A 55,814-nucleotide genomic window follows, 5' to 3' on the forward strand; every position below is an offset into this window, starting at 1 on the left:
TCGGGTCCCAGGATCCTTATCTGGTCGGGCAAGAGTTCGGCGTATTCCATCGCTGCGCCCGCCGCATCCCCCGACTCCCCCCGCCATGATGCGAGATGGTTCCGGGTCTGGAGGGTCTCGGGGTGTACTGCGCCCAACACCCGCACCATGTGCTCCAGCAGTTCGGTGAGCGCCTGCGCGGCCCCGGCCGCGTCCCCCGCCTGCCCCCGCCATGAGGCGATGTGTCTTCGGGTGATGAGGGTTTCGGGGTGGTCTTCGCCCAGGATCCGGATTCGATCGGCCAGGAGGTCGGCGGACGCCTGCGCGGCCCCGGCCGCGTCTCCCGCTTCCCCCCGGCAGGCTGCGAGGTTGGCTCGGGTGGTGAGGGTTTCGGGGTGGTCTTCGCCCCGTACCCGGATCATGGGCTCAAGAAGATCGGCGAATGCCTGCGCGGCCCCGGCCATGTCCCCCGCCTCCCCCCGCCAGGTCGCGAGGTTGATCCGGGTGGTGAGGGTGTCGGGGTGGTCTTCGCCCACGAGCCGGATTTGGTCTGCCAGGAGGTCGGCGTATGCCTGCGCGGCCCCGACCGCGTCTCCCGCATTCCCCTGGCAGGCTGCGAGGTTGGCTCGGGTGATGAGGGTTTCGGGGTGGTCTTCGCCCAGCACCCGGGCCATGGGCTCAAGAAGATCGGCGAATGCCTGCGCGGCCCCGGCCATGTCCCCCGCCTCCCCCCGCCATTGGGCGAGGTTGCTCCGGGCGCCGAATGCGTAGACGTGGTCTTCGCCCAAGCGGTTGCGAGTGGTGTCCGCGAGGCGTTGGAAGTGGTCGACAGCGGCGGTGACCTGACCGGATTCGCCGAGGCTGAGGCCGAGGCGGAACAGCACCGTAGGCGCGTCCCCGTGGTACAGGGCGTCTTCGGCATGGAGGGTGAGGGCCTCGACGTTGGTGCGCAGGGTCTGGGCGAGTTCGGTGTCGCGTTCGATCTCGGGCCAGGCGGCGATCAGGGCGTCGGCGGCGGTGCGGGCGGTCCGGTCGTGTTGGTGGGGCGTGAGGGCGTCGCGAGTGGCGCGCTGAACGAGCTGGTGAACACGGACGGCCTGGTGGGGTCTGTCTGGTTGGTGGTCGATGAGGCTGAGCCGGTCCATGGCACGCAGAGCACCCAAGGCCTCCTCGGGGGTGACCGGTGTGTTCTGGCGCTGCCATCTGCCCGGCCACCACTTCGGTCGCCGCGTTCGTACGGGGCTGATTGTGGTGCGGTGCATGGCGAGGTGGCTGCGGGCTGCCTGTCCGGTCAGCACGTCTTGGGGGATGCCATTGGCATCGAGAAGCGCGGCGAGTTGGAGCATGGGGCGGGCCAGGCCCGCCGGGCGCAGGGTGTCTGCGCGGTCAAGGGACAGGGACCATGCGGCGGCCAGTGCGGTGGCCTGTTCATCGGGCAATACGTCGGGGGCAAGGTCGGCGAGTGCGGTGGCCCGGTCGGCCAAGAGCCCACGGTATGAGGCCGTGCTCTCGCCGGAGTCGACGATGTAGGCAGCGGCCTGTGCCAGTGCCAGGGGCAGGTGCCCGAGGTCCGTGGCGAGGGTCGTGAGCTGGTCGGCTGGCTCTGTACGACCCTGGGCGTTCAGGGATGAGGTGAGGTAGGCGAGGGATTCGTCGGGGGTGAACAGGCCGACTTCGATCCGGCGGCGGCCTTCACCGAAGAGGGCGGCGTCGCGGCGGCGCGTGGTGAGCAGGGTGCGCCCGTGCGGGCTGGCGGGTGGCCACAGGCTGTACCGGGTACCCGGGTTCTCGGGGTGCACGACCAGATCACTCGGGTCGGCTACGTCGTCGAGGACGATCAGCCACCGACACGGGTCCTGCCCTGGCTTGGGGGCCAGCCAGGCCAAGAACTGCTTCGCGGCCTGTTCGGGGTCCTCGGGGTCGGCCCGGCACAATTCGACACCAGCCTGTGCGAATCCGCTCACCACAGCCGACTGCGCGCTGGCGGTAACCCAGATCAGGACGTCCAAGCCGCCGTCGTCCCAGGCTGCGCGCGCGTAATCGGCGGCGATTTGAGTCTTGCCGACCCCGCCCATCCCGGTCAGCACCTGCGAGAGGACGGCGGTGCCCCCGCCCTCGACCGCTGCCCGCAGCCGGTCCGCCTCGACGCGGTGCTGGAACGACCTCGCTTCGGAGGGGACGACACCGACCTGGTGCGGCCAGGACGCCGGCTCCCGCGGCGTGCCGTGCTGCACGGTAAGCGTGTGAACGTAGCCGCTGATCGCGGTTCCGCCGTTGGTGGCGGTCGCATTCCCGGTGCGGGAGAGGTGTACCGAGACGGGAGATTCACGACTGCTTCCCGGAGCCGGGCCGAGATAGCCCGTCACGGCCGTCTCATCGCCTGTGACCTCGGCGGTGCCGGTGTCAGCCACGGCCACTGATGGCTTGCGCTTCTCGACCCGCGACTTGCGTGATGATTCCTTCGTCATGGATGCGGGCCTACTCCGGATTCGAGTAGTTGATACCGGAATTGGAGTTCTTGCCGCGGGCCTCCCCCGTCCGGTCGGCCGTTGCAGAACCACGTCCCCGGCCGCCGGGCCGCCGGATACCGGTATTGCCGCCACGCTCGGCCTTCCCAGTACGGGCGGCCCTGTCTGTCGGCCGGGTAGAGGACGGGCGCTGGAACAGCGCCCAGAGCAGGGCGGCGATGCCGACAGCGGCTTGGACAGTGGCCCCGACCAACTGTCCCGCCCCGGGGCCGTCCAGAAGCCAGACGACCGGTGTCGACAGGATGCCGACCGCCGCCAGCACTATGACCGTGATCTTCCAAACCTGCGACACAGCAGCTTCCCCTCGCCCTGAATCACCCGTCACCACACAGCTGACGGTCCGCCCTCTCGCATTGTCCCGTGCAGTTCTCGCCCGTTCCAGGAAACGCGCATTTTCGGCATCTCGGTTCCCTGACTGGGGATCGCCAATGCCTGGAGGCCCGCCTCTACGAACGACGGCCGATGAGGGCACCGGTCAGTGGCCTTTCGACCCTTAGGTCCCGAATCAAGCCGTGCGTAGGTGTCCCCACACCGCAGGTGGGCCAAGATGATCAGGGCCTGACGGCCGATAGGCAGCCGTCGTCACCCCGGGGCCGCCTTCCTGAGATGCGCGGCCAGCCGGTGCCTGTCGCGGGCCTGGGCGCGGCAGGCGAAATCATCGCCCGGTTTCGGATCAGGCGCGGTCGGGCCGTTCCGGCTGGCAGTTGCCGCAGAGTTTGAAGCGCTCGCCGCCCTCACCGCCCAGGAGGAAACCCAGTCGGCACTCGCCTCCCTGCAGCGGGAAATCGCTGACCTGCGCACCACCATGGAGAAACTGCGGCCCCAGCCGACGCCACCGCTGAAGCCGCGGCCGCAGAGGTGAGCAAGGAGCACAGTGCGCTGCTCAAGATGGCGGCCCGCGTTTCCTCCGCCGGTCTGCTGTGTCACCGCGACATCTGGGAGTTCATCACCGCTCATGCCGGACGCGACATCCGCACTTCCGCGTTCCGCCGCAGGTAGCCGGAGAGGGAGACGAGCGGATTCGCGCCGCCCTGTCCGGCCGTTCGCTGATCGCTCTACTGATCAGCCTGCACTCCATCAAGCGCACCGCCAACGACGGGGACGGCGACCAGGAACTCGCCGCCACCCTGTACGAGCGGATCGCAACAAGCCTGACCAGCCTCACCCCCAGCGGCCAATCGGTCACCATCACCCTCGGCGGCCAGTCGTACCGACTCGAAGTTCTCCCCGCCGCCAACCCTGCCCTCGAACACCACGACGAGCCGAAGAACACCGACACCCCATCCGAATCGCCGGACAAGAACCCCGACGAAAAGGCCGGCCCCGCCGCCGCGTGAGAACCCGGTGCGGCACCCGGCACCACAGTCCGGATGCCGCACCGCGCACCATCCCCTCACCGAAGCCGGCGGCCAGGCCCTTCCGGCTCCGGCGCATCCGGGCCGCGCAGCGGGCGCAGGGCGCAAGGCCGCGGTTAAGTGCCTGGTGGCAGATTCCTGCCCTCGCCGTCTCCTTCGCCGAACCGGTACGGAGCCGATGACGAGCTCGCTCTGGTTCATCAGCTCCTGACCGACAGGTGGCTCGCCGAGATCGAGTCCGTGCCGTGGACGCGGCGGCCGGGGGACACCGCCGCGGCCCCGCAGGATCCTCCTGCAGCCCCGCACCGTAGATCACGCTGAAGGTCATGCTGGAGCACTGCGGGCGCAGCACCGGCCGGTGGGAGGCGCTCGCCTCCCGCCCCGACACTGGGGCAACGTCTACCCAGCCTCGATCCTGCGCCGGGCAGGTTGCGAAGGGTGCTCCCCGCCGACGCGGGGGTGGTCCGTGGTCCGCTGTCGATCACGACGGCCTGGTGGTGGTTGGGGTGCCGTTAACGAGCGGCGAGTCAGGTGACAAGTAACCCGAAAGTAGCTTTCGGATCGAAGGTCGGGCAGTGGGCGGCGGGAAACCCCGTTCCTGGAAGGGTTGGTGATCGGCGTCGATAGCCTGCGGGGATGAGGGAGCAGATGGGGGGCGAGCGTCCGGCCAAGGTCGAGCAGGTCGCCGCAGCACTGGCCGCGTTGGGGATGTACGACGGGGAGAACACCCCGAAGGAGCACTCCGAGGAGGCCGCCCGGCTCGGCGGTCCGGACTCCCTGAGCAGTGATGGAGCCCCCGTGTCTCTCATCACCGAGTACAGCACCACCGCCCGGCCGGACCGCAGGATCGTGGAGGTCTACGACTCCGACGCCTACCTCGGCGACGACGAGGCGTTGCAGCGGTCAAGGACCCGGGTGGTCGCCGGAAACGGCTATCACCTCTACCTCCACAGCCTTCAACCCGACATCGAAGTACAGGTCACCATCAGGGTCTGGGACACCCCCCGGAAGCCCCCGGAAGACACCGAGGGCACGGTCCCGGTCTCCCTGGAATCAGAGACGGGCCAACTCGTCGTCAACCAGGTCACCTTCGGGCCGGCGGGCATGATGGACCTGCCCCGACCCGGCGTCTACGACGGGCACGCGGCATGGAGCGGACGAGATGCCACGGCCGCCTACTACGACACATGCCTCCAGCGCGCTGTTGATGAGCGATGGGGCCCGGAACAAATCGGAGCAGCGTGGAAACAGTGCTCCACGGCTGAGCAGTACACCCTCGACCTCTGGTTCGTAAGGGAATCCGAACCCGAGGACAAGGACGAGGACGAGGACGACGAATAGCGTTGGGGACTGCTCCCCAAACATCGGATGGGGCCCGTGACTTCCGTCCAACCGCGCGGGAACACGGGCCATTCCATCCCGCCTGAACACGGCCCGTCCTGAAGCCTCTGCCAGGGCCGCCCGCCCTGCCGGGCTGCTTCGCGGATATCCCTGTCCGCTGCACGCCGGCGCCTCAACCGTCCAGCCCGGATGCTGATCACGGGGGCCGGTGGAAGGGGCTGCGCAGTGGGGTGGGATCTGGGTCTGGACGGGGTAGTGGACCACTTCACCCTGTCCGGCGACGAGGCGGGCCCCGACCAGCCGGGACCGAGCGCCGGCCGCGGATCCACTCGTCGTTGCCAGTCGCAGACCACCGACCGCGTTGCTACTGCAGCCAGCCAGCAGCAGCTGGCGCCGTTCGTCCGTACGGGCTTCCCTCCTCTACTTTGTGCCCGCTGCACGGGCACTTGGCAATGGTCGACCGAACACCCAGTCCCACGCCAACCAGGCACGTAGACTCCGGCCATGGCCAAAGCTCTGACTGCCCAAACAGTGGTAAACAAACTGCAAAGCCCCTGAGAAAGGGCTGGTCGCGAAGGGTGCTCCCCGCCGATGCGGGGTGGTCCGGCCCAGCTTGCGGTCGACACCGGCCACGCCTCGTTCTCCCCGCCGACGCGGGGGTGGTCCGCGGCTCGCCGCGACAGCCGAACGCGAGCAGATGTCCTACCTCGGCTTCCTCGCTGAACTCCTCCTCGCCGAGTGCGACGACCGGGCCCGCCGCCGCTCCGAACGCCGCAGCAACGCCGACGGTTTCCCCCGCGACAAGTCCCTCCGAAAGTTCGACTTCGACGCCAGCCCGAACCTCGACGCTGCCATGATCCACACCCTCGCCAAGTGCGAATGGATCAAGAAGAGCCTGCCGCTCTGCCTCATCGGCGACTCCGGCACAGGCAAGTCCCACCTACTGATCGCCCTCGGCACCGAAGCCGCGATGGCCGGCTACCGGGTCAAGTACGTGCCGGTGACGAAACTGGTCAACGAGCTCGTCGAGGCCGCCGACGAGAAGCAGCTGACCAAGACCATCGCCCGCTACGGCCGCGTCGATCTTTTGTGCATCGACGAGCTCGGGTACATGGAACTCGACCGCCGTGGCGCCGAACTCCTCTTCCAGGTTCTGACCGAGCGGGAGGAAAAGAACAGCGTGGCCATCGCCTCGAACGAGTCCTTCTCCGGCTGGACCAAGACGTTCACCGACTCCAGGCTCTGCGCGGCCATCGTCGACCGCCTTATCTTCGGCGGCAACATCATCGAGACCGGCACCGACTCCTACCGCCTCGCCACCACGCGCGCCCGCGCCGAACAACAGCCGGCCACGAGCTGATCAGGACGCAAGGGGCTCCGTGACAAGCATCAGTGCTCGCGGATCCTCGACCACCACCAGCCGCCGACCATCCGTGCGCTCACGGGTCCAGGGTCCGGCAGAGTGCGACGCTCGAACTCGTCGTCGACGCGAGCAATCAGCCGGCCGAGATCCCGCCGGGCACCGCGAGGGAGGTGAAGCATGGCTTCCTCCAGATCGTCGCGGGCATACTCCACCTCCAGCCCGGGCTGCCAGACCGGGGACGCGTTCAGATAACGGCCGGGTTGTTTGAACGCCCACTCGAAACGGGCGAGTGCGTCAGCAACTGCTTCAGGCCACATCCGCTCATGCTCGACACGGCGGACAGCTGCACGCGTCTTCGCGGAAACGCCGCGGATCTGCCGAACTGCAACATGTCTGCGAGGCCTCCAGCGCTCAGCGCGGACGGACTTCGGGCGCCTACGCGGCATCGCCCTTTCTGATCAACATGGCGCCATGCTGCCACGAGTGGGGCTGGCTCCGCACGCACGATCGAACCCGCCGCCACCTCGCGTGCTCCTACTTCTCACCAACATTCACGCGCTCTCCTGGCGACGCGTGATGGCGAAACCCACCAACAAGTGCTCTCGCTTGAGACCTACGTAGCCAGTGATTTCGACTGCTCGGGTGAGGACATCGAGCGGGACTGGGTGGAGCGGACGGGCGGCACGGGTGGTCGGAGGGGTGTTCGCGGCGTCGGTCATGAGGCGGTGGGCTCCTTCTCGTACGGCGGGCAGGGCAGTCGACCCCGCTTCGGTATAGCCGACGGGGACCACAGGGGTGCGTGCTTCCCGGCAAGGCTCCCCGGGGCCTGCGATGAACAAGCCAATCGAAGCGGTGACGCGACACCGGCAACCGGCGACCGCAACGCACCCGCTCGGCTGCCGCGGCACCCGGGCAGCCGGCCCCGACGGAAGCCGCGATCCCCGCCCACCGGCAACAGGCCGCACCGGCCAGGGGCGCGGGGCGTACATGGTGATGGCGCTGCCCTCCACGCCCGGACGCGCGGGCGCGGTGTCCGGGCGTGGACGGACCGCGTACGGACGCGGACGGGCAGGTAGCGGATCGCGTGGAGGGTGCTCGCTGGTCCGGGCTGTGTCGGGGTGGGTGACCGTGATGCCCGGGTGTCGTTGACGGGTCATGATCACCGGCAAGTTCCGTCACGCGACCGTAGCCATCGTGGCCCTGCTCTGCTGCGCCGCCGCGAGCCCCCATGCGTCCCATGCGAGTTCTCACGCCGAAGGGGTTCCGGACCTTCGTGTCACGGTGGTGGGAGCCCGCAACCTCAAGCACGAGGACGGGCTTCTCGGGAAGAACGATCCGTACGCGGTCGTCTCGGTGGGAGCCCAGAGTCACCGGACGAAAACGGTGAGGGCCGCTGGCAGCACTGTCACCTGGAACGAGACCTTCACGTTCACCGCCCCGAGCGCTGAAGACGATCTGGAGCTGCAGCTGATGGACGACGACCTTCTCAAGGCCGACCCCATCGGCCATGCACGTATTCCTGTGCAGGACATCGCCATTGGAGAGACGAGGGAGTCCTGGCACCAGGTCGGAGAAGGTTCGAAGGCCAGGGGTGAGGTGCACTTGCAGATCACCGGTGAGCCGTAGCCCTTGTCGTTCTTGACTTGAGGGCGCCGGCCCGGCGGAGGCATGCTCGCGGCCGACGCCCGCACCTACCGCACCTGACGCCGGTTACCGCGCCCGCGGCCAGTCGCGGGGCGAAGAGGCCGAGCAAGGCGCAGCAGGCGTTCCAGCGGGGCCTGGAGGCCCTTGCGCAGTGGGTGGAGCGGGAAGGCGCGGACCGGCCGGTCCCCCGCGCGCACGGAGAGGAGGTCGCGGTCGAGGGCGAGGCGGAGCCGGTGGTGGTGAAGCTGGGCGTGTGGGTCTCCAACACCAAGAGCCGGCCGGCGGGTGGCGCACGCGGGTCGGGGGCCTCCCGCACCGGCGCGGCAACGGCGGCCGGGGCGGGAGCGGACGCGGTGCCCGGAACCGAAACGTGCCGGGCCGGCTTGCCCCCCCCGTCCCGGGGATCACCGTCGCGCGCACCCCCGGAGGTCCGGATGGGGGAAGTGCCTATTGGGTGGCGCCTTCCTGTGTGCTGCAGTAGCGGTTGAATCCTGCTTCCTGTCCGGCGAGATAACCCTTTTCGTAGTTGGGGTCGATTGCGGCTGCTCCTTGCTTGGGAGATGTCTTCTTGCAGTCATCGCGTGCGTCGACTATTCCCGCGGCGAAGCCTTTTCGGAACTGAGATTGGGCATCTTCCTGTTCTGTCTTGGGGTCTTTTTGAGGATCGTTCGGGAGCTCGTTCGGCGTGGTCGCGGCCAGGACGCAAGTGGCGCTCCCATTCGTTCCAGTAGCAGTGAGCTGTGCCGTCTTGACATCCTCGGCGGTGCCCGGGAGCACGTACCTGAAGGTTCCATCGGCTTTGGTCGTAGTGGGACTTCCGCTGTTCGCGGCTGCGCCGATCGCTACTTTGCTGTTTGGCGGGAAGCCCGTGCCGGTGAATTCTATGACGGGGGTGCCGGGGCCGGCGTGTGCTTTCATCGTGCACGTGGCTGCGGGTAGCGCGTTCGCGGTCTGGGCGGAAAACAGGACCGCAGGTCCTGCTACGAGCGATGCCAGGACCAGTGCTGCGAGGGCTTTATGGTCTCGGTTCATGAGCGTTCCTTTGCGGACTTACCGACCGACAGTGTTGGTGATGTCCGGGAGGACCTGTCGATGAGAGAGTCGAACCCTCCAGTCTCATCGTCTCTCGCCCTCGTTCAAGCCACGACCGGACAGCAGCCGCCGTGCCTCGCGGCGTCTCCACGGCCTGCACCGGAGCCGCTCTGACGGTGACAACCCGAGCCTCCGCCCCGGTGCGGCGCCTGACCGACTGCCGTCGGGACGCCGGGCTGGTGCTGCCGACCACGCTCAGTGGACGGCAGGCCGGCGTAAACCGTCACGCAGCGCTGCCCGGGGCGCGCACACGCCTGTTGGTCAGCTTGGTCAGCGCGCACGTACGCCGCGACCTGGTCGGCACCAGGCTGTCCTGGGACCTGGCCGTCGGCGAGAACGAGCGCCAAGTCTTGCTTGGCACTCCAGCCGTAGATCGTGAATTTCATGCCCGAGTGGCTTGTCGACGGTATTGGCCGGCCCGGGATCGTGCCTGGTGGCGGCGCCGCCAGTCGGACCAACCGATCCAGTGGGCGGCATCGTGGTCGGGTCGGACAACGAGTGTCATGAACCGGCGCTGGATCTCGTTGCAGGTGAGCGGAATGAGGGCATCGGGTGCGGGGCGGGTGCGCTCGTCTGCGCCTACGACTCAGGGTGTCCGCCCGGAACCTCCCCACCCCGGTGGTGACTTCGTGCCTGCAGGCCACCGCGAGGAGGTGTCCGGTGCCGCGTTCCTCCAGTGCGGTTCGCAGCTTGAGGTTGCCGCCGTAGACCTCGTCGCCGGCAACCCATGCGGCCTGGTGGCCGGCGTCCAGGAACCGGGCACCCATACGAGTGGCCAGTTCCGGCTTGGTGGCGAAAACGGTGTCCTGGTCGAGTCCGGCATCCCGGCAGCGGTCAGGGTCGGAGGTCCATGAACGCGGGTGAGGCTGATCCCGGGGAGTGGACCCCGGGTTTCATACGACGAGTGACGGCGTACGTGTCGTGATCAGCTGTTGTTCGAACTCGGCTGGTGTGAGGTAGCCGAGCGCGGAGTGGCGACGGCGTCGGTTGTGGTACGACGGCCGGCGGAACAGTTCGAGCCTGGTCTGTGCCTTCGGGTTCCAGCGGCGTCCGTCGAGCAGTTCGCGCTTGAGGCCCTGGAAGAACAACTCGGCGAGGGCGTTGTCGTGGCTGGGCCGACCCGGCCCATGCTGCGGCGGATACCTGCCGCGGGCAGAGGTCGGCGAGGGCGGCCGCGCTGTGTTGGGCACCTTGGTCGGAGTGAAGGACCACGCCTTGGACCCGGCCATCGCGGGCGGCCACGGCCCTCTCGATCGCGCCGGTGACCAGGGAGGTGCGCATGTGGTCCGCGATCGACCAGCCCACGACCTTCCTCGAGCGGATGTCGATGACCGTGGCGAGGTGGAGCCACGTCGAGCCGACAGCCATGTGAGTGGTGTCGCCGCACCACCTGGTGTTCAACGTGTCCGCGGTGAAGTCGCGCATCATCAGGTCCGGCACGGGCGCCGCGGCCCTGTCCGCGATCGTGGTCCACTTCTTCCGACGCGGGTGGCGGCCGACGGTGTGGTTGTTCCGCATCAGCCGGGTGACGCGCTTGCGGTTGGTCCCGTGCCCTCTCGCCCGAAGCTCGGCATGGGCGCGCGGAGCGCCGTGGGCACCGCGATGCTCGGTGTGGATGGCGCGGATCTCGTTCACGGTCCGCTTCTCCCGAAAGAGCGCGACTGCGTCCTTCCTGAACCCCTCCGAATACGCAGACCCGCGTCCCACCCGGACATCCCTCCCTGGACCATGAAGATCCACGTTCGGGGTGCCCACTCCAAAGGATCAGCCTCACTCGCGTTGTTACCCCGTCTGGGCCCAGAGACGCCGGTGCTGTGGGACCGGGGCTTCGACGGCAACGCCCCTTCCTCGCCGCGATGCACGCCACCGGTACACATGTCCTCGGCCGTATCAATCTCGGTCTTTGACGACGTCAGGGACGCGTCATCGAAGCCTGGGTGCGTCAACTGCACGGACGGCAGCTGACTCGGGCCCCGAGGTGGTGGCCACGTGTGTCAGGCGGGGCCTGGGTTCCGCCACGTCCCGGCGGAACGCCCATTTCATCTCGGGCTCGGTGACGCACTTCATCACCCGGCGCACCGGCGGTGTGCACAGCAGTGTCATGATCACGAGCATGGCCGCGGTCACGGCGACCCTGCCGGTGGGGGTGCTCAGCGACGGGTAGCGGTCGAAGAGTCCGGCGTACTGGGCTCCGCGGATCAGGAAGCCGTGCAACACGTACCCGCAGATGGTCCCGGCGCCGAGCACCGTGAACCAGTACCGGCGGCCGGGTACCAGCGCGAGGAACGCGGCGACCAGCACCAGCGTGCAGCAGAACAGGGCACCCGCGCGGATCAACCCCGGCCACCACGCCAGCCCGATCTCCTGCACGCTCCGCGACCGGTAGAGCCAGTTCAGCGGGATGTTGGGCGTCACCCAGTAGGTGAAGGGCAGCGCGCCGGCGAACACGAGCACGGCGAGTGCTCTCGGTCCGCGCCGCCGCAGGAACAGGAAGTGCCCGGGTTTCATGCACAGGCCCAGCACGAAGAACGGCAGGAACTGCAGGACCCGTGCGAATTCGAGCGTCGGGCCGATGCCCGGAGTGAGCGTCGCCAGGGCCCCTACGACCAGGGAGACCGCCAGCGGCCACCGCAGGGTGCGCCACAGCGGAGTGGTCAGCCGCCAGATGAAGAGCGCGAGCAGGAACCACATCAGGTAGAAGGGCTGGAGAAGACTGATCGGCTTCTCCGGGTCGTTGGTCCCGTACCTCGCGAACAGCGTGTAGGCGACCTCGAAGACGACATACGGCAGTGCTACTCCGGTCAGGAGCTTGCGCATCTGGTCGGGGCGCCCGGTGTAACTGCGCGAGAGGTAGCCGGATATCAGGATGAACACCGGCATGTGGAAGGTGTACACGAACATGTAGAGGGCCCGGGTGGCCCGGCTGCCCTCGATCACCAGCGGCCACAGGTGCCCCATGGCCACCAGCAGGATGGCCAGATACTTGACGTTGTCGAAGTACGGGTCTCGACGGGTGGGCCGGGAGGCCGGCTCCGTGGGGGGATTCAGACCCGTTGTCTTGGTGGCCGAAGCGGTGCCGACCTGTCTCGGGTTTAGGGCCTCCGCCTCCTCCGCTACGGGCAGAGGAGTCCTTACGTATTCAAGTGCAGCGGAAACCATTCGAGGAAGCATTCGAGGACCATAGCTCGGCAATTCCCTCTTGGGAAAAGGTTGCGCATTCGAAAGTAACGATTCCGTATACCCGGGAACCCAGATGGGCATTTTTGGCATTGATCAGGGCATAAAGGACGTAAAGGCGCTTGCGGGGCATCCTCGCTTTGAGGCACAGCCTCCAGATGCCCATTCGTGACCAAGGTGTCCCAGCCCTGAGCCGACGCCGCAGGCGGCGGTGGCGGGTGTGAGGACGAGGATGCCTTCGGATGCCGGGGCCCGCTGACCGAAAACCGCATCATGCCCGCAGCCCTCGAACTCGGCGAGAGGAACGAGGCCGGCGCGGCTGGCCGCCGAACACAAATTTCGATGCCGTCGGTGATGCCGTCTGACCGCCGGCGATGAGATGGTCGACGACCTCGGCCAGAGTCTTCAGCCCTGCTCAGGGGTTGATCGCGCAGCCCGCCCGGCCGGCAGGGGCCCGGATCTTGCCGAAGGCTCGGGTGTTCGTGGAGCGGTCCACGCAGACCAGCAGGCCGGCAGGCCGGCAGACGCGTCTGGCTCCGTGGCGGAGGTGTGCGACGTGACCAGGAGCCGGTCGACGAAGACCAGTGACCTGGTCATGAGGTCTGGGGACTCGACAGAAGCTGGAGAAACGAATGATCGTCAACGGAATGAAGGCGCGTTTCCGTCTCGTTATGGATTCGGAGGGCGGGAGCAGAATCACCCGCCTTCTTTCCCGTAGGGAATACCTATATCCCTTGATCGCAGAATTCACTGTCCGGCCGAATCAAGGGGATCCAAGCGGATTCGACATGGGAGACATGCGCTGGTCAGGAGATTTGGGGGAAGCCGTCTCCACCGGTAAGAACCCCGACCAGGGAATGATGATCCACCTGTCCATCGCGCACGTTCTCGACTGCCTCCGCCCGGTATTGGAAGGTCGCACAAAGAATGCTTCCTTCGCCGGAGTGGACACATCGTTTCGTCTTGTCTTCCACAGCGGAAAGAAGGGAATCATGATCTCCTCCCCCTCTGGACCTGTAGGGAGATTCGATCCCTCCGAGCTGGCAGGGGCCCTCCTGCTGGCTGCGGAAGACTTTTTGACCGAAAATGTCAGCGCACTACCGCCCTCCGACGCCGGGATGCAGGATTACCTTCTCTCGTTGAACAAGTTCCGGAAGATCGCCCTATCCCTGTGACATGAGGCGGCGCAGGAACGGCAGGACGTTTGCCCCTCGAGCCGGCCGCCGCGAGGGGCAGTCGTTCACCTTGATCGGGGGTGTGACCGTGATACGCGCCAAAGGGGCGGTTTCGCTGGAGCCGCGGCGGAAGGTGGCCTTCTACCGGCCCACAGCCCCTGAACGAGGTCAGCCTCCAAGTCCATCTGCGTGAGATCGGCGTCCCCCCGCAGCGCGGCAGGGCCTCCGCGATCCGTCAGCTCGTCCTCCAAGCCCCGGCCCCCGTCACGCGAAAGCACTCGGCCACCACGACAAGACCGCCACCCGCCTGGTCACCGAAGCCGGCGGAACCTGGAGCCGATACGTCCCAGGCGACCACCAGAGGTGAAGCGGGGCTACTTACGCTGGGCCGCTGAACCCCGTTTGTCCTCAACGTGGACGATGTGAAGCTCGGTGCCGTCCCGGTGGCGCTTGGAACGTCCGAACAGCCCGACAGTGACCTGCGACTGATCCTGAGGCTCATCAAGGCCGACATACGTCAGGACGTCGTTGTGATGCCCCGTGACGACCCGTCCCTCGACGTCCTTGAGGTCGATCACCCCGAAGTCTCCTGCCGAAGATCCGGCATGCGCCGGGCCGAATTTCTTCAGGAGGTCGGTTGCCTGTTCAGCAAGCTCCCCGTCCGGAGCGGTCAGCACGACACAAGTGCCATGCTCGAACAGCACCCACGACTAGCGAGGATCGACGAGAAGCCGCTGCCAGACGTCCATCAGTATCTCGGCGTTCACACCGATCATCATGACCGATCATCATGCATGCCGCAGAGCACCGACACAGGTGACGATCGGCCGACGTCTCCGGCGAATACGCGAGTGCTCCCCGAACCCGCGGGGATGAACACCCGCGTGGAGCGGTGCCATGTCTCTGATCGTCACTTGGGCGACGTCTTTCGGTGGCGGCTTGTCGGGTGTGGGGCGTCGGTGCCGTTCAGGCAGCGGTCGAGGAGTGCATGCATGCGGGGGACGGGGAGGGACGGGTTGGCCGCGGCGCCTTCTGCGGTGCGGGGGTCGACGAGGAGGGCCTCCAGGGCCTCCGGTGTCAGGCGTGGGTTGGCGGCGGCGGCCCGGCGCACCGATTCGTCGGGGTCGCTCACCGGGGGCAGGGGCAGGGTGGGATCGGCTGCGGCCAGGGCCCGTACCTCGGGATCCGGGTGGCCGATGAGGTGGGTGCGGCCGGTGCGCGGGAAGTCGGGCAGGGTCAGCAGGTGCGGACGGTGGGCGGGGCGGGTGACGAAGACGTCCAGGAGGAGGTGCGGCGGAGCCAGCGGGTGGTGGCAGGCCAGCCGGATCCGTACCTCCTCGTCGTCGTCCTGTGCGAGCGTCTCGACGAGTTCTGCGGGCAGGCCGGACCAGCTCGCCGCAACCCGGCGGAGCACCGGTTCCTCGGACGCCGCGCAGGCGGCGAACCAGTCGGGCGACGGTTCGGTGATCGGCTCGGTGATCGGACAGGTGCAGTCGGGGCCGTGCCCGATGACTCCGTGGATCGCCCAGTACTCGGCCCAGGTGCGGGGGAAGGGGTGGAGGCGTGCGCGCATCCGCACGTCCTCGTCCGGGTCCTCCCTCAGCTCCGCCACCAGGTCCGGTCCCAGGTCGGGCCGGGCGGCGACCAACTCGCGGACCTTCGCCTCGGGGTGGCGAGCGAGCCGGGCGACGGCATCGGCCGGGGTGTGGCGGTTCCAGGCCAGAGGGTGCACCGTGTCGTCCGCGAAGCACTGCTCGACGAGCGCGGGGGACAGGGCACACGTGCCGAGCACGTGCGCCTTGCTGAGCGAGCCGATGGACGGCAGCTTGGCCTCCACCGCTTGCGGGTCCAGCACCCAGTCGCTCTCCCGCGCCGCCTTCCGCACCGCGGGGTCGGGGTCCTCGAGCAGCCCCGCCCGCTGCGCCGGGGTGAGCAACTGCCACAGCCAGGCGGCCCGTATCCGGAGTTCGGCGTGCTCGCGGCCGGCCATCGAACGGTGGAAGGACAGCGGGATCTGCGGGGACGAGTCGAGTTCCCCGATGATCTCGTTCGCGGTGAGCATGCCGTCCTCGCCCCCGTCCTGGGCGGTCAGGAGAGTGACGAGGATGTCGTCCGGCAGCGGTCGGACCCACCGGGGACGGGGGCGGGGGCCGCCGGCGAGCCACCCGCGGACGATCCCCGACGGGTCTGTTGCCAAGGGGGCGAGTTTCGCGGGGTCGAGGTGCCGGTTGACGGCGAGCGCGCGGCGAATCCCCCTGTCCGGGTGGCGGAGGGCTGCGTCGATGACGTCGTCGGGCAGGTCACGACCCTCGCACATCAGCAGGCCAACCTCACCGGCAACCTGATCCACCAGGCGCATCAGTACGTCGGAGGGCGCCGCCGGATTGAAGGCGATGCCGCGCAGCCACGGTTCATGCAGGGAGTCGGACACCGCGTCATCCTGCCACCTCGCCGCACGCCCGGACCGGGTCACATGGTGACCACCAGGCGAGTACGTGCTCAACACTTTGCGCGGATCCGGATTCATTTGAGCCGTGGGTCAGTTGGAACCTGATCACGGTTGTTGGACCTTGAGCCTGAGGCTGTGTCCCACAAATGTTCACGCGTCCGCAGCCGGGACCTGGTGGAACCGGGCGCCAGTGGCATCTGGGACGAGGTTGTGGGGCGGTGGTGTCGGGACCGGCGGTGGGACTGTGGCCCTTCGAACCACGCGAGTTCGTGGACATCCTGGCCGGGGTCATCCCGTGGTTGGAGACCTTCTGTGAGCCAGTGGAAACCAAGGCCGGCGGCGACGTGGATTTCTGGGTGCGAGACAGTTCGGCCCTGGGCCCGCGCGCCTTCGATCCTGCCGATGTCGGCGTGTTCTTCCCGTCCGAGGACGAGGAATTGCCGGCCGAGGACGAGGACTACTCGGCCTTCTCGCGCCCACCGGTGTTGCTGGAGAAGGCTCCTTGGCGGCTCCGACGAGTCCGGCCATGGGGTGGCGTAGTGCGGCCCGGCGGGCGGCGTCGGCGGCGAGTACGGGGACCAGGGCGTGGAGTTCTGTGCTGTGGCCGATGCCGTCCATCGACGCCGGGAACGTCGTGGTATCGCCGGCGGGGCGCCAAGGAGAGGGGGCGGAACGCGCTCCTTGCGCGTTCCGCCCCCTCTGTTCAGGTGATGGCCCGTACTGCCAGAAACAGCCAGGCCAGTGCGACGCAGGCCAGGGCCATGACCTCGCCGGGTTGCCTGAATGCCGCACGGACCGAGTCGCGTGCGCGGAGCCATGAGAACTTCAGCTGATCGGTGAGACTCATGGGCGAGCCGATGAGTTCGGCGCCCATATAGAGCCCGAGCGGGCTCAAGATGGTTGCGGCCAGCATCAACGGGGTGACCTGAGGCGAGATCACACCCACGATCAGGAACACGGCGGCTGCGACAACCCACATCCTGTATCGGGTCTGCTGGGGCAGGGCGAACCGGTCGCGTTCCTCTGTCACGACTGCAGTCACCTCCCGCAGATCAGATGCGGTTCCCGGATGCGGCCATCGGCGGCGTTCCGAAGAATTGCATGATCGTGTTGATGACGGCCTGCATCTCGCTGGGGTCACGGGCGAGCTTCGTCGTCTTGAGGTACGCCCTGAGAGCGCCGACACCATTCTTCGAGGCGGCGATGGCGGCGCGGATGAGCGTGGGACCGTAGCGGGCCGCGAGGGCTGCCACGGCCAGCGGCCATGCCTGCTCCGCGGCGGGCGCGTGGGGGTCGTTGCCCGGTCCGGCTTCGATGGCCCCCAGGAACTGGGCGTCCGTGGAGGAGAGTTCGGCGACGAAGGCCGTGTCGGCCGGCAACACACGAGCGTTGGAAGCGCTCAGCGCCTCGACCGGCTGAGTTGCGCTCGCCGACTGACGGGCCTCAGATGCCTGGGCCAGGCCGGAGCCGGCTCCGATGGCTATCGCGGCCATAGCCGAAACAGCCACCATGCGCAGAGTCTTGCGATTCATACGAGATCGTCCTTTGCGTGGTCGCAAAGGGGGAAGTCCGAAAGGGCAACCTGAACAGGCGTGGAAACCAAGCCCCCCGGACTCCTATCCCCCGATTACTTTTCCGTCGAACCACTCTCGGTCAAAGAGTGGTTCGACACGCATTACCTTTCCTTGGGTAAGGCGTGGGCAGCACTTTACCCGCAGTTTGATCACCCGCCGGCTGCGAACTAGCCACGAATCACGCAAAGTTGACGCGCAGCATGCTCCTGACCTGTGAAAACACGTCACAGCGCGGAGATCCAATTGACCGAATTCTTTCGGTAGCCGTCGGCCGTCTCTGGCGCAGACCGTCGCGAGGCCGGCCGGGTCGCTCTCGAGGGGGAACGGCGCCTCCGGGCAAGGCCACTTCCCCACGGCATTCAGCCGGGGAAGGGCGATGTTGCTGCCTCCGGCGATGTCAGGCACCAGACACCTGAGAGCCCACCAGGCTGCTGAGGCTCGTGCGCGAGCTGGATGCCCGCAGAGATCGCATGGACCCCAGCCCCCAGCGGGTCCACGGGGTCTGATGGGCAATCATGGGAGGGGATCATGGGGGCACGGTGCGTCGTCATGAGTTGTCGGATCTGGAGTGGGAAGCGTTGTCCGCGCGCGTACACGGTCAGTTGCCCGCCGAGCCCGCTCGGCATCCCGCTCAGCCGCCATGATCTCCTCGTTCCGCTCCTGCGTACCGGCAGTCAGCAGCGCACCGGCCGCAGCGGCGATGGCGGTCTCTTCGCCGCTGCGGGTGTGGCTGGCGGTCGCGTTCGCCGTCACCGACAACGTGCGCACCGCCTCTCCCTCACGTGCCTCGGCAGCCTCGCGAAGGCTGACGAACAACTGCTCGCGGACCGCGGCCTGTTCCTTCAGCCAGACCTGGGCGCCGGCAACAGCAGCACGCGACCGGGCCTGTCCCGGCTCGTCCAGTTCCGTCACGGCAGCGATCTCGCCGGATGAGTGGCTGTTGTTGTTCCGAACTTGAGGAGTGGTGGTCGAACGGGAGTCACCTGAACTCCGCACCCGCCGGTCCTCCCACCGCCATCGTGACCCTCGCGTACATCACATCGAGCGGCAGCATGACCGCGCGCACCGGGTGGACGTCACGTCGCCGAGGTGCCCGGCCGCACGGCGAGGCCAGAGCGCCCACAGGCACGACGCCTGGCGTACCGCCACCACCCGCGTCCTCGCAGCAGTGCGCAGCTTGTCACCCGAGCGGTGGGAGGCGAGGACGTCCGCAATGGCCAACCGGCGGCGACTGTGAAAATCGCTGTCCGATCACCGGAGCACGGTGATAGACATTCGGCGTGGAAAAGAATCTTGAGTTCCCTGACCTGTTGCGTCTGATCGATGAACGGTCGACCGCCTTCCGCGCCGTGGTCGCCGCCGCGCCCGGTCTCGACGCGCAGGTGCCGTCCTGCCCCGGGTGGACGCTGTTCGATCTGGTGAAGCACCTGGGTGGGGGAGATCGTTTCTGGGCCGCCATCGTCGGCGCGGGGTCTGCCGACGCTCCCCCGGCCGAGGCCGTCGCCGCGCGCGCCGCGTTGGAAGTGCCGGAAGAGCGTGAGGCCCTGCTGGCCTGGCTGGACGCGTCGACGCAGCTTCTGCTGGGCGCCCTGCGCGCGGCGGGACCGGAGAGCGGTTGCTGGACGTGGTGGCCCGCGTCGCAGTCACCGCAGACCGCCGGCGGAACCGCCCGGCACCGGGTCCAGGAGACCGCCGTGCACACTTACGACGCCCAGCTCGCCGGAGGCTCCCCGCAGCCGCTGCCGGTCGAGCTGGCGCTCGACGGTGTGGAGGAGTTCCTGTTCACCGTCTGCGCAACGCCGAGTGCCTGGCCGCACAAGCCCACGGCCTTCGACTTCCACGCCGCCGAGGGCCACTCCTGGCGCCTCACCGTCGACGGCGACGGCGCACGCGTCACCCGCATACCCGCGCCCACCGCCGAGACCGGCGAAGACTCGGACGCAGCCGGCGCCTCCGTCCACGGCACGGCCAGTGAGCTGGTCCTCTACCTGTACGACCGGATCCAGGCCGACTCCTTGCACGTTGACGGAGACGCAGGGCTGCTCGACCTGCTCCGCGCCTGGGAGCCGGAGGAGAAGTAGGACGTAGCGGGGGCGGTTGGCCGCGCCTCGAGCCGGTGGGACACGACTCTTCGCCAGGTTCGTCAGTCGCGGCACCGGGCTCAAACCCGCGAGGCGGCCTCGGGTCGTCACCAAGCCGACCGTCCACCTGGATGGCAGTGCGAACTTCGGGAACGCCAGAGACCACGGGGCGCGCGAGCGTCGGTATCCCACCGACATGTTCGGACGCCGAGTGGGCGGCGCTCCGGCCACTGTTGCCGGTGCCGGGCCGGCTGCGGGCCGGGCCGGGCCGGGCCGGGCAACCGGAGGCTCATTGCCAGCGCGCGATGCTGGACGCGATCCGCTACTTGGTCGACAACGGCACGAAGTGGCGGGCCAGGCCTGCCGACCACCCACCATGGGACCGGGTCTACGCGTTCTTCCGGCGCCGGCTCAACCACGATCTAGTGCTGTGGCCGGAAAGGTTTGCCGGGTCGCGGTGTCCGGTGTGGTGCATCGCAAGGCGGAGGACTGCCGCTCGTACGGGACGTACTCGGGCGGTCCGACAACGCGGCGAGGTGTCGTGCCGAGCGCCGTGACACGGGGAACGTTTCCGGCCACAGCACTAGGTGGATGGTGTCTTGGGGGTGCCCTTGATCGGGGTCTGGCCCAGACCGATGACCCAGTCACCTTGTTTCTCGCCCATCAGAATGTAGATGCTGAACTGCTTGCCGCTGCCATCGGTGCCGGTCACATGCACGCTGGCGTACGTCGGCTCGAACTCTTTGAGCACGTCGATCTTTGTGGTCTTGAGGTCGCGTCCACCGCCCAGTCCACTTGGGCGACGTCGGACGGGAACATGTCCCAGATGTTGGCGATCCGCTGCGTCCTGCCCGAGTGCCGTTGGGCGAACCAGTACCAGTTCTCCGCACCGGCCCAGGTGTAGCTGGTTGACCAGGTAAAGCTTGCGTAGAACCACTTGCTGTTGTCTGCCCGGGAGGAAGGACTGCCTGCTGTGGTGTTCCAGCCGCCGGCCCTCATCGCCTGCGAGATGAAGTTGGTGCAGTCGTTGCCGTAGGAGCGGTAGCCGCCGTTGTAGTCCTTCCAGTACAGATTCTCGTAATCAACCATCTTGTCGTAGCTGTACGAGGCGGAGACCGTCGGCTTCGCAGTCTGCGACGACATGCCCGTAGCGGGCAGATCCGTGCTGCTGGGCGGCTCCTTGGGGCCCTCGTCCTGCGAGTCGGGTGCCGGCTCGCCAGCCGGGCCGGGATCGTTGACGGGACCGGGCTCGTTGACGGGACCGGGATCGCCGATCGGATTGGTGATCTGCGTGGTCGGCGGCAGCGACGAAGGGCCCGTGTGCGCCCGGTCGCCGGCGAGCTTCCACCCTTCCGCGGAGCGCGTGAACGTCAACGTGTGCGGTAGGGAGTACTCCTCGTAGGCGGGCACCCCCTCCTGGGGGTTCTGGTAGTACAGCCGGGCGTCCTCGGTGGCAACAATCGTCGCGGTGTCCCCGCTGACGCTGCTCTCGTCTGGCGTCACGGTCACCTCCGCGCGGGCATACCCTCCGCTGACCTTCTCCAGGAGAATCTCCTCATGGGTCGAGCGGGACCGAGAGCGTGGCCGCCCGCAGCATCTCGGCGGTTACGGAGGTCGGGCGATCTCCCACCTTGTGCTGGGATCTCGCACAGGCGGCCGATCTTGCAGTGTCCCTCGACGAGGAGGCCGTCGCGACGTGCCTGTCGGTGATCGCTCCCGTGGCGGAGCCGTTCGCGGCCAGAGGGATGTACGCGCCCGTCCGGGCCGCCGTAATGCCTCACCTCAGCAGCGGCTTCTCGCTCTCCTCGGACGCGGTACGGGCTGAGCCTCTCGCGGAGGGGCCGGACGAGGGCTGGCCGGCCCCGTGGCTTGAGCCAACGAGACCACCGGGTCAGCCTCCGAGACGGCCTCTGCTCCCTGCGGGGCGGACCACGCAGACGCCCTCACGCCACTGTCCGCAGTCGGCCGACCGCCTCCTGCTCTGGTGGTTCCATGTTCAGGCGCCACACACCGAAGCGGCGGATCTTGCTCGTGATGTACGGGGCTTCAACCGGTTCTGGCTCGACTTCTGTGGAGCTGGGCCACACGTGCCCGCGCCCGTGCCGGACCAATGAACTGACCTGCTGGTTCCCATCGTTCCGGGGCTCGGTGAACCGATCGTCGAGCCGCCACCAGAGAAGTTGAGCCAGAGCCGTTCAACCGACAGTGTTTGTTCGTGGGTTCAGGCGAGTTTCAGTGATCATCGGCACTCTGGATGTTCACGGGCAATGGCGGCAGCGGGAGCGGCAGCGTCTTGGTCGTCGCGCCTCGTCGACCGGCTTCGGAGATCGCGCGTGATCGTTCGGCGGAAAAGGAGCCGTGCTGTCCGCGACAGAGGTGACACCATGCGGTGTCATGGCAGATGACAGCACCAGTGCGTTTCAGGCGGGGCAGACGGGGCTCATCGTCCGGATCCCGGAGGCGGAGCCGTCCGTCCGCAGGTGGCGTGAACGGCTCGACCCCTCAGCTCAGGCCGGGGTTCCCGCCCACGTCACCGTGCTCTTCCCGTTCCTCGACGAGAGTCGAATAGATGCGCTCGTCCACTCCGCTCTCGCGAACGTGCTGGGCAGCCACCAGGCCTTTGAGCTGCGGTTCGAGAGATGCGGACGACTCCCGGAAGTGCTGCATCTCGTTCCCGAGCCTGACACTCGGTTGCGGCAGCTCACGGAGGCGATCGCTGACCGTTGGCCTGAGGCTCCGCCGTATGGCGGCCGGTTTGCCGAGATCGTGCCGCACCTGACCATCGCTCAAGGTCAGGAAGACGCCGTCCTGGAGGAGATCGAGGCCGACCTCGCCGGCAGGCTCCCGTTCACGTCTCACATCGCGTCGGTTGAACTCATGGTGCACGACGGGGTGAAGTGGCACGAGAGGGCGTCGTTCGCACTCGGAGAATGAGCCAGCTCATGAGGCTTGGCTGTGCTGGTCCACTGCCCCTTGGGACAGCGGACCAGTAGGAGGCTCCGGGCAGCCGGCTGCAGCGTGCTCGACGCGTGCTCGGGTGCCGGCGAGTCGGTAGGAGCCGGTTCCGGTCTCGATGTGGCGGGTGGCCGTCACGTGTGGAGGCCGGATCGTTCGGCGATGGCGCGGAGGGAGGCCTTCTCGCGCAGCCGGTCGGCCGGGTGGACGGGTTCTTCCTCACGGAGGCACCCGGACAAGCCGGAAGCCGCGACCTCCGCATGAATCGCAGATCGCGGCTTCCGTCCATCAGACGGCGAATGCCTTCCGCTGCACCAGCTCTTGCTCTCTTGCCGGTCCGGTAGTCGACGCCGACGAGCCGGCAGGCTTCCGCGCTGCGGTAGCCCTGCCGCATGAGCTGGAAGCATGCCTCCCGCTCACGCGTCGGACGACACCCCTGCCTGCCTTGTCCTGCCGTATCTCGAAGGCCGTCACATCCCCTGAGCCGGCGTGTTCCGAGGACCACTGGAACTCAGGTGAAGGAGCGGGGCCCTCGCCGTGTTGCCGCGCCGGTGTCAGCCGCGCAGGACACGACCCTGCTTGTCGGTACGGTCGTTGCTGGTGAGGAACAGGATGCCGTCGATCAGCGCCCAGACGCCGAGGCCGCCACAGGTGAACAACTGGGCGATGCCCACGCCGACGGAGCCGACGTAGAAGCGTCCGATGCCGAGGGTGCCCAGGAAGAGCTGGAGAATACCGGCGACGATCTTGGACTTGTCGGAGTACGGACGACCCAGGGGGTCGACCCCGTAGGGAGCCTGCGGGGTGGGGACGGTCATGAAAAGTGCTCCTGGGATGACTGCGGGAGGCCGGGGCGGCCTGTTCCGAAAGGCGGAGTCCAGGGGGGATGCGACGACGCCGCGATCACGCGCGTCGAACCGATGTCCGCCGATGCCGACCAACGCCCTCACACGGCTCGGCCATGCCAGGACGTCCCCCCCTGCGACTGGTGAGCCTAACGTGAAGAGAGCGTAAAGAGGGAGTGCAGGTGACTCAGTGTTCCCGATCTGTGATCAAATTCAGCCAACTGCGTTCCGGAGCACAGTCCATGCCACCGCGACTCCGAGGACGACCGCCAGGGCTCTCGAACTCAGGCGCGGTCGCCAGGTGCGGCCGTGCAGGCCCGCCCACATCCAGCGGACCAGCAAGGCGAGCGCGTACGGCGAGGCGAGCAGCAGGACACGGTTGTCGAGGCAGGCCTGGGCGAACTGACCGTGCATCAGGTCGTACACCATGCGGGTGCCTCCGCAGGCGGGGCAGAGCAGGCCGGTGACGAGCCGGAACGGGCACTGCGGGAGCCAGTGGCCGGGCTGGTGCGGGTCGGTGCCGTAGAGATACGCGGAACCGGCCGCGCCGGCGGCGAGCACCACGAGGGGAGCCGCCGCCGGGTGCCGCAGTGCGGCCGAACACCTCACGGAGAGGCGCTCGGCGTCAGCCACGCAGGATCCGCCCGTTGGCATCGGTCTTGTCGTCGCTGACCAGCAGGACGATGCCGTCGATCAGCGCCCAGATGCCGAGGCCGCCACAGGTGAACAACTGGGCCAGGCCGATGCCGATGTCGCCCATGTAGAACCGGCCGACGCCGAAGGTGCCCAGGGTGAGCTGGAGCACGCTCGCGACGATCTTCGACTTATCGGAGTAGGGGCGGCCCATGAGGTCGTACCCGTAGGGGGCTTGGGGGTCGCCGGTGAAAGTGCCGGGAGGGAGGTAACCCGGGGCGGGGTACCCGGGGTGGGCGTAGCCCGGGTACGGCGGCTGGCCGGGCTGGGGATGGCCGTAGGGGTTGGGACCGGGCTGCCCGGGGTGGTCGGGGTGGCCCGCGTCGTGCGGACCGCCGGGGCCGGCGCCCGGGTACCCGTAGCCGGACGGGGGCGGCTGCGGCGGCTGCTGCTGTGGCTCCTGGGGCTGCTGGGGCTGCTGTGGCATTTCGGACAAGGTGATTTCCCCCGAGGTCAGATGATCGGATCATGCGCAGGTGAGGCGAGTGCAGAACATCTTGCAGCAGAGGACCCGCCGCGCGCGGACCGGGGTGCTCTTGACCGGATTCCCGGCCCCCTACGACTGATCCGACGACACGCCAGATTGCCGGTCGTACGAGCTGCTCGGCTTCCACGATCTGCGCACCGCGCCGCGCGGTCCAGGGGGCGCCGGCGGGCGGGGGCCGGAGCGGGCATCCGGCCGCGCGCGGCCTGCAGCATCGACGAGTTCCGCGCCGAAGCGCCGACTGTCTCCGTCGTGTCGTCTCGACATGTCGCACTGGCGTCGTCCTGAGGATCGACGTGGATGCGGCGCGTCCCGGTTCCGGTGTCGGAGACAACCGATCGGCCGGCGCACACCGGGCGCGTCGTCGACGCGATCAAGCCAACCGGGCTTCCGGCGGGGACGCACGGTCGCGGCGTCTCCCGCCGGTTCCTGCCTCGTCACCGACGATCAGGACCCGCTGGGAGGTGTCTGCGATGCGGCTGCCGCCGGCGGCGGCATCGCTGCCGCGGCGGTGGCCCGATGACTACCGTCGTCGGCAGTGACCGAGGGAAGCCCGGTGGGGCGGACCCGTGGCCGCCTGAAGCTGGGTACGGCCAGCAGTGCGAAGCCGAGGGCCGCCGCTATGAGATGGCCGACGGTGGTGAAGTCCGGCAGCGGTCCACTCCAATCGGCGCCGCCGAGGGGCCAGGCGAGGACGAACAAGGCCCAGGGCAGGCGGGCGCGGCGGGACAGTACCGGCGTGCCGATCGCCAGTACCGTCTGGGCTCCGTAACTGACCCCGTAGTCCAGGGCGTGACGTACGTCCACGGGATACCAGCCGTTACGGACCGCGACGGCGATGACCGCAGCGGTGAGCAGGGTGGCCCCGACATGCCCGCCGAGGAACACGGCCGCGGAACGCCGCTTCCCCCACCGGCCCTCCGCCACGGCCAAAAAGCAGCAGACACCGAGGCCCAAGGTGATGAAGGTCCCCGCGAATTCGGTCGAGGCGACATCCGTGAGCGTGCCGTCGAAGAACAGCGCGCTGCCGAGCAGCGCGGACAGCGGATGATCCTGCAGGTTGTCCAGGTTGGTGCTGACATGGCCCAGCACGGCGGCCGCCCGGTCGGCGGACAGTCCGTGACCGATCCAGACGTGAACGGCCAGGAGCAGGCAGACGTAGGCGAAGGTGAGCGGTGCGCGGCGCGGGTAGGCCCGCGCCGCGCGCAGAAGTCTGCCCGCAGGGCCCCACGGTGACTGAGAGTTCATACTGCGGCATTCTCCAGGTCGAGGCGAGCGCGGGAAACGACGGGTGGCGCCTGGCCGTCCGGCCGGTTCGCGCCACCGGCCCTCGTCCGGCCGGGAGTTCGACGCCGGCCACCCTCGCGCTCCGGTGCCGTGACCGGGTGGAAGCCGCTGCCCGAGTAGCGGCCAGCCGCCCACCCCGATCGGATGGCGCTCCCCGCCAACTGAACCAGCGCCGTGGAGTGCGGCGCGGCGTGAGGCGTGAGGCGTGAGGCGTGAGGCGTGAGGCGTGAGGCGTGAGGCGTGAGGCGTGAGGCGTACGCGAACGACCGGAACAGCCCCGACACGCTGATCGCGGTGTTCGCCGCCTCCAACAGGATCGAGGCCGACAAGGATCCGGCCGAGTGGCTGCCCTCTTACGGCTCGCCCCACAGGCGGGTGACCATGATGGCCCGCGGGTGCGGGGGACGACCAGCTCGGCCACCCGGGCGGGGTCGATGCTGCCGTCCCCTCCGCGGGTTTGCCCGCCCGCCGCGGCCCGGAGTCACGCCGCGTACTGGTGGGCCGGGTAGGTCAGGTAGCCCGTGTCGCCGCCTTGGAAGTACGTGGCCTCGTCGACGGGGGCGAGGGGAAGACCGCCGCGCAGTCGTTCGACCAGGTCGGGGTTGGCGAGGAAGGCCCGGCCGAAGCTGATGAGGTCCGCGCCCAGGCCGAGCCAGTGGTCGGCGTCCTCCCTCCCGGTCTGCTTGGGGCCCATCGGAAACACCGGGTTCATCACGAGCGTGCCCTGCCAGGCACGGCGCAGGGCGACGAGCGTGGCTTCGTCGCTGGTGGCTTCGAGGTGTACGTACGCGAGCCCAAGGGGGTCCAGTTCGGCGAGCAGCGCGGTGTAGAGGTCACGGACTTCGCTCTCCTCCACTCCCCAGAAGGTCCCGCCCGGTGAGAGCCGGAGGCCGGTCCTCTCCACGCCGACGGCCTCGACGGTGGCGGCGACGGCCTCGACGGCGAACCTGATGCGGTTGGCGATCGTGCCTCCGTAGCGGTCCGTGCGCCGGTTGGCGTTGGATGACAGGAACTGTGAGATCAGGTAGCCGTTGGCGCCGTGCAGTTCCACTCCGTCGAAGCCCGCGTCCACGGCGCGGCGGGCGGCCACGGCGTAGGACCGCGCGTGTTCGGGCACTTCGGTGGTCTCCAACGCCCGCGGCATCGGGGCGGGCTGCGGGCCGGTGGGGGTGAACACGTCGCCGACGGCGGGGACCGCGGACGGACCGACGGGCTGGAGGCCGGTGGTGTCGGGGTGCGAGACGCGGCCTCCGTGCATGATCTGGGCGAAGATTCGCCCTCCGTTGGCGTGGACGGCGGCGGTCACGGGGCGCCATGCCTCGACCTGTTCGTCGGTGTGCAGTCCCGGTGTACCCGGATTGGACTGCCCGATCAGGCTCGGCTGCACCCCTTCGCTCACGATCAGTCCGGCCGTGGCCCGCTGGGCGTAGTAGGTCGCCATGGAAGGGGTCGCCAGGCCGCCGGCGGCGGCGCGGACGCGGGACATCGGGGCCATGACCATCCGGTTGGGCAGCGTGAGGCCGCCGAGTTGGTAACTGGTGAACAGACTCGTCATGCCTGCACTCCTTCGCAGTTGTCGTGCCCGCGGTTCGGGAACAGCAGCTACGCTAAAACCTCACATCGATGTCAGAGGCAAGGGTCTACGACACGAATCTTCGCCGGGAGGGCCACATGCGGATCGGGGAACTCGCATCACGCGCCGGAGTCAGCGTCCGGTCCGTGCGCTACTACGAGGAGCAGGGGCTGCTCACGAGTACGCGCAGTGCCAGCGGGCAGCGGCACTACACGGACGCCGAGATCGAGCGGATCGCCTTCATCCAGCGGATGTACACCGCGGGCCTGTCCAGTCGCACCATCACCGAGCTGATGCCCTGCATCGATGCGCCCAGTGAAGAGCACTCCGACGCCGCGCTGGAGCGGATGGCGCTGGAGCGCGAGCGGCTCTCCGCGCACATCGCCGAACTTCTGCGGACCAGGGACACTCTGGACGCGCTGATGGCCACGGCCCGGGCACACCAAGAGCAGATGAGGGCCGCAGGAGCAGGTTCGGACTGGCAGCCCCCGGCCTCCTGCCGGCCAACGCACCCTTCCGGACAGGGGAAGGGCTCGTGGACCACGCGGCCGTCCAGAGCGAAGACGCCGGTGCGGGACTGAAGCCACTCTCACTCCTTCGCTCCTTCACTCCTTGGCCACATCGGTGATCCACGGACACCAGCGTCCCCACCGGGCCCCGCAGACCTGGTGGGTTCAGGGCGTGCCCGATGAATGCGCTCGGCCGCGGACGTGGTGTCGGCGGCCGAGCGGCTCCGCGCGGTGGACGAGGCCGCTCCGGGCCCCACGGCAGCTCGTCTGATGCGGTCACGTCGCATCAACGGCCGTGTGGTCCACGGTCCCCGGGCCACGGCCGCTGCGCAGACCCTGTGCCGGGCCCGCACCGAACCCGCCAACGGCCCACGCCCGCCGTAGTGGACCTGCGGTGAGTGACGCGACGGCGCACGGCCGGGCGGGCACCTGTCGGAAGGCGGGCCGCCGACGAGTCGGGGCCCGTGTGCGCGGGTCCGCACCTCGTCAAGGTGCGGGAACGGATCGGGTCGTCGTCGGGCCTCCGCGACTCCGCTTCCTGGGGGATCAGCCGGTACAGGTGATTGAGAAGGGCACCGGGTTGGAGAGGGTGCGGGTGGGGCTCTGGAGTTCCACGGCCATGCCGGTGGTGAGGGTGCCCGCCTTCGTGTAGGTGGTCAGGCGTACGGTGTCGTGGCCCGTCGGGTTGGCCTTGTCGCCGATGGACAGGGTGCGCCAGTGCGGATCCACCACCGAGCCGTCACCGGACACCCAACGGTAGGAGATCAGTGTCGGTTCGGATGCGGTGAACGTCGCGGTGAACGCCGGGGCCCGGCCCTCGGGCGTCGGGCAGTTGCCGGTGTACGTCGTGTTCGCGCCCGCCACCGACATCCGTACGCCCGAACCGGTGGCGGTGTCCCCGTCGTTGCCGGACAGCGCGTAGGTCAGTCCACCCGCGGTCAGTGCGCAGGCCGCCACGCCGGCCGCGACGAGGAGCACCGTACGAGGCCTGCGGGGCCGGTCGGAGGTCGCACTCGCCTCGGCGGCTTCGATTCGGGCGGGCCCCTCGGTCACGGGTTCCGAGGTGCTGTCGGGCGCGGTCGTTGCCTCGGGCGCGGGCGTGGTGTCGGGCGCGGGCGCGGCGGTGCGTGCGGGCGTGAGCGTGGCGGTGCTTGCGGGCGTGGGCGTGGCGGTGTGTGCGGGCGCGGGCGCGGCGGTGCGTGCGGGTGTGGCGCTGTGTGCGGGCGCGGGCGTGGCGGTGCGTGCGGGTGTGGCGCTGTGTGCGGGCGCGGGCGTGGCGGTGTGTGCGGGTGTGGCGGTGGCTTCGTCCGTGGCGGTCGGGGGCGCCGCGGTGGCGGTTTCCGCCGTGGGGGCGGGTGTCGTGGCGGTCGGCAGGATGGGGGCGGCGGTCGTCGTGGCGTCGGGCTCGTGGGCGATGTCCCGTAGGGCCATGGCGGCTTCGGCGGCGGGGGTGCGTTCGGCGGGGTCCTTGCGGAGCAACCCGGCGATGACCGGGGCGAGTGGGCCGGCGCGGGTCGGCACCGGCGGTTCCTCGTCCACGACTGCCCGCAAGGTGCTCAGCGCGGTGGCCTGCCTGAACGGGGAGATGCCCTCCACCGCCGCGTACAGCATGACGCCGAGCGACCACAGGTCCGACTCGGGGCCCGAGGGGCGGCCCAGCGCCCGCTCCGGTGGCAGGTACTCGGGGGAGCCGACGAGCTCGCCGGTCATGGTCAGCGCGGTGCTGCCCTCGACCACGGCGATGCCGAAGTCGCTGAGCACCACCCGTCCGTCTGCGGCGAGCAGCACGTTCGCCGGCTTGACGTCGCGGTGCTCCACCCCGACGGCGTGCGCGGCCCGCAGCGCGCTCAACACGTCGGCGGCCATGCGTGCGGCGTGCCGCGGGGTGAGCGGCCCCTCGTCGCGAAGGAGTTCGGCCAGCGATCGGCCTTGGACCAGTTCCATCACGATCCAGGGCCGATCGTCCTCCATGACCACGTCGTGGACGGTGATCACGTTGCGGTCGGGTATCCGGGCCGCCGCCCACGCCTCACGTTCCAGCCGGCTGTACATCCGCGCGATGTCCTCGGCCCGCAGACCGGCCGGGGCCCGCACCTCCTTGACGGCGACCTCCCGGTGGAGAGTCTCGTCGCGGGCCCGCCACACGGTGCCCATGCCTCCTTCGCCGAGGCGGGACAGCAGCCGGTAGCGGCCCGCGATCAGCCGCTCCCCAGCCGCCGGAACCGGTACGGGTGTGGCAGCGGTGGCGGCCGTGCCTCGGGTGGTGGCTCCGGTGGTGGACGCGATCGTGGCCTCGGTGGTGGCCTCGGTGGTGACCGTATCCGGCCTGGTCGCCGCAGCGGTGGCCGCGGTGGTGGCCGCGAGCGCGGTCTCCATCCCGGTCTCGGTTTCCTCGATGTGCATGGGGGCGGTTCTCCTCTTGTCGCCGGCCGACGCGAACACCACGTACGGAACGGGCCCCTGGTTCAGCGGGACTCAAAAGATTCCAAGAAAATGATTGAACCGAACACGTTCTCGATGACGTGTTGCTGTCGTACGAGCAATCAGCAGCGTCATTTCAAGGGGTGTGCAGTGCCATCGGTCATCGTCGGGCGCACGGGTCCGTTCACCGGACAGAGCGTGGTTCTGGGCAGCGAGCCCCTCAGCTTCGGGCGCAAGAGCGACAACAGCATCGTGATCGTCAGCCCCAACGCCTCCCGGCTGCACGCCGAGGTCCTCACGGAGGACGCCGGGTTCGTCCTGTACGACCGGGAGAGCCGGAACGGCACGTTCGTCAACGACCAGCGGATCACCCGTCATGTCCTGCGTCCGAACGACTGCGTCCGCATCGGTGATGAAACGTTTCTGTATGAGGCGCAGGACGCCATGGAGACGGTCATGGACCTCTCCCTTCTGGACGTCCCCCGGGCAGGCACCGCGGACCCGGGCATGCTGCGGGTCACCATCACCGGCGGTGGTCCGGTGGGCCTCGCCTTCGCGCTGGCCCTCGATGAGATGCTGCCCGGGCGGACCGCCATCACCCTCTACGACGGGCGCTGGACCAGAAAGGGTTCCTCGGTCGTCTGGAAGGACGAGACACAGGGCAACTTCCGCCGCCAACAGGTGGTGACCGTCCAGAGCCGGCAGTACCTCGCCCTGTCCGAGGAGGTGCTCTCCGCACTGTTCGACGACGGCGGCGCCTACTCCGAGATGTGGCCGGTCGGCCCGGACTCGGTCGACGGCCGGCCGCCCCGCAACATCCGGATCGCCCACATCGAGGACCGGCTGTTGGAACTGGCCAACCGAAGGGCGGCGATCCGACTCGTTGCCCGGCGTTTCGACGTGACGGAGCAGCAGAACCGGCTCACGCAGGAGCACGTCCTGGTGGTCTGCGAAGGCGGCCGCTCCCGCACGCGCGAGCACTACGCCGACCGCTTCGGCGCGGCCGACGCCTCGATCTACTCCCTCGACGGCGAGCACCTCCAGGACGTCGTCCTGGGGCTGCGGGTGAAGTCGAGGCTGCCGGACCCGATGAGCGTGCTGCTCACCGTGTCGCAGAACCGCTTCCTGCTCAACTCGCTGCGCGGCGAGGGCTTCCTGAACATGCGGCTGACGCGGGACGAGGCCAAGAGCGTCATCGGCATCGATCCGATACGCCACGTCTTCGAGGAATGCATCGCCGCCCGACCCTGCCTGATGAGCCGGCAGGAGGAGGACAACGAGTTCCGCTGCCCCACCCACGGCACCCTCTTCCTCCCCGCCCTGCTGCGCGGTTCGCCGCTGTGGAAGGAGATCCGGCAGGGCCTCAGCCTGTTCGGGGTGGCCGAGGACGACCTGTCGGCGATCACCTCGTTCCGGCTGGACATGGTGCAGCGCCCGCGATTCACCGCACAGTTGCACCGGCCCACGGCGACCAGCCCCGGCACCTACGGCTTCCTGCTGGGCGACGCGGCCAACGCCATCCACTTCTGGCCGGGCCGCGGCCTCAACAGCGGCCTCGCCTCGGCCACGTCACTGGCCCGGTCGCTCAGCCGCGCCTGGCAGGGAAAGCCGCTGCGGGACGCCGACTTCATCCGACACGAGGCGGCGATGTCGATGCTCCAGTACCGGCACAAGAGCCGAGCCTGGAACGCCATGGTGACCACGGACGACCAGGGTGTCACCCGTGCCATCAGGGACATCATCGCGCGCAGCGCGGGGGCGGAGGCCGGGGCCGGGGCCGGGGCCGGTTCCCGCACCGCGGACGGGAGCGACCTGGAGGCGCTGCTGGACCGGATGGCCGGGATCCGCGACCGGCTGGGGTCCCGGCTGCCGGGTTTGCCCACCGACGACGAACTCCGCTCCCACCTCGCGTCCATCTCCCCGGCCACCCTGCGCACCCTGCGGGAGAGCGGCGCCTGGGACACGCTGATCGTCGGCGGTGAGGAGGCCGACATCGACCTCTTCTACCAGTCGGACTCCCCCGTCTTCGTGCCCCGCCCGGCGGACCCGCGCAGCCTCGTACAGCAGCCGCACGCCTGAGGGGGAGGTGCGGAAGGTCCGCCTCGGGCAGGTGGGAGCGTCGCAGGCGGATCGGGAGGGGCTGATCGGCGCCACCCGACGGGCCGCCAGAACCAGCGGACGTCGGTCACCGAAGGATCCGCGAACGCCCCGTCGAGCACGGGGGCCTCGTCGAGCGCGAGCGCCGCGCCCAGCGCGGGGGCCCCGTCGAGCGCGGTGAGGCGAGGGCCCCGCTCGCCGGTGTGGGCGGCGAGCGGGGTCGGGCGGCGGAGCAAGGGCGATCACCTTCGGGTCGGCCGCGGGGTCCGCGTCGCTGGTGTCGTTGCTCGAGGAGTGGGAGACGCGGGAGGCGGTGCGCATCCGACTGCTGCCCGTCGCGGGCTCTCAACGCCCTCTGACACCGGGTGTGACGGCCGACGAACGCCTCCTCGACGCCACCACTGGCTGCCGCTCCTTCGCCTGCTGCCCGGCTGTCCGCCTGCCCGGCTGCCCGGCTGCCCGGCTGCCCGGCTGTCCGGCTGTCCGGCTGTCCGCTCAATCGTCAAAGTCCTCGTCGGTGACCGCCTCGAGGAGTCCATGGCCATCCCTGAGCACGACCATGACGAGGTCGTGCCCGCTGTCGGGATGGACGGCGAAGCCAATGCCGAGCAGACCCCCGATGGCGGTCCTGTGGTCCAGCACCGGCTGCCACGGCTCCGGGACCGGGACCGGGACCGCGACCGGGACAGGGACAGGGACAGGGACAGGGACAGGGACCGCGACCGCGACCGCGACCGCGACCGCGACCGCGACCGGCATGACGGTGGCGGCAATGTAGCGCTCGCGCAGCTTCTGCGGGTACTCCGTGATCAACTCGTCTCCTCGGGGCTCTCTGCGTCGAGAGTCAAGACCACGAACGATCTCAAGGTGACAGGAGCCGGTGCACCTTCGGTGACGGCAATCCTGCTCACGCCGCCTGGGAGGGCGGGGTCGGGACACCTGTCAGGTGCCACGTTCCGTGCTCAGCTTTGCCGTTCAACCTCGGCGCGAGATGAGCCGGGCGAGTGTCTCTGTGGGCCGGCAGAGCCATGCGAGAAGCGGGCTCATGACCACGAACCAGTGGACACTGATTCGGCCCTGCTCCTTGTCCAGGATCGCCGGGGCCTCATCCCGGTAGACGTAGCGGAGGTAGCGGCGGCGGACCGGCGCTCCAGCCATCAGCAGCACTGGTGAGGCGACAAGGATGGCCAACGGGACCAGGACTTTCGCGGCGGTGAGCTTCGCCTTCTCCTCGTATCGCATGCGCTCAGCCTGTCGTCTAACCTCAACTCCTTGAAGGGGTGGGTATGGATCAGGCGGTCTTCGAGTCCATCAGGTACTCGGCTGGGTGCCAGGACTGCGGTGCGGAGTCGGAGTGCTGGGGCGTCCAAGCCCTGGTCCACGGCTCCTTGCGCTGGGACACCGAGTCCAGGTGTTCAGCCTGCGGGTTTGCGATGGCTGACTGCGGCGGTGATCTGCCTTCCGAACTACGGATACGGCTGCTCTCCGAGCGGGGGCCGGCCCGCCTCCAGGTGGATCCATCAGCGAGGAACGCTGCGATCATGCGGGTTCTGCGGGCAGAACTTGGCATAGGTCTGGTGGAAGTCAAGACCCTGCTGAGGGAGGTCTTGGCGGGAGCCCACTTGGGCACGATGCCTGAGATGGAGTTCCTGGCCCGCAAGCTGCGGGCGTCCGGCGTCGATGCTGTTGCCGCGCGGCCGTAGAAACCCTGAGCCGGCTATTCGGCCGCTTCTCCGGAGTTTCGTGCCGACCTTGTGGTGTGCTGGGCGGGTGTACGCCTCGCCGGTGGCAAGGACGGCTCCGCTTTGTGAGTGAGGCCGCGATTGATCCGGCTTGAAGCTGCTCCGGGTTCCGGTCTGTTCCGGCCCCGGGACTCGGCCGTCGGCGCCCTAAAGCCTGGCGACGCGGACGCCACCAGCTGTCAGACTTCGCGCCATGACCCGATCTGACCTGACAGAGACAGAACACCTGAGAGAGATTGAGAGACTTGCCCGAGAGGTCCGGTCCGCCGCTCTTCGGGAGGGATGGCTTTCCTATGCCCCAGACCCTGAGAACGCGACCGGTCTGCAGCGGTCTGTGAACGCGCTTGCCCGGGCTCTGCGGCACTACCATTTTCCTGGAGACGGCTGCGTCGAGGAGGACCGGGCCCTGGTCGAGTTGGCGGGTGTGGTGGTCATCCGGCCGGGAATCATGCCGTCCGAGCTGAACGAGACGTATGAGCAGGCTTGCCTGCGCATAGGTGTGGAGCCCCGTGAGGAAGGATGGGCTCTGTGGAACACCTGGGGTAAGGGGCAGGCCCGCATCACCATGGTCGTATCCGCTGTGAACACCACCGAGGGACTGCTCGCGAACTGGTCGCGAGGCGTGGACATCCATCCGGTCCTTCCCCTGCCCTCGCAGGTCGCGCTGGTCAAGCAGGGCTGGTACGGACCCATGACTCTGTCTCCGCTCTCCGCGAAGAAGGTCGGATTCCCAGGATCGGAGTAGGGCTTGATCCCTTTGGCGAGCACGAGAGCGCCGGGCTCGGCCATGAGTGGTTCTTCTGTTGTTCGGCCTTGGTCTGTGCGAGGCGGTGGGACTCGGTTCCGGTCTCGATGATGGTGCCGTTGAAGGTGAGCCGGTCGACGATGGCCGCGGCCGCCCAGAGCCGCGGATCGGTGAACGTCCTGGTCCAGCCTCCGAACGATACGTTGGAGGCGATGGCCACGCTGTTCTTCTCCTCCCTCTCCGTCAGAATTTGGAACGGCATCTCGGCGCCGCGCCGGTCAAGCTCGAGGTAGCCCAGCTCATAGATGCAAAGCAGATCGACGCGTCCGAAGCGGGCGATCGTCTTGGACAGTTGCTTCTCGTCGGCGCCGGTCGCGATCCTCGCACTCGGACATCAGCGGCTCGGCCAGAAACCCTCGGTGGGAAAGGCGTTCGCGTTCGGCGCGGGCGACCAGGGCGGGAAACCGGGCTGGCATGGTGGGCAGCCGCAAGACTCGGCAGGCGGTGTCGATCGCCGCGTCGGGGGCGGTCTCGGTCAGGTTGTGGTGCAGGCCGGTCATGGCGCGTCCTTCCTGGAGCGGTTCAGCAGCTGGTCCCAGCGATCGAGAGCGGGCAGGGGACGCTGGTCGGTGGGGAGGCGGACGGCCCGGCAGGCATCCAGACTGACCACCTCACTGGGCTCCGGCCCGGCCCGGGCAGGACCGGTGCCGGTCCCGAACGAGCCGTGTGGACGAGCTGTGTGGACAAGCCGTGTGGACGAGCTGTGTGGACGAGCTGTGTGGTGACCTCGGCGTCGCCTTCGGCCTTCTTCGCCGCCGACGAGTGAAGCCTGAGCGAGGTGCTGCGCCGGTCCAGCCCGGGTGGGTTGGACCGGGGCGCATGCTGGATCTGGGCGGCACCGCGTCTGTGGTCACACTGTCTTTGTCGCGCCTCCGTCGATGATGTGGTCCGCTCCGGTGGTGCTGCCGGCGAGGGGCGAGGCGAGGTAGGCGACAAGGGCGGCGACCTCGTCGGGGTTTACGAGCCTGCCGGTGACCATGCCCATGGCGGTGGGGAGATGGGCCAGGAGCTGTTCGTGTTCCAGGCCCATCGACTTGGCCAGCTCGGCTCCGTAGCCGTCGGGGCTTTCCCACATGTCCGTACGGACGGGCCCAGGCGAGACGGTGTTGACGCGCACGCCCTGGGGGCCGAACTCCTCGGCCAGCGCCTTGCCGAACGCGGTCAGTGCAGCCTTGGCGGTGGTGTAGGTGACAGGGCCCGCGTGGGGGGTCCTGGCTCCGTTGGAGGAGATGTTGACGATGGCGCCGCGGCTGTTGGTGAGGTGAGGCAGCGCGGCCCGGGTAGTGCGGACCGAGGCGAGGAAATTCAGGTCGAACGCGTCGTACCACTGCTGATCAGTGAAGGTGAGGAAGCCGCCCGTCTGGCCCTCCCCGGCGTCGCCGCCTCCGACGTTGTTGACCAGGAGATCCAGCCCGCCGAGCTCGGCTTCGGCCTGAGCGACGAGCAGGGCAGGGGCGTCGGCTTTCGAAAGGTCCACGGACACGCCGATCGCGCCGGTGGCCTTGAGCTCCGGTGTGATCGTCCGTGCCGCGGCCACCACCCGCATGCCCTCACTCACCAGTGCGGAGACGATGGCCAAGCCGATCCCCCGGCTCGCGCCGGTCACGACAGCGGCCTTGTCGGTCAGTTGCAGGTCCATGGAGCACCCCTATCCAGAGATGAGTCTTACTCGACGCAACAACCCTAGAACTTGCAACATTGATGTCGCAAGTTACGGATGAATGGCGACTATCCCGTACTCTTCTCGGAGAGTCGGGAGAGGGAGCCTCGTGGATCGGAAGAGTCAGCAGCGGCCACTGCGTGCGGACGCGGAGCGGACCGTGAAGGCAATCCTGGAGGCTGCCGAGCGTGTCCTCAGCTCCAATCCGGCGGCCACGATGGAGCAGATCGCGGAGGCGGCGGGCGTCGCTCGGACGACCGTGCACCGCCGGTTCAGCAGCCGCGAGTCCCTGGTGGACGCTCTGACAGCCTGGGCAACGCGGCAGTTCCACGAAGCCGTGACGAGTGCCCATCCCGACAGCGCTCCACCACTGATCGCCCTCTACCAAGCGACCGCCAACGTCCTCCGGGTCAAGATCGGGTGGGGGTTCGCAATGAGCAGGACCACACCGGAGGACCCCGACGTGGCACGAGCACATGCCGATGTGCTCGATCAGTGCGACCGCCTGTTCCAGCGCGCACTGGAAGCCGGTGTGCTACGCCCTGACACTGACCTGGCGTGGGCTCGCCGCGTCTATTACGCCCTCATTCACGAAGCCGCCCGGAATCGTTCGGACGAAGCCGACAATGTCGATGAACTGGCAACCCTCGTGGTCGACACATTGTTGCGTGGCCTGGGTCGGCAGGGCAGTTCCCTCAGCCCGTGACGAGTTCTGGAGGAGTTGCTTCGACCACCTGCCGGCTGCGGTGGCCGAGTACGACCGGCTGATGGCTCAGATCATCGCCGAGGGGTGATCGCTCAGCCGAGCGATGCGACTCCCGCCTCGCCGTGACTGGCTTGGGCTCGCATCCGCTCGGCCTGCGCATCACCGGGCCCGGGGGCGGGGTGCAGGCTCCGGCGTTCACGGCCAGGAACCCCACCGGAAGGCTTGGTGCCGGCTGTACGTGCTCGCCGCCACGAACCGTGCTCGCCTCGGCAACCTGACCGACGCCCGCCAACCTGGACGCCGGCGTCACCCACCTGACCGACGCCCCGGAAAGCGACCCGGCCGACCATGGGTGGCACCTGGCCAGGCGTGTTGGAACTACGGGAGACGTATCGCGGTCCGGACGATGTCGGCGACGGCTCTGGACCGACTGTGCGGTGGCCAGGCGATCACGGTGGTGACTTTCGGCGCGTCCAGCACGGGCACGGCGGCGAGGTCACCGTGCAGTTGGGCTCGGCACGACTCCGGTGAGACCGCGCAGGCACGGCCGAGCGCGACGAGCTGCAACAACTGCGCGTGGTCGCGGACCCGCGGGCCGGGGCCGGGCGGGTAGGTGCCGTCCGGGTTGGGCCAGCGTGGCAGGGGCAGGCCTGGCAGCCCCGTGATGTCAGCCATGTGCACATGGGCCCGAACGGTGAGCGGATGCCCGGCCGGCAGGACCACCACCTGGCCTTCCGTGCTGAGCTCTTCGGTGTGGAGCCCGGCCGTCGAGTCGAACGGACGGTGCAGCAGCGCCACGTCGGCCCGGCCCTCGCGCAGCAGTCGTTCCTGCTCGGCCGGGCCGCACAGGATGACGTCGACGGGGACCGCGCCGGGTTCGGCGGCGTACGCGTCGAGCAGTTTCGCCAGCAGTTCTCTGGACGCGCTGGCCTTCGTGACCAGGACCAGGCCGGGCCGGCCGGCCGCGGCAAGGGCAGCGCGGCGGGTCCGGCGCTCGGCGGCGTCGACCGCGTCGAGGGCCGCCTGACCCTCGGCCAGCAGCACCGAGCCGGCCTCGGTCAGCGTGACGGTGCGGCTGGTCCGATCCAGCAGGGTTGCCCCGAGCCGGCGTTCGAGCTGCTGGATCGCCCGTGACAGGGGCGGCTGTGCGATCCCGAGCCGCTGCGCGGCGCGCCCGAAGTGCAGCTCTTCAGCGACAGCGACGAAATATCGCAGTTCCCGGGTCTCCATGCCGCCAAGGTACTCCGGATCAATACCTTGCCGGTATCGCTGCACACCCGATCGGTCTTGGACCCCGGCCGGGGTCGGAGAGCAGCATGGTGCCCATGAGTGAGCGAACGATTGCGCTGGTCACCGGCGCGAACAAGGGAATCGGCTACGAGATCGCCATGGGCCTGGGCGCCCTCGGCTGGAGCGTCGGAGTCGGCGCTCGCGACGATCAGCGCCGTGAGGTGGCGGTGGAGAGACTGCGTGCGGCCGGCGTCGACGCGTTCGGCGTACCGCTGGACGTGACCGACGACGCGAGCGTGACCGCAGCCGCACGGCTGATCGAGGAACAGGCCGGGCGCCTCGATGTGCTCGTCAACAACGCCGGCATCGCCGGCGGCATGCCGCAGGAGCCCACCCGGGTCGATCCCACCACCATCCGTACGGTCGTGGAGACCAACGTGATCGGCGTCATCCGCGTCACCAACGCGATGATGCCGCTGCTGCGTCGCTCCCCCTCACCGCGGATCGTCAACATGTCCAGCAGCGTCGGCTCCCTCACCCGGCAGTCAGGAACCACTGCTGAGCAGACGACGGGTCCGATCGCCGTGGCGTACGCGCCGTCGAAGACGTTCCTGAACGCCGTCACCCTCCAGTACGCCCGGGAGCTGAGCGGCACGAACATCCTGATCAACGCCGGCTGCCCCGGCTACGTCGCGACCGACCTCAACGGCTTCCACGGCGTACGCACCCCCGAACAAGGCGCGGCGATCGCCATCAAACTCGCGACCCTGCCCGACGACGGCCCGAGCGGCCAGTTCTTCGAGGACGCCGGCGTAGTGCCCTGGTGATGTGCACGGCGGTCTCACCCGCCGGGGTGAGGCCGCTTGGCCGGCGCCTGTCGCACAGGTTCATCGACTGCGGCGGTGGCCCGGTCGACGCTCCGGTGCCCGGGGCAACGCTCCACGCCGCTACTGGTTCCAACACGGATGGCAATGACCAGCGTTCAGCCCTCGCCGAACTCGGCATCGCCTGGACCCGGTAGGACGTGCCGGCTGTCACAAGCCGTTTCGTCGGTTCCACGACGAGATGTACTTCGCGTAGATCACGTTTCCGATTCCCGCCGTGCAGAAGAACAGAACCACGTGCAGGCCGGCCGACTGCCGCCGCCTCCCTCCGTAGCGGCTGTACGCCGTGGCGGATGCCACCACGGAGTTGTTGATGATGATCGGAGGTCCCTGGTAGCCCACGCCCTGTCCCTCCTGCGGAGACTGCGCGTACGGCTGATGGGGCTGCTGAGAGTGCACTGACTTCCTCATCACTCGGGGCGCGGCCACCCAAACGATGCCGCCTCTGGAGTAACTCCTCACGGGCCGATTCGGCACGGCGGAAAGCAACCCTGGTCCATCGCCACGATCGCCTGACCTCCTCCACGCCCGTACCAGGGTTGGCCGTGTCACTCGCCGGCGACGCCGTCACCCTCGCGGTCCGGTGCCTTCCGAAGGCGGCGTCTCCCCCGGTGGATCGGACGCCACCGGCATCCCTGACGGCAGTGCAGTTCGGGTATCCGGGTGCCCGTCACGTCCAGATCTGCCGTCGTCGAGGCCCTGGACGAGGCCCTCACCTACCGGGGCCGCCGCACCATCGCGGAGCTCGTCCTCCAGGGCACCGACCGACTACCGCTGAGATTCGTACTCACCTCACGGCACGACGCCCGCGTCACCGCGGCCGTGGAGAGCCTGGCCGACGCCGTCGTCATCGACCTCGTCGACGACGCACCGGAACCCGCCGCCGACCTCCTCTCCTACGCCCGCCGCCAGTTGCGCACGACGCGGCTCACCGAACCGGAGAGGGAGGCACTCGCGAACAGCCTGGCCGCCGGAGGAGCGGGCAACTACCTCTACGTACAGCGCCGGCTCCTCCACCCATGTCCGGTATCAGGGCGAGGGTCCTCTGCGCGAGGTAGGGAGCGTCCGCCGCCTCAGGCTTCACCGTGACACGCCTTGAGCACAGGTGTGTGCCGGGCGGCTGGTGGGCTGCCCGGCACACGATCATCGCGGGTTCGGCTGCCGTCCGTTCACGGGCGGCGGGCCGTAACCCGTTCAGCGGCGGCGGCCCCAGGTGTCGGTGTCGACGGTGCGGCCTCGGTCGTCGCGGAGGGTGGCGGTGTCGCCTCGGTTGCCCCAGATGTACTCCCGCTTGCCCTGGAAGACGTCGGTGCGGGAGTCGCGGCCGACGCCGGTGTGGACGCGGATGGTGGCGCGGCCGGCGATGCGGATGTCGTGGAAGCGGTAGCGGTTGCCGTCGGCGTCGCGCAGGGTCCAGCCGCGGAGGTTGACGGGCTGGCGGGTGGTGTTGCGGATTTCGACCCACTCGTTGTTCAGGGAGCGGTTGGAGTGGTCGTCGCGTCCGGGGCTGTCGGCCTGGACCCGGCTGATCTCCACCCGCGGCTGCTGGTGGCCCCGGTCCGCGGCCGTCGCGGGCAGCGCGGCGGCCGAGACGATGGCGCCGGCGGCGAGGACGGTCGCGGCGACACGACGAACGTTCGACGAAGCAGACATAAGGTGATGCCCCCTCAAGAACAGGAGTCCACCCGCCGATACGAATCACGTACCGGATGCGGGTGCCCGGCCCGCGGTTGAGCCGAGGACCACACTCTCGACCCGCCCCCCCGACCCACCGCAGCCCCCGACGAGGCCGGTTACCGACCACGGACATTTCCGTCACCCTCACCTGCGCAGTACACACAATCCACGTGATCGTGCCCCTGACATTCACTGAGCGTTGCACCCACCCGGCGCGCACACGGAACAGGCGATCATCGCGCACCGGCGCACCACCGGGCGCACTCAACCACCCCACCACCCAACCGGAGCACAGAATTCCGTAACAATCGTTCTGCACGATTCTTCGCACAGAAGAGCGGAACTGGCAGACCAGGGCGAAAGTTCGTGCGCTCGCAGTTGGGGGTTGTCGCCCATGGGGTACCAGGAGCACGGCGGCTGTGGCCGCGACACCGGTTGAGCACCATTCCGAACGGGACTTCTTGGCACTCTGCGTGCGCCGGGTGCGACTCGCAGTCGGTGGACGGTCGAGCCGTTTCAGCGGCGGCCGCTCCGCGAGGAACGGGCTCAGCCACGACATGCCGTCATGTCCGCACGGTCATCGGCGGATGCGACAGCCGCCTCAGCCGGCTGCCTCCAAGCCGACCGTCACCGAGAACGGACCGGGGGAGATGAAATCCTCGCTTCCTCCGCGCTCGCTGTCGCAGCACTTGCCCTGGCCGCCGTTCCCGCCTCAGCCGGTGGCGGCAAGGGCGCCACCGGGCATGACAGCTCGTTGCCGTTACGCGCCTTGAAGCCCAGCCAGGTGCAGGCGCAGGCGCAGTGCCACAGGACGTTCGGCGAGCGGCCGTCGCGTAGTAGCCCTGCGCCGCGGCAACCATGGCCATGAGTTGGTGGGCCGGCGAGGTGAGGCCGTCGTGCGGGCGATGGCGATGATCGCCACGCGCAAGAACCGTCCGGCCTGGTTTCGATCAAGGGATGACCAGCGTGCTCAGAGATCGGGGCGGTCGATCCGACCATGGGCCCGCCTGTGACGTCGGTCTCTTTCATGGTCCTGACAAGGCGCTTCGCCCCTTCGTGGGTAATGCCCCTTGGCGAACCTGAAGCCTTACAGGCACTCAGAGTGACGATCCATGATCGCTCCAGAACCACGACCTCCCCCATAAGTGGGGTGTGCGCAGGGGCGGTTGATCGGCGCTGTATCGCATGGCGAGAATTCGGAGTCACCGCGTCCGCCACCTCGCGCCGCGGCGACGGGAGGATCTACGGGTGCCGGGGCGATCCCGGGGTACCAACCCGGGACCGTCGCCCCGACGTGCTGCGCCAGACCGGCCAAGGTTCAACGTCAGCGACGTCAATGTAACGGATTTTACCAGCCGGTAACTCCCGCCTTCTGGGGAATTTGCGAACCAAACGCCCAGGAACCCATTATTTCTGGGGTTTATGAGAAGCGGGCAACGGTCGATCGCCATCGAGCTTTGGGTAGAGCTTCTAGCCTGGATAGCAGCGTCATGGGTGCTGCCGCTCTGAGTTATCGTCTTTGGTTACTGCAGGGCCGCCTTTGTTCGCCGGACGACCAATCCGACGCACGCCCTGTCTGCGCCAGACCGGCCAATGTTCAACAAAAGAGAGTGCAATGGGAACCTTTTTGCTTGCGGCTGTCGTGATCTTCGGAATCACTGCAGCTCTCATCGCCTTCACCGTGAAGGTGCTGTCCTCGACGCCCGCCCGAATCGCGGTCGTCGTGGGCTCGTTCGTGGCTGTGCTGTTCACCCTCCCGCCCATCCTGGAGGCACTGCACCCGGAAGGGGCGGCGCCTCCCCCCGCGGCCCCGGTCACAAGCGGGGTGCAGCGGTAATGGCGTTCTGGAAACCCAACGAACCGCTCCAACTCGGCTCGACCTTCCACGACATCAACGTCTCCACCGGGAGGATCGTGCGCCGACCCGGTTCGGCCAAGCGCCTGAGCTCGGTCTTCGACCTCAACCCGTTCCTACGCGAACTCCCCCAGGACCTGCGCCAGAACCTGCGGGAGACCATGCGAACATCGCGTGCCTACAGCCGCGGCACCAACCTGCGCGGGGTGGGCGTGGGCGGCACGGTCCACATCGTGCTCAGCGGGTGCGTACGGGAGTGCACGGCCGCCCCTGCCTCCACCGTGCGCATTCTCGGCGCGGGAGCGGTCCTGGGGTGTACCGAGGTGTTCGACGAGAGGATCCCGGCACCCCTGACCACCTGCCTGACCGAAACCTGGACCCTGTGCCTCCCGCTGGAGCGCCTGCGCGCGATGGCGGAGGCGAACTCCGCTCTGCTCAAGGCGATCGGAGTGTCCGTCACCGACCGCATGGAGGCGAGCGAGCGCATCTACAACCGCCTCGCCTACAAGTCGGAGCAGCGCCTCGCCGGCCTCCTCACGCACCTGTTGATGCACTGCGCCGTCCCGGGGAAACGGCACGACTTCATGATCGAGGGGCCTTCGCAGCACGACTTGGCCGCCGCGCTCAGTCTGAGCATCGGCTCGGTCGAGGCGGCCATGGCATCGCTGAAGAAGAGCAACATCGTGGTCACCGGCTACCGCTCGTACGAGTTCCCGTCGGTCCGACGCCTGCTTGAGGCCAGCCACATCAAGTTCCCGCCCGGCTCCCTCGCGGGAACCCTCACATCCATCCAGCCCCAATAGCCACACAGGCAGACTAGATATATGCGCAGGATCGACACAGAAGCCGGTCCTGCGCATTATCAGTGCACCACGCACTCAAGCCGCCTGTACGTAATGCGCCATGACTTAAAACGCTCGCTCACTTCGAATGGACGGGCAGGCGAAACGTTGCACCAGTAATCGACCGGCAATACGCGAGAAATATCCGAGACGGCACTAATTCGGATCGCAACAATCCAAAAAGGACATTTGCCTTCGCGACCTGGTCACCGTCCAGACGAGCCGGTGCGCACGACGCCATCAGCCGACCCGAAGCGCGACAGTGTCACCTAGGCAGGCTTGTTGTCACCGGCCGGACTGCAAGCCCTTGTGGCGACGTAGGCCGTGAGGTGCGTACGGCTGGATGATCCGGCTCGTGGCGAAGGGCAGCCAACTGCTGGAGGGCCTTGCAGCCGACCTCCGTGACTGAACGCCCACCGAGGCGGCCCGGTTCAGCCTGCCAGTTGCTGAAGCCATTCGCGGAGCAGCGCCGTTTCGGTGTCTCGCAGAGTCAACCCCGCGTCGGCAGCCGCGGGTTTGGTGGTGAGCGCGGTTTCCAGTGCGGCGTCGAGGGCGAGTGCGTGCGAGGCCAGGTCGGACCCGGATGAGGCGGGCGGGTCCGTGGTGATCGAGGCGATAACGGTGTCCCGCAATCGTGCCGACGTGGTCAGGTCCCGCTGCGAGGGCTCTTCGCCGATCAGTGCCAGCGTGGCGCCCGTTGTCGCCGCGTGGATGACGGGGGTCGCCTGCTTCACCGGAACCCGGAGGCGCCCGGCCTCGGCCGCCCGGCCCAGCAGTGTCACCAGCAGGGCGTGCGCCTCGTCCGCGGCCGGGGGTCGCCGCCCGGGCTGCACCGTGCCGTACATGAGCACGTAAAACGCGGGGTGCCGCACTCCGAAGTCGACGTGCAGGTCCCAGCCGCGGTAGAGGTCGGCCACCGGGTCGTCGGGGGTCAGCGCCAGTGCCTCCCGTTTCTCGGCCAGGTACATCTCGAACCCGTAGGCGGCCAGTTCGGCCAGGAGTCCGTCCTTGTCGTCGAACATCCGGTAGAGCGCGGGGGCCGTGATGCCCGCGGCTGCGGCGACCGCGCGCGTGGAGACCGCCTCGCTGCCGCCCTCCTCCAAAAGCTTGGCGGCCACCTGCAGCACCTGGCGCCGCGCGGCGCGTCGTCCCTCGTTCATGGAACAACGATATCGCAGATTGCGAATCAGCGCCTTATCGATGCTACGGTTTAAACCGGAACAGCGATCCATGCTGATGGTGGTCGGCGCCGACCCGCGACATCTGGGCATGCCCCGCACCCCGGCCGGTGCCGTCGGCCCCCACTCGTGGAGCCGTGCGGCCGACCGCCACAGCGGGCAACGCGTCGTCCGCCTGACCACCACCGAACACGCCGCCATCACGGCAGGAGAGGAACACCCATGTCCGACATCTCGATCGTCATCGCGTCGCATTCCGGCTACGGCCACACCGCGCAGATCGCCACAGCCGTCGCCGACGGCGCGCGCTCCATCGCCGGGACGCACGTCCACCGCGTGGACGTCGCCTCCCTCAGCGACGCCGACTGGGAACTGATGGACGCCGCGGACGCCATCATCTTCGGCACTCCCACCTACATGGGCACCGCGTCCGGGGCGTTCCACGCCTTCGCCGAGGCCACCAGCAAGCGCTGGATGACCCGCGCCTGGAGCGACAAGCTCGCGGCGGGATTCACCAACTCCGGCTCCATGAGCGGCGACAAACTGCACACCCTGCAGTACCTCTCGCTCCTGGCGGCCCAGCACGGAATGCTCTGGGTGAGCCTGAACCTCCTCCCGGGCTGGAACACCACCACCTCCAGCCCCCAGGACGACAACCGCCTCGGCTTCTACCTCGGCGCCGGCGCCCAGAGCTTCAACGACACCCCCGCGGTCCACGACGCGGACCTGACCACCGCCCGCCACCTCGGCCGGCGCGTCGCCGAGCACACCCGCATCCACCGCGCCGGACTGGCCGCCGCAGCGCACTGACACAACGGCTCGCCAGACATCACCTTCCAGACTTCCTTCAGGGGAGTGCGTCATGCAGCACCGGACACTGGGAAGCCAGGGCCTTGAGGTCTCGGCGATGCGCTGGACGATCCCGCCCTACGCGCCCGGTCACGACCGCGCAGAGTGATCAGCAGGCACCACCGACAACTCACGCTGCCCAAGCCGGAGGTCGCCGGAGGATTCGCGACACCTCACCATGCGAGCCCACCAGTCCCGAGGCCGTACTTCGACCAGGCCCACTTGGGCCACGAGGTCCGCGCGTTCACCGGGCTCACGCCGACCCGGTACGTCGAAGTCCGGCGGCGGTTCCTGCGCGAACATCCCGGCTACGCGCCGGCCTACCGGCCGCTGCCGCCCGATCGATTTCTTACCTGAGCGACAAGCTCACGACACGCTAATTTGGGGCACCCCAAAGCAGAGGAGAGCCCCGTGGGCAAGGTGGTCATGTACAGCTCGGTGTCGGTGGACGGCTTCGTCGCGGACGAGAATGACCAGCCCGGACCGCTGTTCGACTGGTTGTCCAGCGGAGACGTCCCGTTGGACGAGAGCGGTGAGGTGAAGGTGTCGCAGACGTCCTACGACTACACCCGGCCGTACTGGGACCAGATCGGAGTCACGATCGTCGGCCGGCACGTCTTCGATTTGACGGACGGCTGGGACGGGAAGCCTCCGGGCGGGATCGACCACGTGGTCGTCGTGACGCACCGGCCGGAGCCCGAGGGCTGGGACTCCGAGGCGCCGTTTCACTTCGTCGACGGCGTCCAGGCAGCCATGGCCAAGGCGCAGGAGCTTGCGGGTGACCGCGTGGTCGAGGTCGCCGCCGGCGACGTCGGTGGCCAGGTGCTTGCCGCAGGTCTGATCGATGAGGTGCGCATGGACGTCGTACCCGTCGTGTTCGGTTCCGGCAAGCGCTACTTCGGGTCGGTCCACGCGCAGCACCTGTTGGAGGATCCTGACGTGGTGATTCAGGGCAACCGGGTGCTTCACCTGCGCTATCGGGTGCGCCGTTGACCGACGACACCTCCGGGGCCCGTGCAGCCGCACCCGTGCAGCCGCCCCCGCGGGGATGCACCGCGAAGGCGTAGCCGGCCGGCCCTGACCAGCGACAACCGTCTGCGTGGCAGCTCCTGCTCGATTGCGATGCTTGAATGGACCGTCGTTCCTGATCTGGCAAGGAGAACCGCTGTGCCCCTGGTGTCTGTCGTGATGCCCGTGTACAACTCGGCAGCCACTCTCGGCGCAGCCGTCCGATCGGTGCTCACACAGACCCATGGCGACCTGGAGCTGCTGGTCACCGACGACCAGTCCTCCGATGGCTCCCTGGACCTGCTCCGCGAGTTCGCCGAGCAGGACGAACGCGTCCTGCCGGAGTCGGCACCCGAACAGGGCGGTGCGGGCCAGGCCCGAAACCTCGCGATCGAGCGGGCCCGCGGGGACTACATCGCCTTCCTCGACAGCGACGACATGTGGCTTCCGGAGAAGACCGAGAAGCAGCTCGCCTTCGCCGCGGAAGCCGATGCGCCTTTGACGTTCACCTCGTACTTCAAGATGGACGCCGACTACGACGGCGAGAGCACCGACTGGGTCCCGAACGGCCGAGTGATCCGTGCGCGGGAGCACGTGGACTACCGCGCGATGCTGGTCCAAGACCACATCGGTGCTCTCACGGCCATGTACGACCGCAATGTCCTGGGCACGAGGCTGATGCCGGAGATGCGCAAGCGCCAGGACTACGCCCTCTGGCTGTCGATCATGCGGGACGGCGCTGACGCCCGCGGCCTGGCTGAGCCGCTCGCGGTATACAGGGCCCACCAGGCGGGGTCGCTGTCCTCCAACAAACTGTCGCTCGTGCAGTACAACTGGGCCCTGTACCGCGAGCACGAGCATCTGTCGATCCCGCGGGCGACGCGGGCGCTGGCCGGTGCCGCGTGGCAGTCGCTGCGCAACTCGCGCATCTGAACCCGTGCACGGGCCCGGGGAACGCGGTGCGCGGAGCCCGGTGCGCGGTCCGGGGAGCCCCGTGCCCGGGCCCGGGGAGCCCGGTGCGCGACCGTTCTCGGGTGATACCCGACCGGGCTCCCGCCGGGACTACCGGGCGTCGCGCCGCCGACGCGCGCGCTCGAACTCGGCGACATCCGACATCCAGGGACCGTGCTGTTCGAGTGCGGCGCAGCCGCCGCGGACGAAGGCGCTCACCAGGGTCCGGTACGCGCCGATCCCGTCGACCAGGCCGTACTCGACCCGGTACTCCGGATCCGACCCGCCTCTACCCTCGCGCAGCGTCGTGACCCGGGCGATGGAGTCCGCGTAGAAGTGGAGCTGGATCCCTTCGCCCATCTCCTCGTCCTCGATGGTGAACACTTCGTTGTCCGCGGCAGAGCGATCGCCGACGAACTCCCAGAACTCCGCGGCGGCAGTGCGGGGACTCTCCCGTAGCCACTTCTTCTCGACGCCCTTGTCGTCGGTGAACGACAGGGCCGTCTTCCTCGCACTCCCGCCGACGTCGGCGCGGTGGTCGGCAGCCTCCTCGTCATCCTCCACGGGTGTGCTCCTGGAGCGCTCCGCGGCCTCCGAGCACATCAGGAAGCTCACGGTACGCACCGCGTCGTCGACGAGCTCAGGGTGTGCACTGCGCACGGCGGCCCTGACCGTCGTCTCCATCCGATCCCAGTCGCGCCTGTCCGTGGCACGGTTTCCCCGTCGCGGATCGCGGCCGATCCGTATCCCGGCGCACGCCTGCTCCGCAGTGGCGATCACCCGCATGACCTCGGGCAGCAGCGCGGGGTCGACCGCGTCGGGAATCCGCCTCGGAACCGTCGCGCCGTGCAGATACTGGCCCGTGTACCTCAGAATCGCGGCGTCGAGTGGACCGAGTACTGCTCCGCGCTGGGCGCGACGGCGGTCCGCGTGGTACTCCTGAGCTCGTTTCCCGTTCGACGTCTCCGTCGCCGCGCTCATCGCCGCGCATACCTGCCCGCGCTCGAGCAGACCGATGTCGGCCCCGTGGGCGATGAGCGGGCTCCTGTCCCACCGGATGTGCTGGAAGAACGCGTCGACGTCCGTGGGCGCGGCAAGGAGGATCGGGTCCAGGAGCGCGACGGCAGCGTTCTCGTCGAGCCGGCCCCGGGTTCCGGCGGCGTCGCACAGCGGGAGGACCGCACTCCACAGCAGCAGGTGTCTGGCCAGGTCCTCCCGGATCACCGCAAGATGGGCTTCGCCGATCGGGAACGTGAAGGTGCGAGGCTCGTGGTTGGCGTCGGCCCCGGCACCGAGCGTCAGCTTCAGCTCGCCGTCCTCGCGGATCACGTTCGGGATCCAGCCGCTGCTGCGCGTGAAAACGATGTCCCTCATCGACTCAGTCTTCCCCGGAACGGCCACCGGCCGGCATCACGGCGATGTCGCAGCCCCACCCCGCACCGTCTGTTCACGACCACCGCGCGCATTCGACGTCGAGGCGTGTGTCGGTGCGCACCCAGACTTCGCCCCCGGCGGCCTCGGCCGGGGCGTCGACTCGTTCGATACCGAGGAACTCGATCAACGTGAGCAGTACGGCTCGTTCGGCTCGGTCTTCGTCGACATCATGCGAGTCGAAGAAGACGTAGTACCGGTCGCTCGGGTCCACGTAGCCCGAATCTGCCCAGATCCGGGCGACTTCTTCGATCGCCGCCGCTTCCGTCGTGATCGCGGCGGCACGGGCGGCACCCCGAGTCTCCGGTGACGCGTCGAGGTCGGCGAGGTCGGAGAACCACTGGCCGAAGCGGTCGAGGCCCGCGTATCCGTTCTCGAAGAACAGCATTGCGCTCGGCAGGAAGCGATTTCCCCTGTCGACCTGGAGGTATTCCGACCGAGGTCGGTCGTCCGCATCCTTGGTCCGGGAGATCACACCTTGCCCGGGCATGAGTACCAGACTCTGCCCCGACGGCTCGTCACTGATGGTGTAGGTGTCGGAATCTCGATCACGGAAGAACGCGGAGAACGCTACATAGGCTTCCTGAGGGTCGCCCACGGAGACCTGTCGGTCGTTGCCGTCACCGACAGCGAAGACGAACTGTTTCGGTCCGGGGCGGTAGGGGCGAGCCATATGCGTCCTTCGTTCACGTGCGACAGCTCCATCAGCGTAGTCGAATCGGGCGGACGGGGGCCTGCCGTTCATCGCCGACGAACAGCCAGGAGTCAGCCGTCGCACCCCCGCACCCCGTCAGGCCCGCCTGGTAGGCGGCGATGGCAGCCTCCACCGCGTACACGGCGGCCATCGCCGACGATCGCGATCAGGCTCTCGCCCTGATCCGCGAAGCCGCACGCGCCGCTCGCGCCGCACGCGACCTGCCCGACCAGGCTTCGGCCGGCCGTTTGTTCCCGGTCACGCCCGCCACCGTCGACCTGTACGCCGTAGGCGTGCACTGGGCACTCGGCGACGCGGGAGCGGACCCGGAGCGGGACTGTCGGGCGCACCCTTCAGGAACGGGCCGCGGGAACGGTCACGGTCTGCCTGCGGAGGTCAGTGGTGTCGGAGGACAGCACGCCTTGTGCTATCGCCCGATGCTGGCTCCGGGTCGCTTGTCGGACGGTGTCCCTCACCTCCGACCACGGAACCGGGCTGACGACGGCCGTGAGTCCCGTGCTCTGCAAATAGGGGCTGTCCGGTGCGAAGCAGTGCGGTGTGAGCAGGACGCGGTCCGCGGGGCGAAGGCCCACGGCGGCGTGTGCGTGCCAGTCGACGCAGAAGCAGCACCACACCCTTAGATTTCCGCGTTCGTCCAGAAAGCCGTCAACCGTGAAATGAATGGGCATGGTTCGACTCCTCGGGCCGGCAGAGTGAAAGGAGATCTCGGAATTCACCGGTTCGCTTCACCGCCGTGTCAACGGCAGTTGCACGTGGATGATCGTGTCGAGGCCTTCCTCCGGGTGGAAAACCGTGAGGGTGCCGCTCATCTCGGCCGCGGCGGCCACCAGTTCCTGCATGCTGTGGGCGGCGGTACGCGGCCGGTCCCGACCGATGGCGCACGTGGAGGCAGGAGAGGGTGGCGTTTTCTCCGTCAATGCCACCGAAATGTGGTCCGCTGTGGCGGAGTAGGTGATGGATACCGTGTCCAGGGGGTTCGTGCTCCGGCTGGAAGCCCTGAGCATGAGCGAGCTGACGATCCGACGGGCGGCCACCAGTGCCGGATCGCCTTCGCTGATGCCGAACTCTTTGAACACCAAGTCGGCGCTGTTCCAGGCGAGACATTCCGATGACGGGATCGGCGGCAGTGCGAGCGTGTGCTCTCGGCTGAGCGGCATGGCGTGAAGGCTCCTTACGGCGATGCGGAACGGACCCCGGATATCGGGCGGAGGGAGGACTGTGGTCAGACGGCCTAGTGCTGTGGCCCTTCCGGTCACAGCACTAGGGAGTGGAGCGGGGACTCGGCGGGGGTTCGGCACGCGCGTCCGACGGGATGGAAGGCGTGTGCGACAGGAGGTCGTCCCTCACCTGGTACGCGATGCGCTTGCCCAGTGAGTCCGACAGGGTCGAGGCGAGCCTGAGAACGCGGGCCTTGATCTCGCCGGCGAAGTAGAGCAGGGTCATCGCCGCGCCGGCGATGGATTCCGCGCCGGCGGTGTCGACGATCATCGACATGAGGGTTGCCACGATCAGGCTGAGAGCGGTCGGGGTGGTGACCCAGCTGAAGCGCCGTGCCGCGAACGCGATTCCGAGCCCGACAGGGAAGCAGGCGTAGACGGCAAGGCCGGCGTCCGGCCAGAAGTAGTGGCTGACGGCCCACGCCGGCTGGATGCCGACCCAGGTCTGAAGCATGAGCTGGGGAGGTCTGGACTGAGTGCCACTGTCCCCGGTGTCGGTGGTCGTCCTAAGATGGCTCCGTGTCGACATGACGGCTCCTCAGGGCTGATGTCGGCTTCGTGGTTGGGGCCGCCGGTGACGTCGGCGGCCCCGACTCACACCCTCCCAATGCCGCACGCCCCCGCAACGGTAGATGTCTCACGCCGATAGGAGTACTGCTGCTGAGGCGTGCCAGCACAGTTCTCCTGCCGGGGTGTGAGACTTTCTGCCGCTGGTCGGACTTCCTCCGCTGTTCGCCGAAAAGGGCGGCCCGCGACATGCATCCTTGGGAGATGGCAGAAAACTCTCCGCACGCGAAGATCACCCTCCAGCGGCTGCGCAATTTCATCGCCGTCGTCGACGAAGGAACGATCACCAGCGCTGCCCGGCTACTCGGTGAGATGACGGGCGAGGGGTCCCCCTCATCGGTCCGCCAGAACCTTCAGGAACTACGGAGCGCATTCGGCGGTCGGCAACTTCTGGTCGAACACAATGGCAAACAGGTTCCGACAGACCTCGGTGAGAGTCTCCTGCGCTACGCGCGGACCATGGTCGAACTCTGGAAGGGCGCGAGTAGGCTCGGTACCCGAACACTCACGCTGGCCTTCCTCCCTCAGCACGCGTTCTTCATTTCGCCCGTGATCCTGGAACTCGAGCGGAGCCAGATGACCGTGCACAGCCGCATCCTGGGCGAGCAGGATCGATCCACGATCATTTTCGAGAGCCACGTCATCGGCGCCCTCGCGGGCGGTGAGATCGACCTCGTGGTCGGCCCCCCGCCCGAACCCAGCAGGCGGCGAGAGGAATTGAAGGAGCACCGCCTGTACACGTCGCGGCTGGAAGCGATGGTGCCCGGCTCCGATGTCCGTGACCGCATCGGACTGGACGAGCTGATCCATCAGGGGCCGCTGTTGGTGCCGCCGGGCCCGACGCGGTCACGTCGACTCCTCAACCGCAGGGTCCGTGCGGCGGGCCTTCCCGCGCCGATGGTGAAACTCGACGCGTACAGCAGCAAGGCCCTCGTTGCGTTCGGCGAGGACAGGCACGGCACGGTGGTCATCCCCTCGGACATCGCCGACCCCTTCAAGGAGGGGAACATCCTCGCCGGCCCGAAGGCATCCACCTTCAGATGGGTCCCGGTCGTGGACGCCGACGGCCGGGAACTCACCCAGGAGGTGTACGCCACGACGCGGGCGCGGCCTCCGGCCGACATCGTGGCCACCGTCGACGCGATCCGCCGGTCAACCGACGCCTTCTCCCTCGACGTGGCCGCCTGACACTGCCGTCCACCCGGCGGTGTGCCGGCGCCGTCGCACGGTGCCGGCGGTTGGCGCCGGCGGTTGGCGGTCAGGCGGCGCCAAGGTGCTGGACGTGAGGCCCGGTCGGTTCGTGGACGGGCCAGCCGGGATTGCCGGTCTCGGCGAACCGTATCCACGAGTGGTGCATACGAGTGGCGAGTGGGGCGGGCGGTTCGGCGTTGCCGAGGAGTCCTCGTTGGCCGCGCAGCGATGGCAAGGACAGGCGGTCGAAGACGAACGGCAACTCCATGACATGGCAGGCGCCCAGTTGTCCGTCGATCGCGTCGGAGCGCCAGGCGAATTCGTAGAGGTACGTCCGTCCGGTCGTGGCGCTCGCGTGTGCGGCGGCCATCTGCCGGGTGCCGTCCGTGAACAGCCCGTCGCCGAGGATGGCGGTGCGCAGGTCGGCGGCTGAGGCGGCGGGGTGCCGTGTCCGGTAGGCCCGGACGGCTTCGTCGGGGTCGGGGTGGAACTTTGCCGCGGTGTCCCGGACATCGGCATCGGTGGTGCTCGCGAGAAGTCCCGACGGGGCCAGGTAGAGGGCGCCCTCGTCGCGATTGGCGCCGATCAGGAGGTCGATCTCGCCTCCCTGGCCGGCGGCGACCGCGGTGGCCGGTTGCTGCTCGCTGACCAGGCTGAAGAAGGTGATCCCGCCGAGCGGGTCGTGGTGGGTGGAAGTGCGCAGGTCCAAGCCGGTCAGGCCGGCCGTGACGGCGACGAGGTGCTCGTCGGGTATGTCGGCCAGGGCCTTGGCCGTGGGTTCGAGGCCCAGCCCGCGTCCGACCGCAGCGGTGACGATGCGGGCCTGGTTGGGGGTGAACGCTCCGGTGCCGCTGCCGCTCTGGATGATCGCCCGTCGGAACAGTCCTGTCGAGGCCGGGTCGGCGAGGACGCCGCCGACGATGACGGCTCCGGCGGACTGGCCGAAGAGCGTGAGGTTCTCGGGGTCGGCGCCGAAGCCGGCGGCGTTCTCACGGATCCAGTGCAGGGCGGCCAGGACGTCGAGCATGCCGCGGTTGTCCGGGGCGTCGGGCAGGTGCAGGAAGCCGGGGATGCCCAGGCGGTAGTTCACGGTGATCAGTACGACGCCGTCGCGGGCGAAGGCCGTGCCGTCGTAGAGCGGTGCACGGTTGGAGCCCGCGACGAACCCTCCGCCGTGCACGAACACCATCACCGGCCGGGGCGTCCCATCCGGCCGCGGGGCCCAGATGTTGACGGTGAGGTAGTCGTCCCCCCGCTGCCAACCCGGGCCGAAGTAGGGCGACATGTCGAGGGTGCCGAAGGAGTCCCGGGCGGGCTGGGGCGCGGTCGGTCCCGGCCGCGTGGTGTCACGGATCCCCGTCCACCGTTGGTGTGGGGTCGGCGCGGCGAACCGTCCGCGGCCGACGGGCGGTGCGCCGTAGGGCACATCGAGGAAGACGGTCCCGTGTTCGTGGCGGCGACCGCGGACGGTGCCCGAGGTGGTGGTGACGGTGGTGGGATCGGCGGGTGCCATCTCTGATCTCCTGGTTGCTGGTACCTGGTTGCCGGCTGCCGGTTGCCCGTTCCTGGTTGCCGGCTGCCAACTGCCGGCTGCTCTTGTGGGTGCCGCCGCTCCGGCCACCCCGGAGCGGCGGCGGGCTGGAATCGGGGTCAGTACCGGGTGATCGGCGCCCACTTCTTGATCGCGAATCCGCTGCCCTGGTGCTCGACCTCCAGGGCGCTGTGGCCGCTGAAGTGTGCGGGTAGGACGAGGGCACCCGTGTCGGCGGCCCAGCCGAGGAGCCTGCGGCGGGTGCTGCGGGACTGGGCGGGGTCCTGGCAGAAGCAGCTGTTGTGGTCGGGGTGCGTGACCTGCAGCGGGGTGTGCATCAGATCGCCGGCGAACAGGGCCCGGTCGCTGCCGGAAGCCAGCGTGACCACGCTGGATCCGGGCGTGTGGCCGGGGGCTGCCTCCAACCGCAGGCTGCCGTCTATGGTGTGGCCTTCCTCCCACAGCCGCACCTGGCCCGCGGCGTGCACGGGGGCGACGCTGTCCTCGAAGACGTTCTCGTTGACGCCGCCGGTGATGTCCGGATTGTTCGCCGGGTTCCAGAACTCGAAGTCGGCCTTGGGCATCAGGTAGGTGGCGTTCGGGAACGTGGGTACCCAGTAGCCGTCGACCAGGCGGGTGTTCCAGCCGACGTGGTCGACGTGCAGGTGGGTGTTGATCACCAGGTCGACGTCCTCGGGCCGTACACCGGCGCGTACGAGGTTTCCGAGGTAGTCCAGCCGCAGGTGGTCCCACGCGGCGACGGCCGGGCGGGTCTTGTCGTTGCCGACGCCGGTGTCGACCAGGATGGTGCTGCCCTCGCTGCGCAGCAGCCATGTCTGCATCGCCGCATGGACCATGGCGTCGTCGGCGCCCAGGTGGTCGGGGACGAGCATGGCGCGCTGGTCCTTCCATGCCTGCTCGGGCAGGTCCGGGAAGAACTGGCTCGTGGGCATGATCGGCCCGTGCGTCTCCTCGATCCGGGTGATGGTGACATCTCCCAGGGTGATCTCGTGGGTGTCCTGCATGGTGCTTCTCCGTTCGGTGGGCGGGCTGGGAGGAGGCGGGGGCACACGGCCCCGGAACTGCTCCCGGCGGTGATCGGTCGAATGACCCGCCGAATGACCCGCCGAGAGACCGGCCCGGTGGCAGGCCG

Annotated in this window: 50 protein-coding genes and 8 pseudogenes; 22 read left to right on the top strand and 36 right to left on the bottom strand. The window is 68.5% G+C overall.

The window, feature by feature from the left end; translation table 11 throughout:
• The 3 genes and pseudogenes from ACFYW3_RS34855 to ACFYW3_RS34865 all read right to left on the bottom strand — a co-directional run.
• The coding region (locus tag ACFYW3_RS34855) for a tetratricopeptide repeat protein (protein WP_389388456.1) at positions 1-2,054 on the bottom strand (2,054 nt) is incomplete at its 3' end.
• A gap of 403 nt (positions 2,055-2,457) precedes the next feature.
• Positions 2,458-2,799 (bottom strand): hypothetical protein, encoded by a 342-nt coding sequence (locus tag ACFYW3_RS34860; RefSeq protein WP_389388457.1) that lies wholly within the window; start codon positions 2,797-2,799, stop codon positions 2,458-2,460.
• Positions 2,800-3,005: 206 nt separating this feature from the next.
• Positions 3,006-3,089, bottom strand: a pseudogene (locus ACFYW3_RS34865) (IS5/IS1182 family transposase); the annotation flags it as partial.
• 338 nt (positions 3,090-3,427) lie between these two features.
• Here ACFYW3_RS34865 and ACFYW3_RS34870 point away from each other — a divergent pair.
• From ACFYW3_RS34870 to istB, 3 genes are all read left to right on the top strand, one after another.
• Complete coding sequence (locus ACFYW3_RS34870; protein WP_351755940.1) at positions 3,428-3,844, top strand: hypothetical protein; 417 nt, start codon at positions 3,428-3,430, stop codon at positions 3,842-3,844.
• A gap of 654 nt (positions 3,845-4,498) precedes the next feature.
• The gene (locus tag ACFYW3_RS34875; protein ID WP_389388458.1) at positions 4,499-5,203 is read left to right on the top strand and encodes a hypothetical protein; all 705 of its coding nucleotides are present in this window, start codon (positions 4,499-4,501) and stop codon (positions 5,201-5,203) included.
• Positions 5,204-5,816: 613 nt separating this feature from the next.
• Positions 5,817-6,563 carry an IS21-like element helper ATPase IstB gene (istB, locus tag ACFYW3_RS34880; protein WP_389388459.1) on the top strand — a complete coding sequence of 249 codons (747 nt, stop codon included), beginning with the start codon at positions 5,817-5,819 and terminating at the stop codon, positions 6,561-6,563.
• A 29-nt stretch (positions 6,564-6,592) separates the two neighbouring features.
• Here the strand turns inward: istB and ACFYW3_RS34885 are convergent, their stop codons facing one another.
• The gene (locus ACFYW3_RS34885; RefSeq protein ID WP_351755931.1) at positions 6,593-6,883 is read right to left on the bottom strand and encodes a hypothetical protein; all 291 of its coding nucleotides are present in this window, start codon (positions 6,881-6,883) and stop codon (positions 6,593-6,595) included.
• Positions 6,884-7,721: 838 nt separating this feature from the next.
• Between ACFYW3_RS34885 and ACFYW3_RS34890 the strand changes: the two genes are divergently transcribed.
• Together ACFYW3_RS34890 and ACFYW3_RS34895 are read left to right on the top strand one after the other, a co-directional pair.
• Positions 7,722-8,192: a C2 domain-containing protein gene (locus ACFYW3_RS34890; protein ID WP_351755928.1), complete on the top strand. Its 471-nt coding sequence runs from the start codon at positions 7,722-7,724 to the stop codon at positions 8,190-8,192.
• 80 nt (positions 8,193-8,272) lie between these two features.
• A pseudogene (locus ACFYW3_RS34895) lies at positions 8,273-8,698 on the top strand (helicase associated domain-containing protein); the annotation flags it as partial.
• Here ACFYW3_RS34895 and ACFYW3_RS34900 read toward each other — a convergent pair.
• The 4 genes and pseudogenes from ACFYW3_RS34900 to ACFYW3_RS34915 form a co-directional block, all read right to left on the bottom strand.
• The gene (locus tag ACFYW3_RS34900) at positions 8,658-9,242 is read right to left on the bottom strand and encodes a hypothetical protein (protein ID WP_351756002.1); all 585 of its coding nucleotides are present in this window, start codon (positions 9,240-9,242) and stop codon (positions 8,658-8,660) included. The pseudogene ACFYW3_RS34895 and the gene ACFYW3_RS34900 sit on opposite strands and share 41 nt — an antisense overlap.
• Before the next feature lie 442 nt (positions 9,243-9,684).
• Positions 9,685-10,162, bottom strand: a pseudogene (locus ACFYW3_RS34905) (transposase); the annotation flags it as partial.
• 33 nt (positions 10,163-10,195) lie between these two features.
• Positions 10,196-10,949: pseudogene (locus ACFYW3_RS34910) on the bottom strand (IS3 family transposase); the annotation flags it as partial.
• Positions 10,950-11,225: 276 nt separating this feature from the next.
• Positions 11,226-12,461, bottom strand: a complete 1,236-nt coding sequence (locus tag ACFYW3_RS34915; RefSeq protein WP_389388460.1) for an acyltransferase family protein — start codon at positions 12,459-12,461, stop codon at positions 11,226-11,228.
• 650 nt (positions 12,462-13,111) lie between these two features.
• Here ACFYW3_RS34915 and ACFYW3_RS34920 point away from each other — a divergent pair.
• The gene (locus tag ACFYW3_RS34920) at positions 13,112-13,654 is read left to right on the top strand and encodes a hypothetical protein (protein ID WP_351755921.1); all 543 of its coding nucleotides are present in this window, start codon (positions 13,112-13,114) and stop codon (positions 13,652-13,654) included.
• A gap of 374 nt (positions 13,655-14,028) precedes the next feature.
• Here the strand turns inward: ACFYW3_RS34920 and ACFYW3_RS34925 are convergent, their stop codons facing one another.
• Both ACFYW3_RS34925 and ACFYW3_RS34930 read right to left on the bottom strand, forming a co-directional pair.
• A complete protein-coding gene (locus ACFYW3_RS34925; protein ID WP_389388461.1) occupies positions 14,029-14,358 on the bottom strand; it encodes a hypothetical protein in 330 nt (109 codons plus the stop codon).
• Positions 14,359-14,564: 206 nt separating this feature from the next.
• The gene (locus ACFYW3_RS34930) at positions 14,565-16,085 is read right to left on the bottom strand and encodes a hypothetical protein (RefSeq protein WP_389388462.1); all 1,521 of its coding nucleotides are present in this window, start codon (positions 16,083-16,085) and stop codon (positions 14,565-14,567) included.
• A 164-nt stretch (positions 16,086-16,249) separates the two neighbouring features.
• Between ACFYW3_RS34930 and ACFYW3_RS34935 the strand changes: the two are divergent.
• Positions 16,250-16,576: pseudogene (locus ACFYW3_RS34935) on the top strand (DUF6368 family protein); the annotation flags it as partial.
• Positions 16,577-16,806: 230 nt separating this feature from the next.
• Here the strand turns inward: ACFYW3_RS34935 and ACFYW3_RS34940 are convergent.
• From ACFYW3_RS34940 to ACFYW3_RS34950, 3 genes are all read right to left on the bottom strand, one after another.
• Complete coding sequence (locus ACFYW3_RS34940) at positions 16,807-17,133, bottom strand: hypothetical protein (RefSeq protein ID WP_351755906.1); 327 nt, start codon at positions 17,131-17,133, stop codon at positions 16,807-16,809.
• 22 nt (positions 17,134-17,155) lie between these two features.
• The gene (locus tag ACFYW3_RS34945) at positions 17,156-17,635 is read right to left on the bottom strand and encodes a hypothetical protein (RefSeq protein WP_389388463.1); all 480 of its coding nucleotides are present in this window, start codon (positions 17,633-17,635) and stop codon (positions 17,156-17,158) included.
• Positions 17,636-18,190: 555 nt separating this feature from the next.
• Positions 18,191-18,589 carry a hypothetical protein gene (locus ACFYW3_RS34950; protein WP_389388464.1) on the bottom strand — a complete coding sequence of 133 codons (399 nt, stop codon included), beginning with the start codon at positions 18,587-18,589 and terminating at the stop codon, positions 18,191-18,193.
• Between the two features lie 368 nt (positions 18,590-18,957).
• On the opposite strand from ACFYW3_RS34950, the gene ACFYW3_RS34955 reads away from it, so the two are divergent.
• Together ACFYW3_RS34955 and ACFYW3_RS34960 are read left to right on the top strand one after the other, a co-directional pair.
• Positions 18,958-19,758: a maleylpyruvate isomerase family mycothiol-dependent enzyme gene (locus ACFYW3_RS34955; RefSeq protein WP_351755896.1), complete on the top strand. Its 801-nt coding sequence runs from the start codon at positions 18,958-18,960 to the stop codon at positions 19,756-19,758.
• Between the two features lie 131 nt (positions 19,759-19,889).
• Positions 19,890-20,315, top strand: coding sequence for a transposase (locus tag ACFYW3_RS34960; RefSeq protein ID WP_389388465.1), 426 nt, complete (start codon positions 19,890-19,892; stop codon positions 20,313-20,315).
• A gap of 26 nt (positions 20,316-20,341) precedes the next feature.
• Here ACFYW3_RS34960 and ACFYW3_RS34965 read toward each other — a convergent pair whose 3' ends face one another.
• Positions 20,342-20,509 carry a hypothetical protein gene (locus ACFYW3_RS34965; protein WP_389388466.1) on the bottom strand — a complete coding sequence of 56 codons (168 nt, stop codon included), beginning with the start codon at positions 20,507-20,509 and terminating at the stop codon, positions 20,342-20,344.
• Positions 20,467-21,267: an amidase domain-containing protein gene (locus tag ACFYW3_RS34970; RefSeq protein WP_389388467.1), complete on the bottom strand. Its 801-nt coding sequence runs from the start codon at positions 21,265-21,267 to the stop codon at positions 20,467-20,469. Before ACFYW3_RS34970 ends, ACFYW3_RS34965 begins: the two co-directional genes overlap by 43 nt.
• 885 nt (positions 21,268-22,152) lie before the next feature.
• Between ACFYW3_RS34970 and ACFYW3_RS34975 the strand changes: the two genes are divergently transcribed.
• Positions 22,153-22,692 (top strand): 2'-5' RNA ligase family protein, encoded by a 540-nt coding sequence (locus ACFYW3_RS34975; RefSeq protein ID WP_389388468.1) that lies wholly within the window; start codon positions 22,153-22,155, stop codon positions 22,690-22,692.
• Between the two features lie 575 nt (positions 22,693-23,267).
• Here ACFYW3_RS34975 and ACFYW3_RS34980 read toward each other — a convergent pair.
• The 5 genes from ACFYW3_RS34980 to ACFYW3_RS35000 form a co-directional block, all read right to left on the bottom strand.
• A complete protein-coding gene (locus ACFYW3_RS34980; protein ID WP_351755883.1) occupies positions 23,268-23,531 on the bottom strand; it encodes a TM2 domain-containing protein in 264 nt (87 codons plus the stop codon).
• Positions 23,532-23,771: 240 nt separating this feature from the next.
• Positions 23,772-24,212: a DUF2752 domain-containing protein gene (locus tag ACFYW3_RS34985; RefSeq protein ID WP_389388469.1), complete on the bottom strand. Its 441-nt coding sequence runs from the start codon at positions 24,210-24,212 to the stop codon at positions 23,772-23,774.
• Entirely contained in the window at positions 24,184-24,678 is a 495-nt protein-coding gene (locus ACFYW3_RS34990) for a TM2 domain-containing protein (RefSeq protein WP_389388470.1), read from the bottom strand. Before ACFYW3_RS34990 ends, ACFYW3_RS34985 begins: the two co-directional genes overlap by 29 nt.
• 504 nt (positions 24,679-25,182) lie before the next feature.
• Positions 25,183-25,983 (bottom strand): rhomboid-like protein, encoded by an 801-nt coding sequence (locus ACFYW3_RS34995; RefSeq protein WP_389388471.1) that lies wholly within the window; start codon positions 25,981-25,983, stop codon positions 25,183-25,185.
• A 520-nt stretch (positions 25,984-26,503) separates the two neighbouring features.
• Positions 26,504-27,577 carry an alkene reductase gene (locus ACFYW3_RS35000; RefSeq protein WP_389388472.1) on the bottom strand — a complete coding sequence of 358 codons (1,074 nt, stop codon included), beginning with the start codon at positions 27,575-27,577 and terminating at the stop codon, positions 26,504-26,506.
• Between the two features lie 116 nt (positions 27,578-27,693).
• Here ACFYW3_RS35000 and ACFYW3_RS35005 point away from each other — a divergent pair.
• Positions 27,694-28,065: pseudogene (locus ACFYW3_RS35005) on the top strand (MerR family transcriptional regulator); the annotation flags it as partial.
• A gap of 585 nt (positions 28,066-28,650) precedes the next feature.
• Here the strand turns inward: ACFYW3_RS35005 and ACFYW3_RS35010 are convergent.
• Positions 28,651-30,258 carry a protein kinase gene (locus ACFYW3_RS35010; protein WP_389388506.1) on the bottom strand — a complete coding sequence of 536 codons (1,608 nt, stop codon included), beginning with the start codon at positions 30,256-30,258 and terminating at the stop codon, positions 28,651-28,653.
• Positions 30,259-30,675: 417 nt separating this feature from the next.
• On the opposite strand from ACFYW3_RS35010, the gene ACFYW3_RS35015 reads away from it, so the two are divergent.
• A complete protein-coding gene (locus tag ACFYW3_RS35015) occupies positions 30,676-32,604 on the top strand; it encodes an FHA domain-containing protein (RefSeq protein WP_389388473.1) in 1,929 nt (642 codons plus the stop codon).
• 528 nt (positions 32,605-33,132) lie between these two features.
• Here the strand turns inward: ACFYW3_RS35015 and ACFYW3_RS35020 are convergent.
• Positions 33,133-33,435: pseudogene (locus tag ACFYW3_RS35020) on the bottom strand (hypothetical protein); the annotation flags it as partial.
• 162 nt (positions 33,436-33,597) lie between these two features.
• Positions 33,598-33,864 (bottom strand): hypothetical protein, encoded by a 267-nt coding sequence (locus ACFYW3_RS35025; protein WP_389388474.1) that lies wholly within the window; start codon positions 33,862-33,864, stop codon positions 33,598-33,600.
• 44 nt (positions 33,865-33,908) lie between these two features.
• Here ACFYW3_RS35025 and ACFYW3_RS35030 point away from each other — a divergent pair, with 44 nt between their 5' ends.
• Entirely contained in the window at positions 33,909-34,325 is a 417-nt protein-coding gene (locus ACFYW3_RS35030) for a hypothetical protein (RefSeq protein ID WP_389388475.1), read from the top strand.
• Positions 34,326-34,698: 373 nt separating this feature from the next.
• Positions 34,699-35,109 (top strand): hypothetical protein, encoded by a 411-nt coding sequence (locus ACFYW3_RS35035; protein ID WP_389388476.1) that lies wholly within the window; start codon positions 34,699-34,701, stop codon positions 35,107-35,109.
• A gap of 55 nt (positions 35,110-35,164) precedes the next feature.
• Here ACFYW3_RS35035 and ACFYW3_RS35040 read toward each other — a convergent pair.
• Positions 35,165-35,669, bottom strand: a pseudogene (locus ACFYW3_RS35040) (ATP-binding protein); the annotation flags it as partial.
• Positions 35,670-36,019: 350 nt separating this feature from the next.
• Complete coding sequence (locus ACFYW3_RS35045) at positions 36,020-36,808, bottom strand: SDR family oxidoreductase (RefSeq protein ID WP_351755852.1); 789 nt, start codon at positions 36,806-36,808, stop codon at positions 36,020-36,022.
• Positions 36,809-36,989: 181 nt separating this feature from the next.
• Here ACFYW3_RS35045 and ACFYW3_RS35050 point away from each other — a divergent pair, with 181 nt between their 5' ends.
• On the top strand, positions 36,990-37,535 hold the full coding sequence (locus ACFYW3_RS35050; protein WP_389388477.1) for a TetR/AcrR family transcriptional regulator: 546 nt from the start codon (positions 36,990-36,992) through the stop codon (positions 37,533-37,535).
• A 378-nt stretch (positions 37,536-37,913) separates the two neighbouring features.
• On the opposite strand, the gene ACFYW3_RS35055 is transcribed toward ACFYW3_RS35050, so the two are convergent.
• On the bottom strand, positions 37,914-38,765 hold the full coding sequence (locus ACFYW3_RS35055) for a LysR family transcriptional regulator (RefSeq protein ID WP_389388478.1): 852 nt from the start codon (positions 38,763-38,765) through the stop codon (positions 37,914-37,916).
• Between the two features lie 95 nt (positions 38,766-38,860).
• Between ACFYW3_RS35055 and ACFYW3_RS35060 the strand changes: the two genes are divergently transcribed.
• Complete coding sequence (locus ACFYW3_RS35060; protein WP_389388479.1) at positions 38,861-39,592, top strand: SDR family oxidoreductase; 732 nt, start codon at positions 38,861-38,863, stop codon at positions 39,590-39,592.
• Positions 39,593-39,799: 207 nt separating this feature from the next.
• Here ACFYW3_RS35060 and ACFYW3_RS35065 read toward each other — a convergent pair whose 3' ends face one another.
• Positions 39,800-39,991 carry a hypothetical protein gene (locus ACFYW3_RS35065; protein WP_389388480.1) on the bottom strand — a complete coding sequence of 64 codons (192 nt, stop codon included), beginning with the start codon at positions 39,989-39,991 and terminating at the stop codon, positions 39,800-39,802.
• Between the two features lie 321 nt (positions 39,992-40,312).
• Here ACFYW3_RS35065 and ACFYW3_RS35070 point away from each other — a divergent pair, with 321 nt between their 5' ends.
• The gene (locus ACFYW3_RS35070; RefSeq protein WP_389388481.1) at positions 40,313-40,738 is read left to right on the top strand and encodes a hypothetical protein; all 426 of its coding nucleotides are present in this window, start codon (positions 40,313-40,315) and stop codon (positions 40,736-40,738) included.
• 105 nt (positions 40,739-40,843) lie between these two features.
• On the opposite strand, the gene ACFYW3_RS35075 is transcribed toward ACFYW3_RS35070, so the two are convergent.
• Positions 40,844-41,302 (bottom strand): lamin tail domain-containing protein, encoded by a 459-nt coding sequence (locus ACFYW3_RS35075; RefSeq protein ID WP_351751877.1) that lies wholly within the window; start codon positions 41,300-41,302, stop codon positions 40,844-40,846.
• A 1,512-nt stretch (positions 41,303-42,814) separates the two neighbouring features.
• The gene (locus ACFYW3_RS35080; protein ID WP_351751879.1) at positions 42,815-43,078 is read right to left on the bottom strand and encodes a hypothetical protein; all 264 of its coding nucleotides are present in this window, start codon (positions 43,076-43,078) and stop codon (positions 42,815-42,817) included.
• Positions 43,079-43,162: 84 nt separating this feature from the next.
• Here ACFYW3_RS35080 and ACFYW3_RS35085 point away from each other — a divergent pair, with 84 nt between their 5' ends.
• Positions 43,163-43,984: a Crp/Fnr family transcriptional regulator gene (locus tag ACFYW3_RS35085; protein WP_351751881.1), complete on the top strand. Its 822-nt coding sequence runs from the start codon at positions 43,163-43,165 to the stop codon at positions 43,982-43,984.
• 470 nt (positions 43,985-44,454) lie between these two features.
• Here the strand turns inward: ACFYW3_RS35085 and ACFYW3_RS35090 are convergent, their stop codons facing one another.
• The gene (locus ACFYW3_RS35090; protein WP_389388482.1) at positions 44,455-45,183 is read right to left on the bottom strand and encodes a TetR/AcrR family transcriptional regulator; all 729 of its coding nucleotides are present in this window, start codon (positions 45,181-45,183) and stop codon (positions 44,455-44,457) included.
• A gap of 240 nt (positions 45,184-45,423) precedes the next feature.
• On the opposite strand from ACFYW3_RS35090, the gene ACFYW3_RS35095 reads away from it, so the two are divergent.
• From ACFYW3_RS35095 to ACFYW3_RS35105, 3 genes are all read left to right on the top strand, one after another.
• A complete protein-coding gene (locus tag ACFYW3_RS35095; RefSeq protein ID WP_351751884.1) occupies positions 45,424-46,011 on the top strand; it encodes a flavodoxin family protein in 588 nt (195 codons plus the stop codon).
• Positions 46,012-46,461: 450 nt separating this feature from the next.
• On the top strand, positions 46,462-47,043 hold the full coding sequence (locus tag ACFYW3_RS35100) for a dihydrofolate reductase family protein (RefSeq protein ID WP_389388483.1): 582 nt from the start codon (positions 46,462-46,464) through the stop codon (positions 47,041-47,043).
• A 174-nt stretch (positions 47,044-47,217) separates the two neighbouring features.
• Positions 47,218-47,991 carry a glycosyltransferase family 2 protein gene (locus ACFYW3_RS35105; RefSeq protein ID WP_389388484.1) on the top strand — a complete coding sequence of 258 codons (774 nt, stop codon included), beginning with the start codon at positions 47,218-47,220 and terminating at the stop codon, positions 47,989-47,991.
• Positions 47,992-48,120: 129 nt separating this feature from the next.
• Here the strand turns inward: ACFYW3_RS35105 and ACFYW3_RS35110 are convergent, their stop codons facing one another.
• The 4 genes from ACFYW3_RS35110 to ACFYW3_RS35125 all read right to left on the bottom strand — a co-directional run bounded on the left by ACFYW3_RS35110 (position 48,121) and on the right by ACFYW3_RS35125 (position 51,826).
• Positions 48,121-49,383, bottom strand: coding sequence for a DUF6357 family protein (locus ACFYW3_RS35110; RefSeq protein WP_389388507.1), 1,263 nt, complete (start codon positions 49,381-49,383; stop codon positions 48,121-48,123).
• Between the two features lie 73 nt (positions 49,384-49,456).
• Positions 49,457-50,113 (bottom strand): hypothetical protein, encoded by a 657-nt coding sequence (locus ACFYW3_RS35115; RefSeq protein ID WP_389388485.1) that lies wholly within the window; start codon positions 50,111-50,113, stop codon positions 49,457-49,459.
• Between the two features lie 767 nt (positions 50,114-50,880).
• Positions 50,881-51,312: a hypothetical protein gene (locus ACFYW3_RS35120; protein ID WP_389388486.1), complete on the bottom strand. Its 432-nt coding sequence runs from the start codon at positions 51,310-51,312 to the stop codon at positions 50,881-50,883.
• Between the two features lie 103 nt (positions 51,313-51,415).
• Positions 51,416-51,826: a hypothetical protein gene (locus ACFYW3_RS35125; protein WP_351751894.1), complete on the bottom strand. Its 411-nt coding sequence runs from the start codon at positions 51,824-51,826 to the stop codon at positions 51,416-51,418.
• A gap of 317 nt (positions 51,827-52,143) precedes the next feature.
• Here ACFYW3_RS35125 and ACFYW3_RS35130 point away from each other — a divergent pair, with 317 nt between their 5' ends.
• On the top strand, positions 52,144-53,127 hold the full coding sequence (locus ACFYW3_RS35130; protein ID WP_351751896.1) for a LysR family transcriptional regulator: 984 nt from the start codon (positions 52,144-52,146) through the stop codon (positions 53,125-53,127).
• Between the two features lie 70 nt (positions 53,128-53,197).
• Here the strand turns inward: ACFYW3_RS35130 and ACFYW3_RS35135 are convergent, their stop codons facing one another.
• Positions 53,198-54,643: a carboxylesterase/lipase family protein gene (locus tag ACFYW3_RS35135; RefSeq protein ID WP_389388487.1), complete on the bottom strand. Its 1,446-nt coding sequence runs from the start codon at positions 54,641-54,643 to the stop codon at positions 53,198-53,200.
• A gap of 137 nt (positions 54,644-54,780) precedes the next feature.
• On the bottom strand, positions 54,781-55,686 hold the full coding sequence (locus ACFYW3_RS35140) for an MBL fold metallo-hydrolase (RefSeq protein ID WP_389388488.1): 906 nt from the start codon (positions 55,684-55,686) through the stop codon (positions 54,781-54,783).
• Positions 55,687-55,814: the final 128 nt, after the last annotated feature.

The organism is Streptomyces sp. NPDC002602, from assembly GCF_042889445.1.
In the GTDB taxonomy this organism is placed as follows: domain Bacteria; phylum Actinomycetota; class Actinomycetes; order Streptomycetales; family Streptomycetaceae; genus Streptomyces.

What these genes read in the sequence shown, in the direction of transcription:
- ACFYW3_RS34990 (WP_389388470.1), bottom strand. Translation starts at nt 24,678, where the DNA reads ATGCCACAGCAGCCCCAGCAGCCCCAGGAGCCACAGCAGCAGCCGCCG.
- ACFYW3_RS35090 (WP_389388482.1), bottom strand. Translation starts at nt 45,183, where the DNA reads ATGAACGAGGGACGACGCGCCGCGCGGCGCCAGGTGCTGCAGGTGGCC.
- ACFYW3_RS35045 (WP_351755852.1), bottom strand. Translation starts at nt 36,808, where the DNA reads ATGGACCTGCAACTGACCGACAAGGCCGCTGTCGTGACCGGCGCGAGC.
- ACFYW3_RS35030 (WP_389388475.1), top strand. Translation starts at nt 33,909, where the DNA reads ATGGATCAGGCGGTCTTCGAGTCCATCAGGTACTCGGCTGGGTGCCAG.
- ACFYW3_RS34945 (WP_389388463.1), bottom strand. Translation starts at nt 17,635, where the DNA reads ATGAATCGCAAGACTCTGCGCATGGTGGCTGTTTCGGCTATGGCCGCG.
- ACFYW3_RS34975 (WP_389388468.1), top strand. Translation starts at nt 22,153, where the DNA reads ATGGCAGATGACAGCACCAGTGCGTTTCAGGCGGGGCAGACGGGGCTC.
- ACFYW3_RS35115 (WP_389388485.1), bottom strand. Translation starts at nt 50,113, where the DNA reads ATGGCTCGCCCCTACCGCCCCGGACCGAAACAGTTCGTCTTCGCTGTC.
- ACFYW3_RS35135 (WP_389388487.1), bottom strand. Translation starts at nt 54,643, where the DNA reads ATGGCACCCGCCGATCCCACCACCGTCACCACCACCTCGGGCACCGTC.
- ACFYW3_RS35055 (WP_389388478.1), bottom strand. Translation starts at nt 38,765, where the DNA reads ATGGAGACCCGGGAACTGCGATATTTCGTCGCTGTCGCTGAAGAGCTG.
- ACFYW3_RS34985 (WP_389388469.1), bottom strand. Translation starts at nt 24,212, where the DNA reads ATGCCAACGGGCGGATCCTGCGTGGCTGACGCCGAGCGCCTCTCCGTG.
- ACFYW3_RS35025 (WP_389388474.1), bottom strand. Translation starts at nt 33,864, where the DNA reads ATGCGATACGAGGAGAAGGCGAAGCTCACCGCCGCGAAAGTCCTGGTC.
- ACFYW3_RS35095 (WP_351751884.1), top strand. Translation starts at nt 45,424, where the DNA reads ATGTCCGACATCTCGATCGTCATCGCGTCGCATTCCGGCTACGGCCAC.
- ACFYW3_RS35075 (WP_351751877.1), bottom strand. Translation starts at nt 41,302, where the DNA reads ATGTCTGCTTCGTCGAACGTTCGTCGTGTCGCCGCGACCGTCCTCGCC.
- ACFYW3_RS35130 (WP_351751896.1), top strand. Translation starts at nt 52,144, where the DNA reads ATGGCAGAAAACTCTCCGCACGCGAAGATCACCCTCCAGCGGCTGCGC.
- ACFYW3_RS35000 (WP_389388472.1), bottom strand. Translation starts at nt 27,577, where the DNA reads ATGACGAGTCTGTTCACCAGTTACCAACTCGGCGGCCTCACGCTGCCC.
- ACFYW3_RS35140 (WP_389388488.1), bottom strand. Translation starts at nt 55,686, where the DNA reads ATGCAGGACACCCACGAGATCACCCTGGGAGATGTCACCATCACCCGG.
- ACFYW3_RS35060 (WP_389388479.1), top strand. Translation starts at nt 38,861, where the DNA reads ATGAGTGAGCGAACGATTGCGCTGGTCACCGGCGCGAACAAGGGAATC.
- ACFYW3_RS34995 (WP_389388471.1), bottom strand. Translation starts at nt 25,983, where the DNA reads ATGAACTCTCAGTCACCGTGGGGCCCTGCGGGCAGACTTCTGCGCGCG.
- ACFYW3_RS35125 (WP_351751894.1), bottom strand. Translation starts at nt 51,826, where the DNA reads ATGCTTCAGACCTGGGTCGGCATCCAGCCGGCGTGGGCCGTCAGCCAC.
- ACFYW3_RS34980 (WP_351755883.1), bottom strand. Translation starts at nt 23,531, where the DNA reads ATGACCGTCCCCACCCCGCAGGCTCCCTACGGGGTCGACCCCCTGGGT.
- ACFYW3_RS34890 (WP_351755928.1), top strand. Translation starts at nt 7,722, where the DNA reads ATGATCACCGGCAAGTTCCGTCACGCGACCGTAGCCATCGTGGCCCTG.
- ACFYW3_RS34900 (WP_351756002.1), bottom strand. Translation starts at nt 9,242, where the DNA reads ATGAACCGAGACCATAAAGCCCTCGCAGCACTGGTCCTGGCATCGCTC.
- ACFYW3_RS35085 (WP_351751881.1), top strand. Translation starts at nt 43,163, where the DNA reads ATGGCGTTCTGGAAACCCAACGAACCGCTCCAACTCGGCTCGACCTTC.
- ACFYW3_RS34875 (WP_389388458.1), top strand. Translation starts at nt 4,499, where the DNA reads ATGAGGGAGCAGATGGGGGGCGAGCGTCCGGCCAAGGTCGAGCAGGTC.
- ACFYW3_RS35110 (WP_389388507.1), bottom strand. Translation starts at nt 49,383, where the DNA reads ATGAGGGACATCGTTTTCACGCGCAGCAGCGGCTGGATCCCGAACGTG.
- ACFYW3_RS35010 (WP_389388506.1), bottom strand. Translation starts at nt 30,258, where the DNA reads ATGGGCACCGTGTGGCGGGCCCGCGACGAGACTCTCCACCGGGAGGTC.
- ACFYW3_RS34885 (WP_351755931.1), bottom strand. Translation starts at nt 6,883, where the DNA reads ATGTGGCCTGAAGCAGTTGCTGACGCACTCGCCCGTTTCGAGTGGGCG.
- ACFYW3_RS34915 (WP_389388460.1), bottom strand. Translation starts at nt 12,461, where the DNA reads ATGGTTTCCGCTGCACTTGAATACGTAAGGACTCCTCTGCCCGTAGCG.
- ACFYW3_RS34920 (WP_351755921.1), top strand. Translation starts at nt 13,112, where the DNA reads ATGATCGTCAACGGAATGAAGGCGCGTTTCCGTCTCGTTATGGATTCG.
- ACFYW3_RS35120 (WP_389388486.1), bottom strand. Translation starts at nt 51,312, where the DNA reads ATGCCGCTCAGCCGAGAGCACACGCTCGCACTGCCGCCGATCCCGTCA.
- ACFYW3_RS34960 (WP_389388465.1), top strand. Translation starts at nt 19,890, where the DNA reads ATGGCAGTGCGAACTTCGGGAACGCCAGAGACCACGGGGCGCGCGAGC.